At 43.0% G+C, this 50,673-nt stretch carries 45 protein-coding genes, 1 rRNA gene and 1 other RNA gene; 24 read left to right on the top strand and 23 right to left on the bottom strand.

Annotated elements, in window-relative coordinates; all coding sequences use genetic code 11:
* Nucleotides 1-103: ribosomal RNA gene (rrf, locus tag L2730_RS20965) — 5S ribosomal RNA — on the top strand; the annotation flags it as partial.
* A gap of 487 nt (nucleotides 104-590) precedes the next feature.
* Entirely contained in the window at nucleotides 591-1,865 is a 1,275-nt protein-coding gene (locus tag L2730_RS20960; protein WP_248976364.1) for a CinA family nicotinamide mononucleotide deamidase-related protein, read from the top strand.
* Between the two features lie 67 nt (nucleotides 1,866-1,932).
* Here the strand turns inward: L2730_RS20960 and L2730_RS20955 are convergent, their stop codons facing one another.
* The 3 genes from L2730_RS20955 to argE form a co-directional block, all read right to left on the bottom strand.
* A complete protein-coding gene (locus L2730_RS20955; RefSeq protein WP_248976363.1) occupies nucleotides 1,933-2,475 on the bottom strand; it encodes a YceB family lipoprotein in 543 nt (180 codons plus the stop codon).
* Nucleotides 2,475-5,111: a phosphoenolpyruvate carboxylase gene (gene ppc, locus L2730_RS20950; protein WP_248976362.1), complete on the bottom strand. Its 2,637-nt coding sequence runs from the start codon at nucleotides 5,109-5,111 to the stop codon at nucleotides 2,475-2,477. The genes L2730_RS20955 and ppc overlap by 1 nt, the downstream gene beginning before the upstream one ends.
* A 167-nt stretch (nucleotides 5,112-5,278) precedes the next feature.
* Complete coding sequence (gene argE, locus L2730_RS20945; RefSeq protein ID WP_248976361.1) at nucleotides 5,279-6,430, bottom strand: acetylornithine deacetylase; 1,152 nt, start codon at nucleotides 6,428-6,430, stop codon at nucleotides 5,279-5,281.
* Nucleotides 6,431-6,705: 275 nt separating this feature from the next.
* Here argE and argC point away from each other — a divergent pair, with 275 nt between their 5' ends.
* The 5 genes from argC to argH all read left to right on the top strand — a co-directional run bounded on the left by argC (nucleotide 6,706) and on the right by argH (nucleotide 12,168).
* Nucleotides 6,706-7,695, top strand: a complete 990-nt coding sequence (gene argC, locus L2730_RS20940) for an N-acetyl-gamma-glutamyl-phosphate reductase (RefSeq protein ID WP_248976360.1) — start codon at nucleotides 6,706-6,708, stop codon at nucleotides 7,693-7,695.
* Between the two features lie 17 nt (nucleotides 7,696-7,712).
* Nucleotides 7,713-8,525 (top strand): acetylglutamate kinase, encoded by an 813-nt coding sequence (gene argB / locus L2730_RS20935; RefSeq protein WP_248976359.1) that lies wholly within the window; start codon nucleotides 7,713-7,715, stop codon nucleotides 8,523-8,525.
* 11 nt (nucleotides 8,526-8,536) lie between these two features.
* A complete protein-coding gene (locus tag L2730_RS20930; protein WP_248976358.1) occupies nucleotides 8,537-9,445 on the top strand; it encodes an ornithine carbamoyltransferase in 909 nt (302 codons plus the stop codon).
* 56 nt (nucleotides 9,446-9,501) lie between these two features.
* The gene (locus L2730_RS20925; protein ID WP_248976357.1) at nucleotides 9,502-10,731 is read left to right on the top strand and encodes an argininosuccinate synthase; all 1,230 of its coding nucleotides are present in this window, start codon (nucleotides 9,502-9,504) and stop codon (nucleotides 10,729-10,731) included.
* 69 nt (nucleotides 10,732-10,800) lie between these two features.
* A complete protein-coding gene (gene argH, locus L2730_RS20920; protein ID WP_248976356.1) occupies nucleotides 10,801-12,168 on the top strand; it encodes an argininosuccinate lyase in 1,368 nt (455 codons plus the stop codon).
* A gap of 73 nt (nucleotides 12,169-12,241) precedes the next feature.
* Here argH and L2730_RS20915 read toward each other — a convergent pair whose 3' ends face one another.
* The gene (locus L2730_RS20915; protein ID WP_248976355.1) at nucleotides 12,242-14,791 is read right to left on the bottom strand and encodes a penicillin-binding protein 1A; all 2,550 of its coding nucleotides are present in this window, start codon (nucleotides 14,789-14,791) and stop codon (nucleotides 12,242-12,244) included.
* Between the two features lie 549 nt (nucleotides 14,792-15,340).
* On the opposite strand from L2730_RS20915, the gene L2730_RS20910 reads away from it, so the two are divergent.
* The 9 genes from L2730_RS20910 (at nucleotide 15,341) to L2730_RS20870 (ending at nucleotide 24,466) form a co-directional block, all read left to right on the top strand.
* On the top strand, nucleotides 15,341-16,420 hold the full coding sequence (locus tag L2730_RS20910; RefSeq protein ID WP_248976354.1) for a pilus assembly protein PilM: 1,080 nt from the start codon (nucleotides 15,341-15,343) through the stop codon (nucleotides 16,418-16,420).
* On the top strand, nucleotides 16,408-16,989 hold the full coding sequence (locus tag L2730_RS20905) for a PilN domain-containing protein (protein ID WP_248976353.1): 582 nt from the start codon (nucleotides 16,408-16,410) through the stop codon (nucleotides 16,987-16,989). Before L2730_RS20910 ends, L2730_RS20905 begins: the two co-directional genes overlap by 13 nt.
* A complete protein-coding gene (locus L2730_RS20900) occupies nucleotides 16,986-17,600 on the top strand; it encodes a type IV pilus inner membrane component PilO (protein ID WP_248976352.1) in 615 nt (204 codons plus the stop codon). The genes L2730_RS20905 and L2730_RS20900 overlap by 4 nt, the downstream gene beginning before the upstream one ends.
* Entirely contained in the window at nucleotides 17,600-18,115 is a 516-nt protein-coding gene (locus L2730_RS20895) for a pilus assembly protein PilP (RefSeq protein ID WP_248976366.1), read from the top strand. The genes L2730_RS20900 and L2730_RS20895 overlap by 1 nt, the downstream gene beginning before the upstream one ends.
* 20 nt (nucleotides 18,116-18,135) lie before the next feature.
* On the top strand, nucleotides 18,136-20,187 hold the full coding sequence (locus tag L2730_RS20890) for a type IV pilus secretin PilQ (protein WP_428848482.1): 2,052 nt from the start codon (nucleotides 18,136-18,138) through the stop codon (nucleotides 20,185-20,187).
* A 215-nt stretch (nucleotides 20,188-20,402) separates the two neighbouring features.
* A complete protein-coding gene (aroK, locus tag L2730_RS20885) occupies nucleotides 20,403-20,918 on the top strand; it encodes a shikimate kinase AroK (protein WP_044555803.1) in 516 nt (171 codons plus the stop codon).
* Nucleotides 20,919-20,921: 3 nt separating this feature from the next.
* Nucleotides 20,922-22,001 (top strand): 3-dehydroquinate synthase, encoded by a 1,080-nt coding sequence (gene aroB, locus L2730_RS20880; protein WP_248976351.1) that lies wholly within the window; start codon nucleotides 20,922-20,924, stop codon nucleotides 21,999-22,001.
* A gap of 148 nt (nucleotides 22,002-22,149) precedes the next feature.
* Complete coding sequence (locus L2730_RS20875; RefSeq protein WP_248976350.1) at nucleotides 22,150-23,574, top strand: AAA family ATPase; 1,425 nt, start codon at nucleotides 22,150-22,152, stop codon at nucleotides 23,572-23,574.
* A gap of 52 nt (nucleotides 23,575-23,626) precedes the next feature.
* Nucleotides 23,627-24,466 carry a Dam family site-specific DNA-(adenine-N6)-methyltransferase gene (locus tag L2730_RS20870; protein ID WP_248976349.1) on the top strand — a complete coding sequence of 280 codons (840 nt, stop codon included), beginning with the start codon at nucleotides 23,627-23,629 and terminating at the stop codon, nucleotides 24,464-24,466.
* A gap of 32 nt (nucleotides 24,467-24,498) precedes the next feature.
* Here L2730_RS20870 and L2730_RS20865 read toward each other — a convergent pair whose 3' ends face one another.
* A complete protein-coding gene (locus L2730_RS20865; RefSeq protein ID WP_248976348.1) occupies nucleotides 24,499-24,684 on the bottom strand; it encodes a DUF2970 domain-containing protein in 186 nt (61 codons plus the stop codon).
* 8 nt (nucleotides 24,685-24,692) lie between these two features.
* Nucleotides 24,693-25,034: a hypothetical protein gene (locus L2730_RS20860; RefSeq protein ID WP_248976347.1), complete on the bottom strand. Its 342-nt coding sequence runs from the start codon at nucleotides 25,032-25,034 to the stop codon at nucleotides 24,693-24,695.
* A 202-nt stretch (nucleotides 25,035-25,236) separates the two neighbouring features.
* Between L2730_RS20860 and rpe the strand changes: the two genes are divergently transcribed.
* From rpe to trpS, 3 genes are read left to right on the top strand one after another with little or no spacing between them, the layout of a single operon-like run.
* Entirely contained in the window at nucleotides 25,237-25,911 is a 675-nt protein-coding gene (gene rpe, locus L2730_RS20855) for a ribulose-phosphate 3-epimerase (protein WP_020912190.1), read from the top strand.
* A gap of 3 nt (nucleotides 25,912-25,914) precedes the next feature.
* Entirely contained in the window at nucleotides 25,915-26,589 is a 675-nt protein-coding gene (locus L2730_RS20850; protein ID WP_248976346.1) for a phosphoglycolate phosphatase, read from the top strand.
* Nucleotides 26,590-26,618: 29 nt separating this feature from the next.
* Nucleotides 26,619-27,629, top strand: coding sequence for a tryptophan--tRNA ligase (gene trpS / locus L2730_RS20845; RefSeq protein ID WP_248976345.1), 1,011 nt, complete (start codon nucleotides 26,619-26,621; stop codon nucleotides 27,627-27,629).
* A 55-nt stretch (nucleotides 27,630-27,684) separates the two neighbouring features.
* Here trpS and L2730_RS20840 read toward each other — a convergent pair whose 3' ends face one another.
* Nucleotides 27,685-28,554 (bottom strand): LysR substrate-binding domain-containing protein, encoded by an 870-nt coding sequence (locus L2730_RS20840; protein ID WP_248976344.1) that lies wholly within the window; start codon nucleotides 28,552-28,554, stop codon nucleotides 27,685-27,687.
* 166 nt (nucleotides 28,555-28,720) lie between these two features.
* Between L2730_RS20840 and L2730_RS20835 the strand changes: the two genes are divergently transcribed.
* Nucleotides 28,721-29,605, top strand: a complete 885-nt coding sequence (locus L2730_RS20835) for a DMT family transporter (protein ID WP_248976343.1) — start codon at nucleotides 28,721-28,723, stop codon at nucleotides 29,603-29,605.
* Nucleotides 29,606-29,640: 35 nt separating this feature from the next.
* Here L2730_RS20835 and L2730_RS20830 read toward each other — a convergent pair whose 3' ends face one another.
* The 4 genes from L2730_RS20830 to L2730_RS20815 form a co-directional block, all read right to left on the bottom strand.
* Nucleotides 29,641-30,210 carry a BON domain-containing protein gene (locus tag L2730_RS20830; protein WP_248976342.1) on the bottom strand — a complete coding sequence of 190 codons (570 nt, stop codon included), beginning with the start codon at nucleotides 30,208-30,210 and terminating at the stop codon, nucleotides 29,641-29,643.
* Nucleotides 30,207-30,800, bottom strand: a complete 594-nt coding sequence (locus tag L2730_RS20825) for a phosphoheptose isomerase (protein WP_020912196.1) — start codon at nucleotides 30,798-30,800, stop codon at nucleotides 30,207-30,209. Before L2730_RS20825 ends, L2730_RS20830 begins: the two co-directional genes overlap by 4 nt.
* Nucleotides 30,801-30,861: 61 nt before the next feature.
* Nucleotides 30,862-31,203, bottom strand: coding sequence for a YraN family protein (locus L2730_RS20820; protein WP_248976341.1), 342 nt, complete (start codon nucleotides 31,201-31,203; stop codon nucleotides 30,862-30,864).
* A gap of 94 nt (nucleotides 31,204-31,297) precedes the next feature.
* Nucleotides 31,298-33,202 (bottom strand): penicillin-binding protein activator, encoded by a 1,905-nt coding sequence (locus tag L2730_RS20815; protein WP_248976340.1) that lies wholly within the window; start codon nucleotides 33,200-33,202, stop codon nucleotides 31,298-31,300.
* A gap of 102 nt (nucleotides 33,203-33,304) precedes the next feature.
* Here L2730_RS20815 and rsmI point away from each other — a divergent pair, with 102 nt between their 5' ends.
* The 3 genes from rsmI (at nucleotide 33,305) to L2730_RS20800 (ending at nucleotide 36,524) form a co-directional block, all read left to right on the top strand.
* Nucleotides 33,305-34,147 (top strand): 16S rRNA (cytidine(1402)-2'-O)-methyltransferase, encoded by an 843-nt coding sequence (gene rsmI, locus L2730_RS20810; RefSeq protein ID WP_248976339.1) that lies wholly within the window; start codon nucleotides 33,305-33,307, stop codon nucleotides 34,145-34,147.
* A 69-nt stretch (nucleotides 34,148-34,216) separates the two neighbouring features.
* An RNA gene (rnpB, locus tag L2730_RS20805) (RNase P RNA component class A) lies at nucleotides 34,217-34,560 on the top strand.
* A gap of 191 nt (nucleotides 34,561-34,751) precedes the next feature.
* On the top strand, nucleotides 34,752-36,524 hold the full coding sequence (locus tag L2730_RS20800; protein WP_248976338.1) for a DUF3258 domain-containing protein: 1,773 nt from the start codon (nucleotides 34,752-34,754) through the stop codon (nucleotides 36,522-36,524).
* 201 nt (nucleotides 36,525-36,725) lie between these two features.
* Here the strand turns inward: L2730_RS20800 and L2730_RS20795 are convergent, their stop codons facing one another.
* The 9 genes from L2730_RS20795 to L2730_RS20755 form a co-directional block, all read right to left on the bottom strand.
* On the bottom strand, nucleotides 36,726-37,760 hold the full coding sequence (locus tag L2730_RS20795; RefSeq protein ID WP_248976337.1) for a DUF262 domain-containing protein: 1,035 nt from the start codon (nucleotides 37,758-37,760) through the stop codon (nucleotides 36,726-36,728).
* The gene (locus L2730_RS20790; RefSeq protein WP_248976336.1) at nucleotides 37,757-38,806 is read right to left on the bottom strand and encodes an SIR2 family protein; all 1,050 of its coding nucleotides are present in this window, start codon (nucleotides 38,804-38,806) and stop codon (nucleotides 37,757-37,759) included. Before L2730_RS20790 ends, L2730_RS20795 begins: the two co-directional genes overlap by 4 nt.
* On the bottom strand, nucleotides 38,799-39,677 hold the full coding sequence (locus tag L2730_RS20785; protein ID WP_248976335.1) for a Cfr10I/Bse634I family restriction endonuclease: 879 nt from the start codon (nucleotides 39,675-39,677) through the stop codon (nucleotides 38,799-38,801). The genes L2730_RS20790 and L2730_RS20785 overlap by 8 nt, the downstream gene beginning before the upstream one ends.
* A 125-nt stretch (nucleotides 39,678-39,802) precedes the next feature.
* Nucleotides 39,803-40,924, bottom strand: coding sequence for a DNA cytosine methyltransferase (locus tag L2730_RS20780; RefSeq protein WP_248976334.1), 1,122 nt, complete (start codon nucleotides 40,922-40,924; stop codon nucleotides 39,803-39,805).
* Nucleotides 40,925-41,057: 133 nt separating this feature from the next.
* Nucleotides 41,058-41,405: a hypothetical protein gene (locus tag L2730_RS20775; RefSeq protein ID WP_248976333.1), complete on the bottom strand. Its 348-nt coding sequence runs from the start codon at nucleotides 41,403-41,405 to the stop codon at nucleotides 41,058-41,060.
* Nucleotides 41,406-41,488: 83 nt separating this feature from the next.
* Nucleotides 41,489-41,917: a DUF2787 family protein gene (locus tag L2730_RS20770; RefSeq protein WP_248976332.1), complete on the bottom strand. Its 429-nt coding sequence runs from the start codon at nucleotides 41,915-41,917 to the stop codon at nucleotides 41,489-41,491.
* A gap of 96 nt (nucleotides 41,918-42,013) precedes the next feature.
* Entirely contained in the window at nucleotides 42,014-42,472 is a 459-nt protein-coding gene (locus L2730_RS20765; protein ID WP_248976331.1) for a DUF6641 family protein, read from the bottom strand.
* A 99-nt stretch (nucleotides 42,473-42,571) separates the two neighbouring features.
* Nucleotides 42,572-44,626 carry an AAA family ATPase gene (locus tag L2730_RS20760; RefSeq protein WP_248976330.1) on the bottom strand — a complete coding sequence of 685 codons (2,055 nt, stop codon included), beginning with the start codon at nucleotides 44,624-44,626 and terminating at the stop codon, nucleotides 42,572-42,574.
* On the bottom strand, nucleotides 44,619-45,548 hold the full coding sequence (locus L2730_RS20755; protein ID WP_248976329.1) for a tyrosine-type recombinase/integrase: 930 nt from the start codon (nucleotides 45,546-45,548) through the stop codon (nucleotides 44,619-44,621). The genes L2730_RS20760 and L2730_RS20755 overlap by 8 nt, the downstream gene beginning before the upstream one ends.
* A 234-nt stretch (nucleotides 45,549-45,782) precedes the next feature.
* Between L2730_RS20755 and L2730_RS20750 the strand changes: the two genes are divergently transcribed.
* The gene (locus L2730_RS20750; protein ID WP_248976328.1) at nucleotides 45,783-47,057 is read left to right on the top strand and encodes a competence protein CoiA family protein; all 1,275 of its coding nucleotides are present in this window, start codon (nucleotides 45,783-45,785) and stop codon (nucleotides 47,055-47,057) included.
* 233 nt (nucleotides 47,058-47,290) lie between these two features.
* On the opposite strand, the gene L2730_RS20745 is transcribed toward L2730_RS20750, so the two are convergent.
* From L2730_RS20745 to L2730_RS20735, 3 genes are all read right to left on the bottom strand, one after another.
* Complete coding sequence (locus tag L2730_RS20745; protein WP_248976327.1) at nucleotides 47,291-48,685, bottom strand: UvrD-helicase domain-containing protein; 1,395 nt, start codon at nucleotides 48,683-48,685, stop codon at nucleotides 47,291-47,293.
* Nucleotides 48,672-49,886 (bottom strand): hypothetical protein, encoded by a 1,215-nt coding sequence (locus tag L2730_RS20740; protein WP_248976326.1) that lies wholly within the window; start codon nucleotides 49,884-49,886, stop codon nucleotides 48,672-48,674. Before L2730_RS20740 ends, L2730_RS20745 begins: the two co-directional genes overlap by 14 nt.
* Before the next feature lie 173 nt (nucleotides 49,887-50,059).
* The coding region (locus tag L2730_RS20735; protein ID WP_248976325.1) for a hypothetical protein at nucleotides 50,060-50,673 on the bottom strand (614 nt) is incomplete at its 5' end.

Here is a 50,673-nt window from a genome sequence, read left to right as displayed (position 1 = left end):
GAGCTGTGGTCCCACCTGATCCCATTCCGAACTCAGAAGTGAAACACAGTATCGCCGATGGTAGTGTGGGGTTTCCCCATGTGAGAGTAGGTCATTTCCAGGCGCCTAATTTCTCGTAAGAGAGTATCAAGCCCGTTGCTAACGCAACGGGCTTTTTTACGTCTGCAGTTTGAGCTAGTTAGTGATGGTTGCTGCCTCTCATAGCGTTACATTGATAGCGGTGTGGCCGATATGCCCACGTGTCCACTTCGAGGACAATAAAGAGTAGGTCATTTCCAGGCGCCTACGATTATCAGAATCAGTCTCGTAAGAGAGTATCAAGCCCGTTGCTAACGCAACGGGCTTTTTTACGTCTGCAATTTATGGCTGAGCTGTTTATTTACTTGTTTACTCGTCTACTTTTCTATTTTCATCTCTCTTTTATTGTTAGATATTAGGTCGTTATGATCAATTCGGGCACTTTTTATCCAAGTATGTCGGTGATACGTAAACACTACTTCACATGAATTAAGAACATAATGGCAATTGGTTATTGCTATTGGCGCTTAGCTCTCCTAATTTAACTGCAATTAATTGTTAGGGATTACCCAATGAAGCTAGAAATGATTTGTACAGGTGAAGAAGTATTGGCGGGTCAGATCGTTGATACTAATGCTGCATGGTTTGCCAATGCGCTGATGGAGCATGGGGTAGAGTGCCAACGAAGAATTACCGTTGGTGATAGGCTTCAAGATCTTGTCGCTGTTTTTCAAGAGCGTAGTACGGAGGCCGATGTCATTGTTGTTAATGGAGGCTTAGGCCCTACCAGTGATGATTTATCCTCAGAAGCGATGGCATTAGCTAAAGGTGAGCCTTTGGTGGAGAATAAAGTCTGGCGAGAACGCTTAGATGATTGGTTTACTCGTAACGGACGAGTGATGGCCGAGAGTAATCTTAAGCAGGCACTAATACCTGAATCAGCCATCATGATAGATAATCCTGTAGGTACAGCCTGTGGATTTGCCGTAAAACTTAATCGAGCTTGGTTATTTTTTACTCCAGGGGTGCCTTTTGAGTTTAAGCAGATGGTAAAAGAGCAGTTCATTCCTTTTATTAATGAAATGTTTGAAATCGCTGGTGATGTAGCATTGCGTAAATATCTGACATTGGGGCAAGGCGAATCGTCTCTAGCTGATGCATTAGAAACCATTGTATTACCTGAGGGGATCACCATTGGTTACCGCAGCTCAATGCCACATATTGAAATTAAGTTGTTTGCACGTGGTAAAGCAGCAATAAGTGAGATGGATAAGATTGAAGCGCAGATCCGTTTCCTGTTAGGCACTGCGATAGTAGCAAATAATAAAAAGAGTCTTGCTGAAGAGATCCATGCTTTGTTGATTGATTCAGGGAAGACACTGAGTGCGGCGGAGTCATGTACTGGCGGCATGATTGCAAGTCAATTAATTTCACATGCTGGAAGTTCAGCTTACTTAGATCAAGGACTCGTTACTTACAGCAACGAATCAAAAGTTAAAATGCTGGGAGTAAAACCGGAAACCTTAGATGATCATGGGGCGGTATCTATCGCAACAGTTGAGGAGATGGCAAAAGGCGCAAGAGCTATCTTAGATAGTGATTATGCATTGGCGACAAGTGGTATTGCTGGCCCAACTGGCGGAACTGAAGATAAGCCTGTTGGTACTGTGGCGATAGCATTAGCAACTAGAAGCGGAGTTTATAGCCAGATGATTAAATTACCACGACGCTCTCGGGATTTAGTGCGTAGTTTAAGTACTGCTGTAGCATTTGATATGTTGCGTCGAGAATTACTCGATGAGGCCGTAATAGTAGATTATGGATCGATTAAACGTTTTCAAAAATAACTAAGTTTAATAAAGGCAGTAATGAAAAGTTCATTACTGCCTTATGTTTAGTCGTTTAGCTCAGCTTTTACTCGTCAAATACTAAAACCAATTTGCCTGGCTTCACTTCAATACGCTTGGTCATTTCAGCGATTAATGTCTGATTAGACTCCTTTGTATCGAGCACATACACAGGTTGAGTTTCTAAAAACTGTGTTAGAAACCCCATAAGCTGCGGTGCAATAGAGCCAATCGCTTTCTCGATATCCTTTGGCTTAGACTCTACTTTTACCAGATTAAGGTTACGTAGATACACACTCTGATTACTAGCATCATACCAAGGCTCCGCTTCGAACTCGGCAGTCAAGTCAGCACTGATAGGTAGCATCGGGTTGCGTACTTTTACCAGGGTGGACGCCATTACGGACATGGTATTGGGCTTAGCACCTAAAGTAACATCAATGTCATTTACTTTGAGTTCAATACCAAAGATCTGGTTACCTTGGTTGATCTCAAAGTGCATCTCATCACTTAAGTAGCCTTCCAATTCACTCTCTGTAATGCTGTACTGACTGACACAACCCGTCAGCAATAGCGATAGTGCACATAGTGTGATTTTAAGTATCTTCATTAACCTGTGTTTCTCATTCCGGCTGCCACACCTGCAATGGTCAGCATTAAAGCAAGCTCTACATTTTTTGAGGTCTCTTCTTCTCTACGGGTACGCGCTAAAAGCTCAGCTTGCAGAAAGTTAAGCGGATCAATATAGGGGTTTCTCAACTCGACAGATTCTCTGTTCCAAGGTGTGTGAGACATTAAACTTTCCGCCTGAGTGAGCTCAAGCACTGCATCTACACCAATCGCTAAACGCTCACGCAGTTGTACACCTAAGTGATGTAACTCTTTGGGTACTAAGCTGGTTTCGTAGTATTTAGCTAAATTGGGCTCCGCCTTTGCGTAAACCATCTCAAGCATAGATATACGGGTTTTAAAGAAGGGCCAATCCTGTTCCATCTCTTGAAGTAATGGCAGATCGCCTCTCAAAGTTGCAGCCTGTAGTGCTTCACCTGCTCCTAGCCATGCTGGCAACATTAAGCGGTTTTGTGACCAAGCAAAGATCCATGGAATCGCACGTAGACTTTCAATACCTCCATCGATACGGCGTTTTGCTGGACGGCTACCTAATGGCAGTTTACCGAGCTCTACCTCTGGGGTTGCAGCTCTAAAGTAGGACACGAAATCAGCTTCTTCTCGTACAATAGCGCGATAAGCGAGTACTGACTCATCGGCAAGTTGCTCCATGCATCTGCGCCACTCTGGCTTTGGCTCTGGCGGAGGCAGTAGTGTTGCTTCCATCACTGCAGAGGTATATAGCGCGAGACTTTGAACTGCGAGCTTAGGCAAACCAAACTTAAAGCGGATCATCTCACCTTGTTCAGTAACGCGTATACGTCCATCAACAGATCCAGGCGGTTGCGATAGAATCGCTTCATGTGCAGGTCCGCCTCCTCGGCCGATTGTGCCACCACGCCCATGGAAGAGGGTAAGCTTGATATCGGCATCTTGGCTGACAGCGACCAGTTTTTCTTGTGCACTGTACTGGGCCCAAGCCGCTGCCATTACGCCTGCATCCTTAGCTGAATCGGAATAACCGATCATCACCTCCTGTATGCCTTTGGTATAGCCACGATACCAATCGATGCTAAAGAGCGAAGACATACACTGAGACGCATTGTTAAGATCGTCTAATGTTTCAAATAGCGGTACAACACGCATTGGATGTGGGCAGCCAGTCTCTTTAAGCAACAGTAATACGGCCAGTACGTCTGACGGCTGGCTAGCCATCGAAATCACATAAGAGCCCATGGCTCTAGCGGGTTGTGTAGCGACTAATCGACAAGTACGCAGTACTTCTGCAACCTCATCACTACCTTGCCAATTTGATGGGATGAGTGGGCGCTTGTTGCTAAGCTCTCTTAGTAGGAAAGATTCTTTCTCCGCTTCGCCCCAATGCGCATAGTCGCCCATGCCTAAATAGCGAGTGAGTTCTGCAATAACGTCGGCGTGACGCTGTGCATCTTGGCGAATATCGAGCCTTAGCATATGGATACCAAAGCAGGCTATTCGACGTAAGGTATCAAGTAGTAGCCCATTGGCAATAAGGCTCATGCCACTATCGCAGAGGCTGCGATATAGCATCATTAACGGCTCTTTAAGATCTTTTTCATCCCAAATAATATCGGTTAGGTCGACTTCTGGATGATGACCTTCGAGTCTGGCGTTGAGGTAATCAATGGTGTTTCTTAAGCGGCTACGCAGATCTTTTAAAACATCACGGTAGGGCACATTAGAATTGTTGGTATAAGCAAGCAACTCTGCATTGGCTCCTTCCATGGATAATTCATTAACCAAAAGCACTACATCTTTAAGATATAGACGAGCAGCAGTATGACGATTTCGATCAAGAACTTCTTGAGTCACCACTGAAGTCACAAAGGGGTTACCGTCGCGATCGCCGCCCATCCAGCTAGAGAATCTTACTGGAGCGATATCAATGGGCAGTTGAGTATTGGTACGCTCTTCAACTTGTTGGTTTAGCTGGCGCAAGAAATCTGGAATCGCTTGCCACAATGACACTTCAATGGTGCTTAATCCCCAACGAGCTTCATCTACTGGAGTCGGACGCTCATTACGGATCTCATTGGTATGCCAAATTTGTGCGATAAGTTGACGTAAACGCAGATGATGCTGTTTTTTCTCTTGCTCTGTTAACTGAGGATTTTCCAATGCGGTTAACGAGTCGACGACGGCAGAATATTTCTGAATCAAGGTTCGTCTTGAGATCTCTGTTGGATGGGCTGTCAGCACCAAATCGATATCAAGACTCTTTAAACACTCAAGCATCTTTTCTTGATCAATATTACCACCGAGCATTCTTCCAAGAAGTTGCTCTACTGGATCGGGGACACATACAAGTTCATCGCAATTACGGCTGATTGTATGGAACTGTTCGGCAATATTTGCCAAGTTTAGGAACTGGTTAAAGGCTTTGGCAAATGGCACTAGTTCGTCATCGCTTAATGCCGATAGCAGAGTCAGCATCTCTTCGCGGGCAGCATCGTTGCCTTGACGTGAACTTTTTGAGAGGTGGCGGATCTGCTCGATTTTATCTAAAAAAGTGTCATCGAGATCGGTACGAATTGTGTCACCTAAAATCTGTCCTAAGGTGCCAACGTTTGACCTTAACGACGCATACATATCAACCATACGTGCTCCATATCTGTAAGCTAATCGATCACAATACCTAGCGACAGCACTCTAGGCAATGATCTAGTTCGGATTACCGTGTCTGAATGTGCTCTACCTCACTTTAACCATACTAATTATGGCGCTTAGAATGACTTTGCACTGAATATCTAATCTGACAAGGTGAATTATTTTATACAAGCATGATAAATCAGTTCTTTTAACAGCTTCTTCGTTTTATCTAAGTAGTGCAGATCAAGAAACTCATCGGGTTGGTGAGCTTGTTCAATGCTTCCAGGCCCCAGCACCAATGTTTGACAACCTAGCTGACTAATATAGGGAGCTTCAGTGGCGTAGTTGACCACTTGTGGTTCACTCTGTGAAAGCTGTGACACTAACCTGCTCCAACTACTGTCTTTATCATCGGCAAAGGGCTCCGAGCCTGGGTACAAAGGTGCGACACTGATACAGCCGGGATATTGGCTAGAAACCGGTTCTAGGTAATTTGCCACCATCAGCTCTAACTCTTCTAGGCCTAGACCTGGGATTGGCCTAAGGTCAATATGTAGATCGCAGCAACCACATATTCTATTAGCAGCGTCGCCACCGTGGATATGGCCAAAGTTCATCGTAGGGTATGGCACACTAAAAGCATCTTCACGGTAGTTTTCGGCTAAATGCTGCTTAAGCTTAAGCAGCTGACCGGTGACTATATGCATTATCTCAATGGCATTGAGCCCTTTAGCGGGATCTGACGAGTGACCACTTCGACCTGTTACCCTTATGCCTTGAGTAAAATGGCCTTTATGCATATAAACGGGCTTTAGGCTGGTGGGCTCACCAATAATGGCGTAATCAGGGCTGATTGATTTGGCTGCAGCAAAGGCCTTGGCGCCATTCATGGTGGTTTCTTCATCTGCGCTGGCCAATATATGCAAAGGTCGCTTGAACTTGTCCATTGGTAGCTCTTTTAATGCTTCTAGCACTAAAGCAAAAAAACCTTTCATGTCACAGGTGCCTAAACCATACCAGCGGTCATTTTTCTCAACCAGTTGGAAAGGATCTTGACTCCAACGCCCCTCATCAAATGGCACCGTGTCGGTATGACCTGCCAATAACAGTCCACCTTGGCCGTTACCATAAGAGGCGACAAAGTTGTGTTTATCACGGGTGTTTGCGACAACATGTGTTTGGCAGTTCATGCCTAAATCTGTAAACCAATTATGCAGTAGCGCAATAACGGCCTTATTACTCATGTCATGCTGAGCTTCTAAAGCGCTGATCGATGGTGAACCGATTAGCTGGGTGAAGCTGCTTTTTAAAGTCGGTAGTGTAGTCATTAAAAAACACCTAAATATATATTCAAATATATTGCATAATTAATTTTGTGTGTTAGTCTATCAAACAGCTAAGATAAGTACCATATTTTGATGGCCTTTAAATGAGAGTATATATGTTTAACCTAGTTCAATTATTAAATATTAAGGTCAATCCTACCCAATTCCTGCGACGATAAACTTGTCTTTAATGGTGTTCAGCCAGGGCTTAAGTTGTGCCCATTCTTTTTTTCGTTTTGTCATCTAAATTCAAGATAAAGGTTTTAAAGTCATAGACTATGAAAAATATAGCCATTATTGGCGCTAGCGGTTATACCGGAGCGCAGATCACCTCTCTCATAAATGCTGAAATGGGCTTATCCATTCAAGGTCTTTATGTTTCTGAAAATAGCTTAGATAAAGGTAAAGCTCTTGCAGAGTTGTACCCTACATACAGCCATATTCATCTTTGTTTAAGCCCACTAAACGATGATGCTAAAGCCGCAATTGTTGAGCAGGCTGACGCCGTGGTATTAGCGACAGACCATGTAGTGAGTTTACACTTAGCGGCTTGGTTTTATCAGCAAGGTCTAGCGGTGTTTGACTTAAGTGGTGCTTATCGATTTGAAGCGTTAGATAAATATCCTAAGTGGTATGGTTTTACTCATGAATACCCACAAGTGCTTGCTGATGCTGTTTATGGTTTAGCGGAATGGAATGCAGAGAAAATCGCAACCAGTAAGATGATCGCTGTGCCCGGTTGTTACCCAACGGCATCACTAACCGCACTAAAGCCATTGGCTCATTTATTGACAGATGTAATGCCAGTTATCAACGCCGTAAGCGGTGTGACTGGCGCAGGTAGAAAAGCGCAACTGCATACTAGTTTTTGTGAGGTGAGCTTAACGCCATACGGGGTACTTGGGCATAGGCATCAACCTGAAATTGCTACCCAGCTAGGCCAAGAAGTTATTTTTACTCCTCATTTGGGCAATTTTAAACGCGGCATACTTGCCACCATTACGGTACAACTCGCTCAAGGCACCACGGCTAAAGATATTGAAGCGGCTTATCAGTGTTATGACAATGCGCCACTTGTGACGGTGAAGCAGAATCAATTTCCTAAAGTTGATGATGTGGTGCAAACACCTAACTGCCTTATCGGTTGGAAATTTGACCCTGAAACAAATTATCTCGTGGTCACAAGTGCAATTGACAACTTAATGAAGGGTGCTGCGAGCCAAGCCTTGCAATGCATAAAGATTCATTTTAACGAATTGTTAAAATAACGACTTTGGATCCTAAAATGGCAACATTAAATACAGAACTGAATACTAAGTCTCACGCCAAGCCTGTCATGATACTGAAAGTCGGTGGTGCACTGTTACAGTGTGAAATGGGCATGGCACGTTTGATGGAAACTGCGGCAAAAATTATCACTAATGGCCAGCCATTAATTATGGTGCATGGTGGTGGCTGCTTGGTGGATGAACAGCTTAAAGCAAATAACATGATCACGCAGAAACTAGACGGGCTAAGAGTGACACCTGCAGAGCAGGTTCCTGTTATTGTCGGCGCACTCGCTGGTACCTCGAATAAAATCCTGCAGGCTGCAGCAATCAAAGCTGGCATCACCTGTTTAGGTATGAGTCTTGCTGATGCCGATATGATGACAGCAAACATTAAAGACCCTCAGCTTGGATTTGTAGGAGAAGTTGAGCCAAATGATGCCAGTTACTTGGAGTTTGTATTAGCTAAAGGCTGGATGCCAATTGTGAGCTCCATTGCCATCAGTAACCAAGGCGAAATGCTGAATGTGAATGCGGATCAAGCCGCCACTGCACTGGCAAAACTTGTTGCCGGCAACCTTGTGTTGTTGTCTGATGTTTCAGGTGTACTTGATGGCAAAGGACAACTGATCAGCAGTTTGAATCGTAAAGAAATTAACGAACTAACTAAGATTGGTGTGATTGAAAAAGGCATGAAAGTTAAGGTCGAAGCGGCTCTTGATGTTGCGGAGTCGATGGGACAAGCCGTTCAAATTGCATCTTGGCGTCATGCAGAACAACTTATTGCATTAAGCAACGGTGAAGCCGTTGGTACTCAGATTCAACCTTAGGGAGCGGTTTCATGAACCATCTATTATCAATTAAAGACCTATCGCAACAGCAGCTTTTAGACTTGCTAGCGCTGGCAAAAAACATCAAAGCAAATCCGGCGGATTACAGAAAAGCCCTCGATGGTAAAAGTGTAGTGATGCTATTTGAAAAGCCTTCACTAAGAACCCGTGTCAGCTTTGATATTGGTATCAATAAGTTGGGTGGCCACTGTTTGTATCTTGATCAGCAAAATGGTGCATTAGGCAAGCGTGAGCCTGTCTCTGATTTTGCCGCTAATATCTCTTGTTGGGCTGATGCCATTGTGGCGCGGACCTTTTTACACTCAACCATTGAACAGTTAGCAGAGCATGGCTCAGTACCTGTGATTAATGCACTGTCTGATCTTTACCATCCTTGTCAGGGCTTAGCAGACTTTTTAACCCTTTCTGAGCAGTATGACGATGTGAGTAAAGTGAAGCTTGCTTACGTGGGTGATGGTAATAACGTGACCCATTCATTGATGTTCGGCGCGGCTATTTTAGGCGCACACCTCACCGTATTGTGCCCTCCTGGTCACTTCCCTGATGGCAAGGTTGTGTGTGAAGCCCAAGCATTAGCCGCAAAACATGGCGGTACATTAGTGCTTAGCTCAGACATTGAAGCGATAGCCGATCATGATGCTATCTACACCGATACTTGGATCTCAATGGGTGACAATGCCTCAATGGAAGAGATTGAAGCCAAGTTTAAGCCTTATCAAGTCAATGCCGAGTTAATGGCCGCGGCGGGTGCTAAGCACTTCATGCATTGTCTGCCAGCCTATAGAGAAGTTGAAGCAACAGCAGAGATTGTAGATGGTGAAGGCTCGCTGATCTTGCATCAAGCAGAGAATCGCATGCATGCGCAAAATGCCGTGCTTGTCACTCTATTTAGTCAATAATTTGTATTGGTTCGTACATACGAGCTAAACCAGAAATAATGTAGTAGGAATTAAAAATGTCAGCAGAATTAAAGAAAACAGATGTGAAAAAGGTAGTGCTTGCTTACTCCGGCGGCCTTGATACCTCAGCTATTATCCCTTGGCTAAAAGAGACCTACGATAACTGTGAGATTGTCGCTTTTTGTGCTGATGTTGGTCAGGGGGAAGAAGAGCTTGTCGGTTTACATGAAAAGGCTATCGCATCTGGCGCATCTGAGTGCTATATCGTCGATTTAAAAGAGGAGCTGGTGGCAGATTATATCTATCCAACCATAGCAACGGGCGCCATTTATGAGGGCACATACCTGTTAGGTACCTCGATGGCGAGACCGATTATCGCTAAAGCTCAAGTAGAAGTTGCTCGTAAAGTTGGCGCAGATGCCGTTTGTCATGGCTGTACAGGTAAAGGTAATGACCAAGTGCGTTTTGAAGGTTGTTTTGCCGCATTAGCACCCGATCTTAAGGTGATTGCTCCTTGGCGTGAGTGGGAAATGGTAAGCCGTGAAGATCTGCTTGATTATCTTGCAGAGCGTAACATCGAAACCACGGCTTCGGCGACTAAGATCTATAGCCGTGATGCTAACGCTTGGCATATCTCCCATGAAGGTGGTGAGCTAGAAGATCCATGGAACGAGCCAACTCAAGGCGTTTGGACCATGACTGTTGCCCCAGAAGATGCCCCTAATGCACCTGAGTACGTAGCGCTAGAGCTAGAACAAGGTAAGATCACTAAAGTAAATGGTGATGCGCTATCGCCTTACAAAGCGTTGATGTTACTTAATGAGCTTGCAGGTGCACATGGCGTGGGACGGATCGATATTACTGAGAACAGGCTGGTGGGCATGAAATCCCGTGGCTGTTACGAAACACCTGGCGGCACTGTAATGTTTGCCGCGCTACGGGCAATTGAAGAGTTAGTGCTGGATAAAACTAGTCGTGAATGGCGTGAGCAAGTTGGCGCTCAAATGGCACATCTTGTTTATGATGGTCGTTGGTTTACACCGCTTTGTGAGTCACTACTGGGCGCTTCAAAGCCGCTGGCGGATCTGGTTAATGGCGAAGTTGTTATTAAGCTTTATAAAGGCCAAGCGAGTGCAGTTAAAAAACGTTCGCCTAACAGCTTATATTCTGAAGAGTTTGCCACTTTTGGTGAAGATGATGTTTATAACCAGAAAGATGCAGAAGGCTTTATCCGTTTGTATTCGCTTTCTAGTCGGATCAGAGCGCTACACGGTCACAACAAGTAACGTCATTTTTAGATTTTAATATTTATACGGCGGACGAGCAGTCCGCCCAGCATTTAAGAGGAAGCCAACATGGCATTATGGGGCGGTAGATTTAGCCAAGAGAGCAGCGCACTGTTCAAACTTTTTAACGACTCATTGCCTGTGGATTACCGACTCATTGAGCAAGATATTGTCGGCTCGATTGCTTGGGCAAGCGCTATTACTCAAGTTGGGGTTTTGACAACTGAAGAGTGCAGTCAGTTGCAAACGGCGTTAAATGAGTTACTTGAGGAAACGGCAGACAAGCCAGAGTTGATTATTGCTTCAGGTGCTGAAGACATTCACAGTTTTGTTGAACAATCTCTTATCGCTAAAGTGGGGGATTTAGGTAAAAAGCTACATACTGGTCGTTCGCGTAACGATCAGGTGGCGACCGATCTTAAGCTGTGGTGTAAAAAAGAGGGACTAGCGCTACTTGAATTGCTATCCAAATTACGAACTGCTCTTATCGAACTCGCGGAGCGTGAAATCGATGCGGTTATGCCAGGCTATACTCATCTGCAAAGAGCGCAGCCTGTTTTATTCGGCCACTGGTGCCTTGCTTATGTAGAGATGTTTGAGCGTGATATCAGTCGACTGCAAGATGCTTTGAAGCGCGCCGATACTTGTCCTTTAGGGACTGGTGCGTTAGCGGGTACTGCTTATCCAATGGACAGAGTAAAGCTTGCGCAGTCGCTCGGCTTCGCAAGCCCAACGCTTAACAGTTTAGATACTGTATCTGATAGAGATCATGTGGTAGAGATCTGTAGCGATGCTTCAATCAGTATGATGCATTTGAGCCGTATGGCTGAAGATCTTATCTTCTTTAACAGTGGTGAAGCCGGCTTTATCGAGTTAGATGATGAAGTGACATCGGGCTCGTCGCTAATGCCACAAAAGAAAAACCCAGATGCTCTTGAGCTGATTAGGGGCAAGACAGGTCGGGTTTATGGCAGCCTAATTGGTATTCTTACTACGATGAAAGCTCTGCCACTGGCTTACAATAAAGATATGCAAGAGGATAAAGAGGGGCTGTTTGATGTTATGGACAGCTGGGCGATTTGTCTAGAAATGGCAGCATTAGTGCTAAATGGTTTGCAGGTTAATCGTGAAAGAACATTAAGCGCTGCGCAGCAAGGCTATGCTAACTCAACTGAATTGGCTGACTACTTAGTGGCTAAAGGTATGCCGTTTAGAGAAGCTCACCATGTAGTGGGTGAGGCTGTTGTTGTTGCTATTGCGAAACAAACACCGCTCGAAAACTTGCCTTTAGAAGAGTTGCAGAGCTTTAGCGCTATTATTGAAGCGGATGTGTATGACTGCCTGACGATTGAATCTTGTTTAGCTAAACGTGAGGCTTTAGGTGGAACATCACTGCCACAAGTTAAAGCGGCACTTGCGGGAAAACAAGCAAGTTAAACCTCGATTAGATCAACGATAACAAAAAGGCGGCTATTTCCTAAAGAAATAGCTGCCTTTTTAATCGATGTGATTACTGAAACAGATCTTCTTCCTCAGACTTATCGATAAAGATATCGCTGTTGTCTTCCTCTTGTTCAGTTGCATATTCTGTCGGCTCAGTACCCGCAATGAAGTACTCAAAGCGAGTGGTATAGTCTGTTTTACGGCTCAACTTGCCGGTGGCTAAATCGATTCGTGCAGAGACAATTCCTTCAGGTGTTTTGGTCGGCTCGACAGGCGTACCTTCCAGTGCATCCTTCATAAACTCATTCCAAGCCGGTCCCGCTGTTTTTGCGCCTGCTTCAGCAAGTGATATCTGATCTTTAGCACCATTGGCATTCCAGCTGGTGCGGCCGAGTTCTTGGCTATGATCATCGAAACCAACCCAAACCGTGGTGGCCAGTTTAGGATTAAATCCACTAAACCAAGTATCGCGAGATTCGTTAGTCGTACCAGTTTTGCCGGCAATATCTCGGCGCTTAACCACTCTTGCAGCACGCCAAGCTGTACCATTCCAACCGGTGCCTTTACTCCAATCGCCGCCCCCCCAAATAACGCTTTTGAGTGACTCAGTAATAAGAAAAGCTGTTTGCTCGGAAATAATTTGTGGCGCAAAACGTGAGTCCTCATTGCCACACTGCTCGGTGGTTGATGGTACAACTTCAGTTGCTGCTGTATCACCTTGCAGTTCGTTGGCCATAGCGGCAAAAGGATCATCGGCTAATGGTTGCTCGGGTTCACTAGCTGCACAAGCCAGTGTTGGATTGGCAGTTTCAATCAAATCGCCATGGGCCGACTCTACTCTTTCGATAAAGTAAGGTTCGACCAAATAGCCGCCATTAGCGAAGGTTGAAAATGCCGTAACGACTTGCAATGGCGTAACCGATGGTGAGCCTAGAGCGATAGATTCATTGCGAGGTAGGTCAGCTGGGTCAAAGCCAAACTTAACAAGTTGGGCGATGGTTGCATCCAGTCCGGTATATCGCATAGCGCGAACTGACATAACGTTAATTGATTGCGCTAAACCAACACGAAGTCTTGTTGGGCCGCCATAGATATCTGGCGAGTTTTTCGGGCGCCAAGCAGTGCCTTGTCGTGTATCTGGCTTATTAATCGGGGCGTTATTGATCAGCGTTGATAGGGTATAACCCTTCTCTAAAGCCGCAGTATAGATAAATGGCTTGATGTTCGAACCTAGCTGACGTTTAGCTTGAGTGACACGGTTATACTGGCTCATGTAAAAGCTAAAGCCACCGACTAAATTACGAATCGCACCATCATGAGGGTCAACAGAAACAATAGCGCTAGCAACTAACGGCACCTGGCTAAGTTGCCAGATATCACCGTTGTTGCGGATCCAAACTTGTTGCCCTGCGGTTAGTACCTCAGTGGCAAGTTTAGGTGCTTTGCCCTGGCGCTTATTAGTGATGAATTTACGTGCCCACTTGATACCATCCCATGGGAGTTCATATATATCACCTTTAGCAGTCATCACCTTGGCGGTTTGCTCTTCAACGCTAAGCACTGCCGCCGGATACATTCCTTGAAATGAACCCGTTTGCTTTAATTTGGCTTTGATATCTTCATTGTCAGGCTGAACATCACTCCAAAGTACCTTGGTGCGTCCACGGTAACCATGGCGTTCATCATAGGCATAAACGTTGTGACGCAATGCTTTTTGCGCATCCATCTGCAGTTTTGAGTCGACGGTGGTGTAGATATCGTAGCCGCCGGTATACGCTTCCTCTTCACCGTACTTTTCAACTAAGTAATCACGCGCCATCTCTGAAATATAAGGGGCATATAAATCGATGACTGCACCATGGTACTTGGCCGTAATCGGTGCTTGAATTGCTTCATCATATTGCGCTTGAGTGATGTTACGTTTTTCAAGCATACGGCTCAGCACCCAGTTTCGACGATTAAGGGCGCGAGTTGAGTTTCTAATTGGATTCGCTGCTGATGGTGATTGAGGTAAACCAGCAATCATCGCCATTTCAGGAAGAGTCAGTTCGTTTAGCTCTTTACCGTAATAAACTTGAGCTGCTGCTCCAACACCGTAAGCACGGTTGCCAAGGAAAGAACGGTTAAGGTAGAGAGTTAAGATCTCCTCTTTATTGAGCGCTTTCTCAATTTTTAAGGCGAGAAAGATCTCTTTTGTCTTACGGATATAGGTTTTGTCTCGGGTTAAAAAGAATCCACGGGCAACTTGCTGGGTAATTGTACTTGCACCCTGACTCTTCTTGCCTGTGGTCACCAAAATAAATGCTGCACGGATGATACCAATAGGATCGATACCTTTATGTTCGAAAAAACGAGCATCCTCGGTATCCAGTACCGCGTTAATGAGTTGTTCAGGTACATCTTCATAATGAACTGGAATACGGCGTTTTTCGCCAAATTGAGAGATCAATTTGCCGTCACTACTATAAATTCTCAGTGGCGTTTGCAGTTTTACCGTCTTAAGCGTAGTGACATCGGGCAGCTCAGGAAGCACGTAAAAATATGCTGCCACAATAGCACCAATGCCAAGTAGCCCAAGGCTAAAGAAAGCAATAACTAAACGTTTTAACCACTTCAAAGGAAGATTCCATGAATGTAAATAAGACCAGTAGTATATAAGCCGTTGAAGAAATGGTGAAGTAAAAGCCTAAGGATTAATGTTTAGATTAACCAAATTAGCTTGATTGGCTGCAAAGATTACCTAGAAAAGTGTAAATAGACGAGAGTTCTGCTTATCAAAACTTCTTTACTAAAACGAGAGTATTTAAGATATAGCCATACATGCTAGGGCTGAAATAGAAATTGGAACGACTAAATTGTGCTGTACTCGATCTTATTGAAAATAAATACGGCTGAAAATCAACCTCCGTCAGAACTGTGACGTTAGTGATATGTACTAACGTTTTAGCTAATTACAGTATTTATGGCTGTATATTGTTATAAATCAGTGTGGATAGTAAAAATGATATAGGTTTTTAGTCTGACAAAGTATAGGGCGATATAAGTAGTTATTTAAAGTCAATAAAATGGCAATTGTAAAATCCAGAAACATTTTGTACAAATAGCTATAACGCGTAGATTGTGTGCTAATCTATTTTTGAAAATAATAATAAAGTGACGTTGGACTATGCTTTCAAATATATGGAAGCGTCAGGCTCCGCAGATGGTTGGGATTGATATTGGTTCCCATGAAGTTAAAGCGATTCTGCTGAGTAAGACTGCTGATGGATATAAAATACTAAGTCATGCTGCTATCCCGCTAAAAAAGGGAGCGGTAAACGATCATGAAATTCGTGATACGGAAGCCGTTTCTGAGGCTCTTAAGCTGGTTAAGCGCTCACTTCCTAAAACCACAAAATTCGCAGCGGTTGCCGTATCTGGTTCTGCTGTTATGACCAAAGTTATCTATATGGATTCCTCTTTGAGTGAAGAAGAGATGGAAGCTCAAATAGAGATCGAAGCTGATAACCTGATTCCTTACTCCCTAGACGAAGTTAATATCGATTTTGAAACGTTGAGTGCCAATAAAACGGATCCAAGTAAAGTCGATGTATTACTTAGTGCTTGTCGTTCTGAAAATATAGATAGCCGTACAGATGCCCTTGAGGAAATAAACCTCGAAGTCAAAGTTGTCGATGTTGAAGGTTATGCGTTAGGCCGAGCCTTTGAAATGATATCGGCGCAATTACCAAAAGATGCGCAAAACAAAGTGGTCGCTCTCGTCGATATTGGCGCAAATATAACGACTTTTTCTATTGTAGAAAATGGGGAAACAACTTTTGTTCGAGAGCAGGCATTCGGCGGCGAGCAATTTACTCAGTCGATACTCTCTTTTTATGGCATGACTTATGAGCAAGCTGAACAAGCTAAGCTTGCGGGTGATTTGCCACGTAATTATATGTTTGAAGTGTTATCCCCTTTTCAAACTCAATTGCTTCAACAGATAAAGCGCACCTTACAAATCTATTGTACCTCTAGCGGCAAAGACAGAGTTGACCATATCGTATTGTGTGGTGGAACAGCCAAACTTGAAGGTATGACAAACCTGATGATTAATGAATTGGGTGTGAATACTGTGATAGGCGATCCGTTTAAAGGTTGTTTACACGCCGATGATGCGGTTAAGCAACAGCTCCAGCCTGACATTGGTAAATATATGTTGGCATGTGGATTAGCGCTAAGGAGTTATGCTGAATGGCGAACATAAACCTCTTACCTTGGCGCGAAGAAGCGCGCGAAAAACAAAAAAGAGACTACACCGGTGTACTCGCGCTGGTTTTCTTAGTTTCAGGTCTTGTCGTTTATCTCTCTCTAATGGCAATTGGTGTCGTTTCTGATGATCAAAAGAGCCGTAATGCCTACTTACAATCTGAAATTCAATTACTTGAAGCGCAAATTGCAGAAATCACCAAAATTAGAACCCGCAAAAAAGATATTGAACGCCGTACCGAGATTATTTTAGGGCTACAGCAATCTAGAAACCTGCCGACACATGTTCTAGATGAATTGGTACGAATCGTACCTGCAGGGATCTATCTTTCCAGTATTGAAAAGAAAGGCAGTATGTTGTGGATAGAAGGCCGAAGTGAATCAAATAATAATGTCGCTAATATGATGCGTAAAGTTAAGACATCTGATTGGCTACAAGATCCTAATATGCAATCGATTGTAGCGCAGAACGAAGAGCTGAGGCAGTTACAACGATTCACGCTAAGGGTCACCATCACCGATGGCGACAGCGCAGATTTGGGCGCGGTTAAAGGGGCGAGTAAATGAATCTCGATCTGAGTCAATTTAACGATATCGATTTTGAAAACATAGGTGCTTGGCCAAAATTGGTCAAAGTGGTGTTTGCAGCATTACTTGCCGTTTGTGTTTTTGTTGGCAGTTATTTTTTGTTTGTCTCTGATGCAATTGATGCGCTCAATGCTGAGCAGGAAAAAGAGCAACAGTTAAAGAGTGACTTCAAGTCAAAGTACCAACTCGCTGCTAACCTGAAATTGTATCGTGAGCAGCTGGCGGTAATGGAATTACAGTTTGCTGAACTGTTAAAGATGTTACCTTCTCAAAATGAGATGCCAGGCTTACTCGACGACATCACATTTGTAGCTACTGATGCAGGTCTTAAAATCAATAGCCTAGATTGGGATTCTGAAATAGTCAGAGAGTTCTACATCGAGTTTCCGATAAAAATTGCTGTAAGTGGTGACTATCATCAACTTGGACATCTAGTCAGCGGGGTCGCAAAGTTACCTCGAATTGTAAGTCTGCATGATTTCGTGATTAATCGAGATGACAGCGGCGGGCTCGCTATGGATATTCTTGCGAAGACTTACCGTTTTAAAGAGGGTGCGGAGCTGCCAGCAGAGAAGGGGGCATCAAAATGATGAGATCTTATTCTGCCATTGTGCTCGCTATCATGCTCACTGGTTGTGTCGGAGATCGTAGTGATCTTGAGCTATTTGTCACCACAACGAAAGCGCAACATGTTGCACATATCAAGCCACTTAAAGCGACACCTAAATTTGAGCACTTTGATTACCAAGCAGACCTTATGCGTAGCCCTTACATGCCGCCGTCAAGAGAATTGACAGAAGAGGTTATCGATACCACTAAGGATTGTTTACAGCCAGATTTAAAACGTCGAAAAGGCCGCTTAGAAACCTATGCACTAGATAACTTAAAGATGCGTGGAACATTAAGTGAAGCAGATACTATTTGGGCCCTACTAGAGACGAGTGACGGCAGTGTTTACCGCCTAGGAACTGGTCAATATGTGGGGCTTTATCATGGGAAAATAGCCAACGTAACGCCGCAAACAATCGAAATTATAGAGTTGATCCCAGATGGTTCTGGTTGCTGGACAGAACGCTCTAGCAGCATGGAACTTACAGGAGAATGATAAGGATGACAGAGGGAATCATGAGATTGTCTATCACGCACCGCGCCTGCAACATGGCCGCGTCTTTTTTGAAGGTGACTTTTAGCCTTGCGCTCCTATTAGGGATGGCTCCGCTTGCTAATGCAGCCAATAAGCTTATCGATGTTAAATATCATGCGGTAGTTGATCATCAGCTAGAGTTGCAGTTGGTGTTTGAACAGCCGATTGAAGAACCTGAAATAGACTTGAATGCCGATCCGGCACAGATCATTTTGGGGTTTACGGATAGTATTTCAGGGCTAGAAAAACAAACATTGCCGATTGAAACGGTTGGTGTTGAAACTGTCAGTACAGTGCAAAGTGGTGCCAGTCTTCAAGTATTTGTAGGTTTAGAAGACGTTAAGGCCTATCAAGGCCGGATTGTTGGCAATACATATCGACTGACTATCAATGACGAAGTCATTAATAGTAATGCTGGTGGCAATAATCCGTTTGTAAATGGCATTGAAAGTATTGATTTTAAGCGCACTGCGAATGGTGGTGGTCAGTTGTTAGTTAAATTAGACAATAGCACTGTGGCTGCAAACGTAGAGCAGGTAGGCTCTAAACTTGAGCTTAAATTGTATAATACTGATATTCGTTCTGACCTGCTTTACGTCATGGATGTACATGACTTTGCTACTCCAGTTAATAGCTTTGAAACGTTTAAAGAAGATCTTACCAGTCGTTTTCTTATCGATATTGAAGGCAGTTACGAATATGACTATCAACAAGATGGTCGTGTTTTTATCTTGAGCATGGAAAAGGCTGAACGTCTTGATATTGCCAAAGAAGAGAAGACCTATGATGGCCGTTCACTGTCACTGAATTTTCAAAATATGGCAGTCAGAACGGTATTGCAGATCATTGCTGACTACAACAATTTCAACTTGGTTGTTAGTGATACTGTTGAAGGCGACATTACCTTAAGGCTCGACGATGTGCCTTGGGATCAAGCGCTTGATCTTATATTACAAACTAAAGGTTTAGATAAGCGCATTGAGGGTAACATCTTGATGATTGCTCCAAGTGAAGAGATTGCCATAAGAGAGAGCCAAGAGCTTAAAAATCGGCAGGAAGTGAAAGAGCTTGCACCGCTTTACTCTGAATATTTGCAGATTAATTATGCGAAAGCGGCCGATATTGCCATTCTGCTAAAGGGTGAGGATTCTAGTTTATTATCGAATCGCGGCAGTGTAGCTGTCGACGAGCGTACCAATACTTTGTTAGTCAAAGATACTGAAGAAACACTGGAAAGCATCTATCGATTAATCGAAGTGCTAGACATTCCGATTAAGCAGGTACTGATTGAAGCGCGTATGGTCACAGTGAAAGACGACGTAGCGGAAGACCTCGGTGTACGCTGGGGGGTAACAGACCAGCAAGGAACCAAAGGTACGTCAGGTAGTTTAGAAGGCGCAAATGATATTGCGGCTGGTATTTTACCGAGTCTTAACGATAGGCTAAACGTTAACCTGCCAGCAGCGCCCGTTAATGCAACGAGTATTGCTTTTTCTGTTGCTAAGCTTGCCGATGGCACTGTGCTTGATCTTGAATTAAGTGCGCTTGAGCAAGAAAACAAAGGTGAGATTATTGCTAGCCCGCGTATTATGACCTCAAATCAAAAAGCGGCTTATATTGAACAGGGTGTAGAGATCCCTTATGTCGAAGCCAGCTCAAGTGGCGCTACGACTGTAACATTTAAGAAAGCGGTATTATCACTGCGAGTGACGCCACAAATAACGCCAGATAACCGGGTCATTCTAGATTTAGAGATCACTCAAGATTCACAAGGTAAAGTGGTGGCTACGCCAACGGGTGAGGCAGTCTCTATTGATACTCAACGTATTGGTACTCAAGTGTTGGTGGATCATGGTGAAACTATCGTATTGGGTGGTATTTACCAACAGCAATTAATTAGTCGTGTAAGTAAAGTTCCGCTTTTAGGTGATATTCCCTACCTTGGATTTATGTTTAGAAGTACATCAGATAAGAATGAGCGACAAGAGCTGCTTATCTTTGTCACTCCTAAAATTGTTTCCGAAGCACTTTAACCGTAATAAGTAAATAAAAGCCAGTGCTTAGCGCTGGCTTTTGGCAATGTGAAATAGATTTTTGATAGAAATGTGCTACTTCGCTTGCCATCAATAGCGGTTAGCTGAGATAATCAGCGGTCAAGTCTCAATAGAGCAAGGTAACATTTAAGGTCAACTCATCGTTTTCGAGTTGGCGTAGGCAAACTTCAAATAAGATTCAGACATATATACCAATGGCCGAAAAACGTAATATTTTCCTAGTAGGCCCTATGGGGGCTGGTAAAAGCACTATAGGCCGTCATCTGGCGCAGATGCTGCACTTAGAGTTCCACGATTCAGATCAAGAAATTGAAAGCCGTACAGGCGCTGACATTGCGTGGGTTTTTGATGTCGAAGGCGAAGAGGGTTTCCGCGTTCGCGAGACACAAGTTGTTGCTGATTTAACCGAAAAGCAAGGTATCGTGTTAGCAACGGGTGGTGGTTCAATTCAGAGCAAAGAGATCCGTAATAACCTTTCTGCTCGTGGGATTGTAGTCTACCTAGAGACCACAATTGATAAGCAAGTAGCACGTACGCAAAGAGATAAGCGACGTCCACTACTTCAAGTCGATGACCCAAGAGAAGTGCTAGAAAACCTAGCAGAGGTTCGCAATCCTCTTTATGAAGAGATCGCTGATGTTATCGTTAAAACCGATGAGCAAAGCGCAAAAGTTGTTGCAAACCAAATAATTGAGCAATTAGGTTTTTAAGATATGACTAAACAAGTTCTGGTTGAACTCGGTGAACGTAGTTACCCAATCGTAATTGGCCAGAAATTGTTAAGTAATGGCGAGCCTCTGGCTCGCTATCTTAAAAATAAGAATATCCTCATTGTCACTAATGAAACGATAGCGCCACTGTATCTTGAAAAAGTACAAGCCATGCTGTCCGATTTCAGCTGCGTGACTCCCGTGATTTTACCTGATGGCGAGCAATACAAAACGCTGAGCCAGATGGATTCAATTTTCACCTCTTTGCTGCAACAAAATTTGGGCCGCGACACGGTACTGATTGCGTTGGGCGGCGGTGTTATTGGTGACATGACCGGCTTCGCTGCAGCGAGTTATCAACGTGGTATTGATTTTATTCAGTTCCCAACCACCTTACTTTCACAAGTTGACTCTTCTGTCGGTGGCAAAACAGCAGTTAATCACCCTCTGGGTAAGAATATGATCGGTGCATTTTATCAACCGAAATATGTTCTGATAGATACTGATTGTTTAAGCACTTTGCCTAAAAGAGAGTTTGCTGCTGGTATGGCTGAAGTGATCAAATACGGCATTATGTGGGATGCAGAGTTCTTCAGCTGGCTGGAAGACAATGTTGAAGCATTGACGGCACTTGATACTCAAGCACTGGAATATGCTATTGGTCGTTGTTGTGAAATTAAAGCCGATGTCGTCGAGAAGGATGAAACAGAGCAAGCGGTAAGAGCACTGCTCAATCTGGGGCATACTTTTGGGCATGCCATAGAAGCTGAAATGGGCTATGGTGTGTGGTTGCATGGCGAAGCTGTTTCTGCTGGCACAGTCCTTGCTGCAATTACCTCAAACAAGCTTGGGCTCGTTGAAGAGTCAATTGTTTGTCGTATTAAAGCATTATTCGCTGCATTCGACCTACCAACTTCAGCACCCGAAACGATGAATTTTGAACAGTTCATTAAACATATGCGTCGCGATAAAAAAGTGCTTAAAGGACAGTTACGCTTAGTATTACCCGAAGGTTTAGGCCAGGCGGGGATCTACAGTAATGTGACTGATGAGCAACTTCAAGAGATTATCGACTGCGCATAAACTATGCTGCAGGTATTCGGTGAAATCTACATTCAGTTTTACAAATTCTTTAATGGCTAAAGACCCTATGTTTATTCAACATAGGCAATTCCTGCTGTGTCATTATCAACCATGCTCTGTGCATTCTAGTGTGGGAGTATTAGCTTAAATGTCTTTAACGGGTTCTACATTACTGCCTAGCCAAGAAGCTCTTTTAAACCGCTTACAGCATATTAGTCTCTATGGTCAGCAGCTCATCGTATTAACGGGTGAAGAGGGGGCTGGTAAAACCACGCTTGTTACTGCGTTATTAACTGAGTTAGAAGAATTTAGCTCCGCCCTCGTTATTTGCCCCAAATATTGCGACAGTGCTGAAATTCGTCGAAAGATACTAGTGCAATTATTAGCCGATCCGGTATTTGACGATGAGTTACCTTTGCCTGAAACAATGCTGAGGGCGAGCTCTGCATTACCATCTGCTAGTTGTATCGTATTGGATGATGCGCACTATATACCGTTGGAGATCTGGGCTGAATGTATTGTGTTGAGTCAGATGTCTTTTGCTGGCAAGACCGTCAATATAACGATGACTGCTCCAGTTGAGTTCCTCAATGATGTGTTACAACAACTTCCTGTGGATCAAAGGCAACTGTTACTGCCTTTAGATATTGAGCCAATCGATAGTGTTGAAAGAGAGGGTCTCTACTATACGTTATTGAGCCGTAGCGATGCCCAGCCATTTACCCCCAGGGATATCGTTAAAAATAGATTAGAGATGCAAAGTGGTACCCCGAAAGAAGTTGTTGAACTGCTTGAACTTGCGTTAAACGGAGAGGCTGAAAACTCGACGGCTCCATCTAAATTCAAACAACCACTGATTGCGGCTCTAGGTCTTGCATTGGTGGTCATTTTTCTTATTTGGTTTTTTGCTGGGGGTGAGCAGGAGGTTGAGCAGTCAACAAAGGTCGTGTTTGCAGGTGCCCCGGTTTTGACTTCGCCTTTCTTGGCCGATTATGGCAAGCGATTGTTAGCTGACTATTTTATGGCGCTAGAAAAACCTCGTCCGATTGAAGGTAAAGTCGAGAATGATAAAACTTTCGTCAGCGAGCTAGAAACTCAACTGACCGACAAACCTCGTGATTCAAAAGTGCTCGCCGTCGATGAGCCAATAGTTGATTCGGAAGATGTTACCGCGGAGATGGTTGAGCCTGCGGCAAATCAAACTATCGAGACTTTCTCAATCAAAGAAATTGAAACGCCAACGCCACCGAACCAGCCTAAAGATATTACTGCTAGCATTAACGTGCAGCAAAAGCCCACTCAAGGTTATACCTTACAGCTTGCGAGCGTTAAGCGTCTAGACTCTTTAGCGAGAACGTTAGAGAAAATAGCGCGACAGGATGGGGTTAAGGTTGCAAGATATAAGAGCCGTTGGGTTGTATTATTAGGTGAATTTGCCACAGTCAATCAAGCGAGAGAGCAATCGTTGAAATTAACAGCGAATGGCAGCATTTCAGCCCCTTGGATTCGAAAGTGGCAAGATCTTAGCGAATATGAGTTACAAGATAGTGTTCCAACTCGTGAAATTAATTAATAAACAGAGTACAATCATCAGCTCTCTTTTTCTTAGTATCCAATCAATTTAAATGATTAAAAAACAAAGGGCCTTCTTAAAGTGGGCTGGCGGAAAATTTAAACTGATTGAAGCTCTGAAAGAGCACCTTCCTCAAGGCGATAGACTCGTTGAACCATTCGTGGGCGCAGGTTCTGTTTTTCTTAATACTGACTTTGATCGTTATCTGTTGTGCGATATAAATCAAGACCTTATTAACCTGTATAAGATAGTGCAGTCAGAGCCTGAAAAGTACATCAAAGCCGCTAAAGCACTGTTCGTCCCTGAGATGAATCAAAAAGACGCTTACTATAAAGTTCGTAGCAGCTTTAATGAGACTAAAGATCCCTTTAAGCGCTCGGTGTTTTTCCTCTATATGAACCGTCATGGTTTTAATGGCTTGTGCCGTTATAACCGTAAAGGTGGCTTTAACGTACCTTTTGGCTCCTATAAAAAACCTTATTTTCCTGAAAATGAGATCCGTGCATTTTCGGAAAAGGCGCAGCGGGCTGAATTTCGTTGTATTGGTTACGAACAGGCAATCGATATGACCAAAGAGGGGGATGTGGTTTATTGTGATCCGCCTTACGCGCCATTGTCATCAACTGCGAGTTTTACCACTTATGTAGGTGCTGGTTTCTCGTTGGATGACCAGGCTCTATTGGCAAGAAAATCACGTCATACAGCGATTGAGCGTGGTATTCCTGTATTGATCAGTAACCATGACATCCCTCTAACTAGAGAGTTGTATCATGGTGCAACATTTGGGTCGATTCAAGTGCAGCGCAATATTAGCCAAAAAGGCAGTGGCCGCAAGAAAGTAGATGAATTGATGGCGCTATATGATGATTCATATCATAGCGAAAACGACTGATTTCAAAGTTGTTAGGCATTAATTGTTAATGCCTAGGCGAGCACCTGATTAACAATAAAAATGAGTCCTAATACAAATAGCACGGCGAGCAAAATACCCATCACTATGTAGGGGATTGGAGAAGAAGTTTGAAAGTCTCTAAGCCGATTTTGCTCTGTTTGCACACCAATAAAGGCAGCTAAGGTACTTAAGAGTACTTGCCACCATCGATATAGCATAAGAGTTGTTATTCACCCTTCATCGGAGAATTATCGCTAGTGATTGGCGAACTTTGATGGCCATATAACAGCTCAAAAAGATCGATAAAATGTAACTGATTAGTTTGGCTTTTACCTGTTAACCAGCTCTTCCAACTCAAGTCGTGTGACTGAGAAGCGCAGCGGTTACTTGGGTGGCTTGCAGGTAGACCTGGATTATAACTGCTGGTTGCTGTATCGCAGACGCAAGCAGCGCTAGAGGCCGTTTCTGTTGATTGAGATGTTAAGCTAATCGATCCTAAAGCTGCAGTCACGACAGCAAGAGTAGCAGCAGCTCTAAAAGTCGCTGTTTTCTTGAATAATCCTTTCATGTCGTCCTCCTATTTATCATGCAGTCGAAACATTATAGCAAACAAGGTCATATTTTAAACATTTTTTACACTTAAATTCATTTTTACTATTGCAATGAAAAATTTTAGCCTACCAATTTAGCGAAATGAGCTGCTAGCTATAGAGAGCATGGACAGCAGCAGGTAGAATAGTGCACTTCTTAAACATACTGGTGGTTTTAATATGCGTCCATTTTTGATTGCTCCCTCTATTTTGTCTGCAGATTTCGCTCGCCTAGGCGAAGACGTTGATGCTGTATTGAACGCGGGTGCCGATGTTGTCCATTTTGATGTAATGGATAACCACTATGTACCAAATTTAACCATAGGTCCTATGGTATGCAAAGCATTGCGTGATTACGGTGTAACGGCAGATATTGACGTTCATTTAATGGTTAAACCTGTTGATCGCCTAATCCCTGATTTTGCTAAAGCGGGCGCCTCAATCATCACCTTCCACCCGGAAGCAAGCGAACATCTAGATCGTAGCTTACAGCTTATCAAAGAGTCTGGTTGTAAAGCTGGCTTAGTGTTTAACCCTGGCACACCATTGCATTATTTAGATCATGTGATGGATAAGCTAGATGTCATTTTGTTGATGTCAGTAAACCCAGGTTTTGGTGGGCAGTCGTTTATCCCGTCAACGTTAGACAAATTACGTCAGGTACGTAAGTTGATTGATGACAGTGGTTTTGATATCCGTCTTGAAGTAGATGGTGGCGTTAAAGTGGATAACATCGCTGAAATTGCTGCTGCAGGCGCAGATATGTTTGTTGCTGGCTCTGCTATTTTCAATAAGCCAGACTACAAAGCGGTTATCGACGAAATGCGCGCCGAGCTTGCTAGCGTTGAGGCATAGTTAATGACTGATTTTAGTCAAATAAAAGCCGTCGCATTTGACTTAGATGGAACGCTAATTGATAGCGTTCCTGATCTTGCTGCTGCGACCAATGCGACTTTGCTAGAGCTTGAGTTGCCGTTAAGCAGTGAGTTACAAGTGCGCAGCTGGGTCGGAAATGGCGCTGAGATGTTGATGCGCCGAGCACTCAACTTTGCGCTTAGTACCGAGGTTAGTGACGCGAAACTTGCTGCATGTATGCCAAGGTTTATGCACTTTTATCAGCAAAACTTACAGCAGCATAGCCGTTTGTATGACAATGTAGAGCAGGTACTAAAGCAACTGCACTCTGCGGGTTACCAACTAGCTATTGTCACCAATAAGCCTTTTGAATTTACAGTGCCACTGCTTAAAGCGTTTAATCTCGACGGCTATTTTTCGATAGTACTAGGCGGTGATTCATTAGCCAAAATGAAACCCGATCCGCTACCGTTAATGCATATTATGCAACAGTGGCAGCTTGAGCCTGAGCAGCTATTAATGGTTGGCGACTCAAAAAATGACATAATTGCGGCAAAAGCTGCAGCTATCGGTTCAATAGGCTTGACCTATGGCTACAACTACGGTGAAGATATTGGCCTAAGCGGCCCGACCGCCGTATGTGAACAATTTAGTGAAATTTCCGCGTTACTAAAGTAAGCGCGACAAGCAATGGAGCAATAAATAAAATGACGACCCCTCTAACGAAACCTGTAGTCCTAAGTGGTGCTCAGCCCTCTGGTGCACTTACCATTGGTAACTATATGGGCGCGTTACGTCAATGGGTTGCCATGCAAGATAGTCATGATTGCCTTTATTGCGTCGTTGACCTGCATGCAATCACCGTGAGACAAGATCCAGTTAAATTACGTGAAGCTTGTCTTGATACTCTGGCGCTATATTTGGCCTGTGGTGTCGACCCTAAAAAGAGCACGGTATTTATTCAGTCACAAGTGCCACAGCATACACAGCTAGGTTGGGCGTTGAACTGTTACACCCAGATGGGTGAACTGAACCGCATGACGCAGTTTAAAGACAAATCACAAAAGCATGCCAACAACATTAACGTTGGTTTGTTTGGTTACCCAGTACTAATGGCTGCTGATATTCTGTTGTATCAGGCTAATGAGATCCCTGTAGGCCAAGATCAAAAGCAACATTTGGAGCTGACTCGTGATATCGCGACTCGCTTTAATAATGCTTACGGCGAAACCTTTGTCGTACCAGAGCCATTTATTCCAGAGCATGGTGCTAAGGTGATGTCGCTGCAAGATCCGCTAAAGAAAATGTCTAAGTCAGACGATAACCGTAATAATGTTATTGAGTTGCTAGAAGATCCAAAAGCGATTATGAAGAAGATCAAAAAGGCGATGACTGATGGCCAAGAGCCACCAATGGTGCGTTTCGACGCCCAAGAAAAGCCTGGTGTATCGAACCTTCTGAGTCTAATGTCAGGTTGTACTGGTCAATCAATCGCAGCACTAGAGGCTGAGTTTGAAGGCAAGATGTATGGTCATTTAAAGGTCGCTACCGGTGAAGCTGTTGTAAATATGCTTGAGCCAATTCAGCAACGTTTTAAAGAGTATCGCGAAGATCAAACATTCTTGAATCAAGTGATGCAAGATGGTGCAGAGAAAGCACAAGCTCGAGCTGAAGTAACAATCAAGCAAGTATATGAAAAGATTGGCCTTATCGTGTAGTTTGATAAAAGTCTAAATAACTAAAGCCAGCATCACTGCTGGCTTTTTTATTGTCTTATGATTGACGGCTGAGCCAGGCTACGAAGGCTTTAATAGCAGGCTCTTTTAAACGGCGTTGCTTACAGCTAAAGTAGAATTCAAACCCGGTTAAAATATCCGGTAGTGCTAGCTCATCTAATACACCTTTCTCTATATCAGTTTGCACCATAAAGTCTGATGCCAATGCAATCCCTTGACCTGCTATTGCCGCTTCAATTGCTAACAATACATGGCTAAAAATATGCTGTTGTTGTTCTGGCGGCAAAATCATATCGTTGGCAATAAACCAGCGATCCCAATCAAGCCCTAGCGGCCCTTCATCGACAGTAAGCAGTGGATGTGAGCCCAGTTCATGTATTGGGTCATCGGAGGATAATAAACTGGGACTGCTCACCGGTATCAAGCGTTCTTTATGTAGCGACTGATGATAATAACCGGGTTGACCACTTTGCCCAGTGATAAACATATCAGCTACGCTGTCACTGAGTTCAGGGTCATCAGTGATCATATCGAGACGGATTTTAATTTCTGGATGCTGTCTTCTGAATTCGTTAAGCCTTGGAATTAACCATTTTATGGCAAAGGAGCTGTAGACTGCGAGTCGCAATTGGTCATTACTGTCACCGCTTATTTGTTTGCTCAAATCACTTAGCTCATTAAAAATTCGCTCTAGCGATTCATAAAGGTGTTGGCCTTTGGTCGTTAGCCTTAACTGACGTCCTTCTCGTTTAAAAAGGCGCTCACCAAAGTGCTCTTCGAGCTGCCTGACTTGATGAGAAACAGCACTTTGGGTAATACACAGCTCGTGGGCGGCTTTGGAGAAGTGAGTCTGTCTTGCTGCAGCCTCAAAGACTTGTAGTGCACGCAGCGGCGGAAGTTTTCTCATGGGTGATCCTTATTATCGCGAGCAAATACACTTTCATATGAGCTTAATGAGTGATCCTGCTCATAGTATTAATTTAATTCATGTATTGATAAAAAACATCATTTCTAGTGCAGATTTGCGCGCTATATCATCCGCGTATATTGAGTTAAGTGATTAGAAGTTAGAGATGAAGTCAAATGTGATGATTGGCATTGGATTACTGATATTCGGTAATCTATTTAGTGCGCTGTATGATGTATCGATTAAATGGATGCCTGATGGCAGTAATGCTGCAACATTTTTGCTCATTCGCCAGCTATTGTCTGTTTTAATGCTACTACCACTATGGTTTGCAGCTCGATGCCCAACTTCCACGCACTTTAAACTGCACTTCTTTAGGGCTAACACCGGGGCTTTAGGGGCTGTGTGCTTAATAATGGGCCTAATGGCACTGCCCATGGCAACCGTGAGTTCGCTGTTCTTCTCTGCGCCGTTAATCATTGTTTTGCTTGGCTGCGTGCTGCTTAAGGAGAAAGTCACTCCTTCGCAATGGTTCGCCACGACTCTCGGTTTTATTGGGATCTTAATCTTGTTAAGACCAAGTGAGATAAATTGGTTTGGTATCGCAGTGCTTATAGCCGCATTAACTTTTGCGATTAATCAACTGGCACTGCGCAAGCTGCCAACCACAGAGAATCCAACAGTGACACTTATGCTGTATAACGCACTGAGCATTCCGCTGGTGGCGGTTATGGTTGCAGTGCAAGGATTAGAGGGTGTTAGCTGGCAACTAGTGGCTATTGCAGCGCTGAGCAATAGCTTTTTACTGGCCTATCATTGGTTTTGTGTATTGGCATATCGCCGAGCACAAGCAAGCCAGGTCGCTATTGCTGAGTATAGTGGACTGCTTTTTTGTGTCTTCTTCGGCTGGCTGTTGTTCGAGGAGTGGTTAGACGCATTAAGTTGGGTCGGTGCCGCATTTATTGTATTGCCGTCGCTTATCTTGCCATGGCTAAATCATAAAATAATTAACAGCAATCCAAAAAAAATCATCGAGCACAATGCACGATGATTTTATGATTTGCTCCGCTAACGGGTGTGCACCGATTATGAATCGGTGTATTCAAATACCTTAATCACTTTTCGCACGCCGGCGGTATTGCGGGTAACTTCAACTGCAAGATCAGCTTGTTGGCGTGCAACTAAGCCGATTAAGAATACTTCGCCGTTTTCGGTCACCACTTTAATATTAGTGACATCCAGCCCATCTTCACTCAGCATGCGGCTCTTGACCTTGGTCGTTATCCAAGTATCGTTGCTGCGGGTGGTAAATGAAGTTGGGTTGCCGATCCTAATTTGATTGTGGATCTTGCCGCCAATTTTAAGCTCTTGCACTGTGCGTACGGCTTTGTCCCTTAACATTGAATTAGGCGCTTGGCCTATCATCAAGACGTTAGAGTTCATCACCACACCGGTCACATTCGCTTGGTTTTTTAAGTCATCATGTGATGAAAGCGCGCTAGAAATATTAAAATCAGCGTTGGTATCATCAAGCTGCGTTTGAAAGCTGCGTTCATCGTTGACCATCATGGCGCCCCCAACTGCGCCGACCATTACGGCTCCCGCGCAGCCCTGAAGCATCAACAAGATAGTCACTAATGAAAGCAGCTTTCTCATGCTTGTTCGTCCTGAGGAAACAGTGTGCGATCGATGTTGTCACATAGGCAATGAATAGCCAATAAATGCACTTCTTGAATGCGAGCTGTCACATTTGAAGGGACTCGAATTTCAACGTCATTCACGCTCAGTAAGCCTGCCATTGCACCGCCGTCTTTACCAGTTAATGATACGATCGTCATATCGCGGCTCAATGCAGCTTCCATCGCCTTAATGACGTTACCTGAGTTACCACTGGTTGAGATAGCTAGCAAAATATCACCAGGTTGGCCTAACGCCATAATCTGTTTTGAGTAGATTTCATCGTAGCTATAATCGTTAGCAATAGCAGTGATAGTTGAGGTATCACAGCTCAATGCGATAGCAGGTAAAGGTGGGCGCTCTATTTCATAGCGATTTAACAGCTCAGCCGAAAAGTGTTGTGCATCACCAGCACTACCACCGTTACCACAGGCTAAAATCTTATTACCACCTAACAAACATTGCACCATCATCTCTGCCGCTTTCGCAATCGACTCTGGTAATGCTTCTGAAGCATCAATTTTAGTTTGAATAGACTCTGTAAAGCTGTCTTTTATACGCTCTAACATGGGATTACCTTTTTATAGTCCTGCGCGTTTCTATCTACGCACAATTTAAAATGAATTCGGGTCAAAACGCGCAGCGGATCCAATTTATGCCACTTAGATCGACTGCGATAACATCAAATCGACAAATAGCATCGATTTGGTTTAATTGTATGTAATGACTAGCTGTCTTTCTGATGCGGTTAGTTTGCGCCGAACTTAATGCATTCAACGCACCGCCAAATTGAGTATGAGTGCGATATTTTACCTCTACGAATACCCAATCTTTGCCATCGCGCATCACTAAGTCTATTTCGCCAAAACGATAACGTACGTTTTGTTCGACAAACTTTAGTCCATGTTGTTCCAAATACTGTCGCGCGGCGACTTCAGCTGCTTGTCCTTTAACTGCTGTTTTTTCTTTCAAATTCGCTCTTCCCTGTGGCGGTATTTGAATATAACGCAAAAAGCCTTTTAATAGCTAAGGCTCAGGCTAAATTTACATATCGCTAAAAAGCCTATTATAGCGGACGAAGGTTACCTCTCTGATAACGTCCCCAGCTCAGCTGGCGGTTAATTGTGCCATCCGGTTGTACCGACAATACACCACTTCGGCCAGAAAACTGGTAACCCGGTAATGCTCGCATTTGCGCAAGTTTACCGACTAAATCTAATGCGTCATAGCCCATAATATATAAGCGTTTACGACTGTTACTCCACTTTGGCCATAACTCATTCACCATACGCGTTTCAGTATTAGGGCTAATTAACCATGGAATATCACTAATGGTAAGGTTATTCAATTCACTGGCGGTTTCACGACTGTTGCTTTCAACTCGGCTGCGGCTGGTGGTATATAGCGGTACTGGCTCGGCAAAGACACTGAAATTAACGTCGATAAATGGCTTTAATAGCAGCAAATCACGGCTTGCCGAGATCATATAAATGGCATCAATATCGCGACGAGAGCGAAAATCTGCCTCTATCTTAGGTGTCAAAATCGCCTTAATTCGTGCTATACGCTCTTTGCTATCGATAACACCTAATGCTTTTTGTACCGTGACTTTCATTTTGTCACCAGCATCATAATAATGGATTTCAGCAGGCTTTTGAGTGAGCTGTTGCCAAGCTTGGCTAAAACTTTCAGCCATACGGTGGCCGACAGCATCATTGCTCACTAGCAGCAGAGGCTGCTCGATACCATCATTATAAAGTCTCTGAGCGGCATCAATCGCTTCATCTGTAGGAGATAGCGCGAAGAAAAATTTGTCATCTTGCGGAGTGAAATTATCAATGTGGTTTAAATAAAGCTGTGGAATGCTTTTCGCAACCGGAGTGCTTGGAGTCGTAGCAGGCGTAATGCCTCTACTGGCAGCTGAACTTAGTTGCGCGGCCTCAGTGATTGCTGGCGTGATGGCCATATCTTGTAACTGCTCGACTTCAGACTGCAGTAATGGGCCTATGATAAACTCTGCACCGGCAGTTACAGCTTGCTGGTAGGCCGCTTGTGCGCCTGTTGCCGTATCAAAAAACTTTACTGAAACACTGTCGTCTGCCGTCGCCATGTAATTGGCAATAATGCCCTGTTTAACCACATTTGCTACGACTGCTCTAGAGCCTGTTAGTGGTAATAGCACGGCGATATTCTTAGGCTGATAAGGCTTAGTGTTGAGGGCTTTTTCAAGATCTGTTGGCAGTTTAGCTGCAGCAGGGTGGGTTGGATTTAACTGCTGCCAGCTGCCCAATTGACGCACTAAATCATTAGGGTTAATAGCATAGTGTTTGGCAATGTAAGCTAGCTGAACCCAGCCTGAAAAAATCGGATTACTGCGATCATCTCGAAAGCTCAGTAATGTTTGCTCATTAATAGGCTGCAGTGAGCGCCAGATTTGGTCGTTGACTTCAAATGCTTGTGTTGCAGGTAAATACTGGCTGAGCAAACTTAGCTGCCGAACCTGTTCGATAGGCTGGTTGATCTGCTGATATAAGCGCGCCTTGAATTGGTAATAGCTGACCCATTGCCAATTTGGTAGCTGCCAATTGCTTGGATAGTTGAGGACTTCAAGGGCGTGATTGTAAGTTGAAATAACTTCTAAAACCCGTGCAGATAGATATTTGTGCTCTGCTAATAACTCAGGTTTTTGGGTTATATCTTGTGCAATTGACTTCAAAGTCTTATCTGCAGCGTTGGCATTGCCTTCGTTTAGCAGTGCGTGGGCAGCCAATAAAACATACTTATCACGAGTTTCGCGGTTTTTTTCATTGGCAGCTAACGCTAAGTACTGCGATGAAGCCTGCGTCACTGCAGACAACGAAACCTCTGTTTTTTCAGTCTTTACTGGCGTTGTCGGCGTACCACAACCGAACAAAACGGCAGATAAAATCGCGATTGAGATAAATTTAGTTGAATTCAGTCTTTTTAACACAGGTCTTCACTCTGGTAAGATGCTGTCATTAGTTTAACCTGCTCTTACGCTTGGCGAAAGTCTTGTTAAAAACTCTTGCCATTAGTCAATACAGAGGTAGATATGGACCTGTCGGTCGCGCTTTATATTGTTCCCACACCGATTGGGAATTTAGGAGATATTAGTAGCCGTGCAATTGAGGTACTTAATCAAGTATCACTCATCGCCTGCGAGGATACGCGTCACAGTGGTAAGTTGTTAAGCCACTTTGGAATTGAGACGCGTAAAACCGCACTGCATGATCATAACGAGCGTGATAGAGCGCAGTGGATCATTCAGAAATTGGGTAATGGTGAAGCGGTTGCACTTATTTCTGATGCTGGCACCCCACTTATTTCTGATCCTGGTTATCACTTGGTAAAGCAAGTGCGTGAAGCGGGTTTCGATGTTGTTCCTCTGCCTGGACCTTGCGCTGCTATTACAGCATTGAGTGCCTCTGGTTTACCGTCAGACCGCTTCTCATTTGAAGGTTTTTTACCTTCTAAAGAGAAGGGCCGTTTAGACAAACTCGCTGGCCTTAAAGAAGATCCTCGCACATTGATTTTTTACGAATCCCCGCATCGTATCGTACACAGCCTAGAGTCGATTGCTGCTGCACTTGGTGATGATCGTGAAATTGTGATGGCACGTGAAGTGACTAAAACCTTTGAGACTTTCTTATCAGGACCCGTTGCTGAAGTACTGAAAACGGTTAAAGCGGATCCTAATCAACAGCGCGGTGAAATCGTATTGATGTGTCACGGTCACCGTAGTGATGAAGAGTCAGAGTTTTCAACGATGGTTATCGATACCTTAAAATTACTGTGTGAAGAGCTGCCATTAAAGAAAGCTTCAGCGATTGCTGGGCAGATCTACGGCATTAAAAAGAATGCACTTTATAAGCATGGATTAGCTATCGGCCTCTAATTAGGCATAGAAACGCCCGATTTGGGAAATTCCTTGGTTTGTTGCTTGCGCTTAGGCTATAATCCGCGCCGAGTTGGCCAGACAGTTGCCGCGTTCGCAAGAACGGGGAGGAAAGTCCGGGCTTCAAAGAGCAGGGTACCAGGTAACGCCTGGGCGGTGTGAACCGACGACAAGTGCAGCAGAGAGAAGACCGCCAACTTCGGTTGGTAAGGGTGAAAGGGTGCGGTAAGAGCGCACCGTGCGGCTAGTAATAGTCCGTAGCAAGGTAAACTCTACCCGAAGCAAGACCAAATAGGGTCCCGTATGGCGCTGCTCGCGTTGGGACCGGGTAGGTCGCTTGAGCCTGTGAGCGATTGCAGGCCTAGATGAATAACTGTCCACGACAGGACCCGGCTTATCGGCAAACTCTTTGGATGAAGACAACTGCTTGTTCTACAAGCAGTTGTCTGATTTCTTATCTCAAACTATCCCCCCTGTTACACGGTGTGTTACACCACTTGTTACACGCTTTTCCATTTCTAAGTCCAAATCTCACTTACTATCTCAGACATACTTCTATTCAAAGTCGACTTCATAATCTGATTCAGATCATGAGGTACTTGTCATGAAAGCCGTTTATGGATTCAATCATCTCTATCTGCGCAACAACACTTATTACTTCCGCTTTATCTTGCGAAGACATCGAGTGAAGTTCCAATTATCCTTGAGTTTACAATCAACCGACTTTAATGAAGCCATTGTTTCATGGAAGAAAATAAGCATTGAGACCGCTAAACTGAAAAAGCTTGTACTGGCTTTCCAAAAGCATGAAACTGAAGAGATTGGTCGATTAGTAAATGGATTTAAAGTCAGTATGCAAAAACAGCTCAAGATGCACCACATTGACCCTATCGTTGCAGAGTTAGAACAGTCTTATAGTAATAATGCCCATCTGCTTAAGGTGCTAGGCAAGAATTGCCCGTTAGATTTCCCTGAGAGTTTTCACCACGCTTTAAAATCAATATATGAAAATGAATGCGGTATTTCGTCAGATCAAAAACTGGTGGAATATGTCAGTGATCTATCGAGTGCTGAAAAATCTACTTTCTTACAATACTTGGCAAGCGTGCTGGTTCGCTTCACTGAAGAAGATCAAGAGGTCAATAACGAAGGGTTAGCCTTAACAGCAAGAAATACATTAGCTACTCATGGCCTAGAGGCTAATGAAAACTCACTTGAGTTTCAAGTGTTAATGAGTAAGCTCAAATCTTCTACACAGATCCAAAACTCACTAATCGAAAGCGTTGCGAATGAAGATGGTGTGCGAGAGCGAGAATTAGCGTCGTTAGTACAAATAGCCCAGCCACAAGTCAGTACACCTAGCGGCGAGACCATCAGTGATGCACCGCTTTTCTCTGAGATATACAACGAATTTCTACAGCACAAAATCGCAAAAGAAAAGCTGACAGATAAGATGCAGCAAGATTACGCGAGAAAACATTTGGTGTGGCAAGCTTTAGTCGAAGACAAGCCTATAGACCTATACACTCCAAAGGATATTGGCCGATTTATTGATCGTTGCTTCGAATTGCCCAAAATGAATATTGCACCATATAGCAAAATGTCTTGGTCTGAGCGCTTAGAAGTTGATGTACCTGAAAAAGACTTAGCGTCAACGAAATCAGTGCACCATTATTACAAGTGGTTACAGGGTGTTTTTGCCTACGCTAAACGTGACACCATTGGCTATATCAATGCTTCCCCCTGCTCGATAAAGCGAGAGTTTAAGTCTAGAACTCGTGGCATGTTTGATGACCGAGAGCTACAAGTATTCCTAAAAGCGGCTGATAATGAGAAACAACTTTGGCGTAAGTGGATTGTTTATCTTGGCATCTACACTGGTGCTAGGCGTGGGGAGTTAGTTCAGCTTCGCAAAGAGGATGTTAAGTTTGACACTGCGACTAAACGTCATTACCTACTGATCACTGATGTACACGAAAGCCAAAAGCTAAAAACGGGCAACGCTAAACGTAAAATACCGTTACATATGGATCTAATCAGTGCTGGCTTCATCGATTATGTGGACTCTTGTAAGGAACGAGTATTTGATAGTGTGAATAATAGTGAGGTAGTGACCGCGTGGTTTGCGAGGCAATTGCAAAATCTTGAGATCGACTCAACTAATGAGTTAGGTCATATCCGGTCGTTTCACAGTTTCCGTCATACATTTATTTCTAAGGTGATGAACGCTGGTGTGCAGGTAAACCTAGTGCAGCAAGTGGTAGGTCATGAAATTAGCTCGTTTGGCATTACGAGTAACTACACACACAAGTCGACCGAGCTTAAGCATGTACTGCCAGTAGTAGATGGTCTGGTGTTAGAGATGACTGGAAAATGAATGCAGTAGCGTTGAAAGCTTGAGCGGGACTTATAGCCGGATCGACTTCAAACCTGACCTTTGGAGCAGTCTTCTATACCTTCGTTTCCCAGATGAGTAAACGAAGGTATAGAGGTAAATTCTGATCGTTATTTCTGTATTGCAATACATCGACTAGAACAAAGCATACTTTAGAGCCTGTGTTGTTTCTTGAAATATAGACTATATTTCAAGAAACTCCTTAAGAGCGCTTACACGCTTTACACGAGGCCCTTTCATTCTGGTTGAAGACGCCATGCTTTTCTTATAATCAAGGAAGTTTTGATTACTGTCTACATCAGCCCGCAAGCCAGTATAGAAAACTGCTAACTTCATTTTAATTTGGTCTTTATCAATGCCATGCTCTAGACAATAAAGGCTTAATCCCCATAGAGCATACAAGTGAGATACACCCGATACTTTATGTTGTTCGTAGTCAACATTTAAGGAGTCCAAATAAGCTGTAATTTCTATAAACATATTTCCAACCCCACGGTTGTTAATGTCTATGTCTTTGTATTTTTTATACATCAAATCTAATTCTGCTTGGTCTGATTTGAGAGGAGTACCTTCTAGTAGATAAAATAGTATCTCAGAAATAAACTCTCTATCTTCCATGCGTTTAACATCAACGTTAGCTAGCCTTTTCTGCCAAAAAGCTTCTTTTGACATATTTTCAATAAAATTCAGAAGATTCGTTCCATAATAGCTGGCTCTTCTAAGCTCTTGACCTTGGAGTGGCTCACCATTTCGGTTTAATCTATCGAAAATAGCATCAATAGTTTCTTTATCATCCGAGTCAATGTATTCAATTGGAATTGAGTACCTCCAGAAGTCTCTTCTTATATCTCTATATATTTCTTTATCAAGGTCTTTGAACTCAATTCCTGCCAAATTCTCTACATATAATGGTGAATCATCCCCATCAGATGAAGAGGTTATCTCACCTTTAATGAATGCAATAATTGATGTTAAGCGTTGCTTCCCATCAATAACCGCAAACGAAGTTTTACCAGTACTATCATCAATGGTCAAATGAAGAAAAATAGGAGGAATAGGAATGTTTTTTAAAATGCTATCAATCAAAAAAGATTGTTTTTCAGTTGACCATATGCTGTCTCTTTGATATCCAGGCTCAAAGTTGTATTTTTTAAGTTGGTAGTTTTCCCAAAAGGTAGCTAAGGAAATTGTGTTTGATTCTCTTTTAAAAAGAGTCATAGCATGAGCCTCTTGTTTAATACTGAACTATCATCATGATAAACATAGTTTTTGAAAAGACTTGTTAATACAGCATCCATAGCAACATTAGGATATGGGTTAAACATAAATGTATTTACTTCTGGAGAGCAGCAAGTGATAAGTTCATCTATTTCTGAACGATCAACATGCCAATATGAAATACCACAAATCATTAGTTCATCGCCGGATTTAAGCTTTTTAGCACATCCTGCTGCGGAGGTTCGTATTTGCCCTGACCATGACTGTTTAATTCGTTCTGTATCTCCTGCTGGTGGGACTAAAGCATTCACAAGACATTTACTTAGCGGTATATCATATTTTGTTTCAAAATCGTCAGTTGTAGCTTCACCGGGGATATCTTTTCCATAACCTATTTCATACTCTGCTAGGCTTTGGTTTTTATGGTAGAAGCTAATCGAACCGTGTGGTTTTATCAACGTGATCTTAGGAGATTCGCCATTATTACCACCTTCAACCTGTGAAAGCTTAAATGAAATATCATTCTCTATTAGAAGGCGTTCTAGCCAAGTATCATAATTATAAGTGATGATAGATATTGATTCATATATTTCTGATTCATTGGCTCTTTTTAAAAAATCAAGCCAAGCCCAGCCATCTAGTTTTTGTGTTAACGATCCATCTGGAACTAGTGAATTGTAGTAACTGAATAATGTCCTCAAATAACTAGTTAGCTCATAATATGCGTTGATATATATGTCATTTGGTTTTGCACTACCATCAGGAACCCTTGGCTTATTGTTTAAGACATGTACATTTAAACAAGTGATAATATTTTCTAGTAGAGCCATAGCATCATCTTTGCCCATATTTGGGCGAGCGCCTAAATTCCATAGGTTTGGGCAATGTTTGAAAGACAGATATCCAGCCTGTCCTGTTTCAGGCCAGGGGATTTCAGCTCCTTTGCTAAAAAGGTTGACGACATCAATCTCTTTTTCAAGTTTAGCTTGTTTAATAAGGTCTATGCTAAAACCATTGCCTAAAACGAGGCATAAATTTTTACCCATGAGTAGCTCCTTCTAGAGCTAGCTCAGGGAAAAGTAATGCTGTCATCTCTCGTATTGCGTCAAGTAGTTTATCTCTTGAGGATAGTTCGAAACATTCATCTACTGCTCTTTCTGGTTCCGACAAAACAGTTGTGATTGAGTGTGTTGCTACGGTCTTTAATGCTTGCCTGTCTTTATCATTTAGCTTTAGTGAAGCACCGAAATATTTTATTGAACGTGGCTTATCTATCCATAACCTAGTTTGTAGATGAACATACAGCGCTTTTGTTAAGCTACCTTCGTGAACTATTTGTAATCGACGATCTGGACGTAGAGAAGTTTTAGTAGCCATATAACCAAGGATGTCGGTAAAGCTGCATTCACCTATAAACTTTCGAAAGATATTTTCAATGAAATCTATAGTTTCGTTATTTACTACTGTTATGGGGTCCCTTGGTAATAATCCGGTAAAGGCAGTGGTATCAAATATGACGAAATCAGGATTAGAGGTGATCAGCTCGATATCAAGAGAGACTTTCAGTTTGGCTCTTAGATCGAAAATGTATGCACAAACACTTTCTTGGTAAAGCGTAGCACTATCAAAGCGGCTTATATTAGGTAATGGCAGCATTAGGAGGTTATGACCATTGGTACACCAGTGGTTATATATATCTATGGCTATCATCCATTCAAACCAAGTTCCTCGGCAATTGGATATAGCTCCTGAAGTAACTCTAGAGTCTTCAGTTTGAACTAGTTTTTGGATGTAATCGAGATGAGAGTCATAATCCCATGATTCATGAGGGACAAGGCCATTAATTGACGTAATAAAGGCATTTTTTGTATCTACGATCGCTTTACCGTTGCGATCATTCTTCACTAATTGTGGCATTAAGCTTTACTCCATATATTTGAAAGCTCAGTAGTGGTTGGCGCCGTTTAAGTCGGCATGCACTACTAAGACCTTTCAGGAGTATGCTTTTATATGTAGCTTATTGTCCAGTGCTGAAGTCTAACTTACGTATATTTCTTTAAGAAGTCATTGACTGTGTTAGCTAAACCTTTTGCTGCAAGGTATGGAACACCATTGCCAATAGTTTTGAACATATTACTCAGGGTCATCGTGGCTGGCAGATGAAAGTCAGCGGGTAAAGACTGAATGGCCAGAGCTTCTGCTGCACTAATTCTACGTGCCTTGTATGGATGAAGGTGAACTTCGTTATTTCCATATGCAGCCGTTGGTGAATATCGCCATCGGTGAAGACGTTTAAATGACTTTTTAGAGTCGTCACCTTCCTGAATAAACTTAAACTTGTCAGATTTAGGTTGGAAGTGATGATTAGCATTTGGGTGATTTAATACATCATTCTTATCGAACCAGTACTGAATCGATAACTCCTTCTGTTTAGGAGTAATGTGTTCAATATAGTCTGTCACAGTATCTTCCGAAAAAGGGCACATGTCGGGCCATTTGCCTTTGCCCATAACTTCGTCGATATCAACTGTTAAATGCTTATCCCAGTTAAAAGCAGTGCTGAGTTCAGAACCATTCAGCTTATGACTAATATGTTTGCGTTTAATACCGAATAAAAATATTCTATCTCGGTCTTGAGGAGCGCCATACTCAATGCTGTTCGTTAGTCGGTCTGTAAGTTCATAACCAGCTTTTACTAGCTGATCCTTCATGCTGTCGTAGAACTCTCTATGGCGCTTTGTACGCCATAGACCTTTCACATTTTCAAAGATAAAGTAGTCAGGGTTGTCTTTTATAATAAGGTCAACATAGGTACGAGTAAGCTTACCATTATCGCCTTCGCTCCCTTTATTTTTCCCACCGACAGAGAAGTCTGGGCATGGAGGTCCGCCAACGAACCCAACAAGCCGTCCAGTTGACTTTGCTTTTTCTACTTTAGTACTGAATTCAAGTCCTTCTTCCCCTGATAGAAAATCTTCAATGCTGTTTAAGCTATAGCCATGACTAGGCGCTTTATGCTTCATTTGTGCACGAGTGTATTTATACGCCTCTAAAAATGGTGGATGAAATTCGTTTACAAACGCCACCTCGAATCCGGCGTTTTCAAAGCCGAGGTCTAAAAATCCAGAGCCTGAGAAAAAAGAAAAAAGAATTGGTTTATTCATGAAGTAATGCAACCGAAATTAAGAGTTAGTGAAGAACCATCGACCGTGCAGCGTGTATGCTAACACTTTTATGGCTAAGGAATTAAGCAAATATTTGGATGAAAATCAGGAATGCAGTTAAGTTCTCTGGAGCTTACGTATGTGCAACTTTAGCTGTATGAACACTTAGTAAATAGGCTACGGAGCTATCGATTTGATTTGATGAGAAAACGACAGTGCTTTCTTCATCATGATGTATTTCAGGATACTCATCTGTACCGCTGTTAACGGCTGTCATCACAACATACCTATCTTGCTCAGTGTCTTCTCGTTGCTTCGGATCTTCATAATCGACCCACAGAACCATAAAGCCAGCTGGTGTTGTAAAGTAGAAGCTTGGTGATACATCGTTATGCCAGCTTTTGTCTACTAGCCAAGGGTGCAGGGTTAAGTCGAAGCCAAGCTCAAATTGTTGGCCAAATTCTTGTTTGTATAGTTCCATTGTTGTTCCTTAGCTAGGCGTTGGGTTGCACGCCTAGAATACCAATTTTATTGAAGTTATCTAGGTCACAGGACTGGTAATCATTACTCAGGCGTAACTTCAACTTGATAAGCTTTAATCCCAAGGCTATAGGCAAGAAAGTTTTGTTCCCATATTGGGTGTATTTCACTTGCTTGCTCTATTGGTTTAATGCCTAAGGCGTTTTGGAAAATGCCGCTATCAAAATCAAAGTCTAGCTCCTTGGTTAGTTCGGCTGTGTAACCAATGCCGACATAGCTAAAGTCGGTGATGTAGCAGACCCGCCACTGGTCGCCATGCTCTGCATTCGTCTCTTTCTCTAATCTGACCTCTACTGGATGAAAGCCACCGCGTTCAGCAGTGTAGTTTGGATCTCTGAAGTTAACAGTAATGGCTGAGGCTGCTTGATGGTTACTGATTAGCTCAGCTAAGTGCATGGCGAACATGGGCGAAATAGGTAAGCAAAGGTCTTGGTGTTTTATTTTGATAGTCATTGTGACGTCCGTTAGTTAGGCAAGTGAAAGCTTGGCCTGACTCATATCAGGCTTAAGCTTTGAACATTAGGGGGTAAGGGGAGTGGGGCTGTTTGCTTACTGGTTTTTACTGTTAGTTTTCTCTTTTGCCGCGCCCGGCTTTTTGCCTTTAGTGAGCAAAGGGTCTAGTTCGCCAGCGACCACAGCTTGGATAATGGTCTCAATTGTTGTCACTAACGCATCTTCTTCGCCTACCTCAATGGCGTGCATTCCTTTTTGTAGTTCCAGTGGCCTATTGCTACTGCGAACTTCTAGGTAGTAGCGGTTGTTACGCTTGTAGAACCAAGGGCTAACTTTCTTCGGTACTTTTACTTTTTCCTTCTCGCCTGTCTCTTCATTTTTTACCCATTTCTCGCGGTAGAAGGTATGCACTTCTTGTTCGATAAGAGCCGTGGCCAATATCTTTTGTTGACCTAACTTGGTGAGTAGTTTCTCTCTACGCTGGACGAGCGGATTACTGCTACCGTCTTCAGGGCGAGCAGTGACCTTGAGTGAACTCAATAATGATGTTGGCATGATGATTACCTTTAATTGTGGGTGTACGAATAGATGCCTAGCCCTGAATTGGGTTAGACATTATGGTATTGAATCGGGTGTTACTTACTGTGGTCGTGACTACTTGAAGCCGATGGTTATGTTGCCGGGTTTACTATTGTTCTCGGTGGTAAGGATTGCTAAGCATTCCTCTGTTGTGAGTTTTACGCTATGCAGTTTCTGTCGGCGCTTTAATATTGAAAAGTCGCCGGGGGTCAACAGTTTAAGTGAGTCTAGCGAGTTAAGTGTTTGAGTCGAAAGCTTATGGCTAGCTGTAACGTCGAGGAAGAGATCCTGAGCTTGTTTTTCTGCTAGATAATCAAATGATAACTTGAAATCAAATCGACGCATCACAGCTCTGTCTAGACGTTCTGAGTAATTCGTAGCAGCAAAGAATGGCTGATTGAAACACTCCATCTGAGATAGCAGTTCATTCACTTGCTGTATCTCCCAGCTTGCGTTTAAGCCGCCTCGGTCTAGGAGTAGGCTGTCCACCTCATCAAAGAATAAGATGCTGTTGCTTTCGTTGGCCTCTTGAAAAATCCGAGCGATATTTTTCTCACTTTCGCCTACGTACTTACCTAGTACATCGGAACACCTAATCGTTACTAGCTCACGGTTACAGGTGCTAGCTAAGTACTCAACGACTGCTGTTTTACCTGTGCCTGGAGGGCCTAATAGCAGAGTGCGGATATCGCATGTTTTACCTAAAGATTGTTCTAGCTGGGTAATCGATTGGTTGCCCCCTTTGATATTGAGGTACTCGGTAGAGAAGGGTAACTGTGGCTTATATCCCTGAGTGTGAGTGTTATGGCCGCAAGCCGTTAAGCTACTCTTTATCATTGTTTCAATATTATGCTCGGCAGCCTTACCTGTCAGCATGGTGTTGTGAGTGACGAAAGCTGCGTTAGTGATGTGAGCTGGTGTTAGTTCTGGTTGCTTGGCCAGTTGGCGTTTAAATACCTTGGATACCCTTAGCCCCTTGAAGCTGTTGTCCATCCAGCTTTCCATAACGCGGTTGTCAGGAATCGTGACATTGAGGACATAGGTGAAGCGGCGTATGCAGCTATGAGGAATAACATCTATGTGGTTGGTGATCCAAAGGGTTGGCATCGTGTTTTTTTCCATCAGCTCATGCAGCATATCCTTGCCATAACCACGATGAGAAAGGCTTTGCTCAAAGATATCTTCACACTCATCAATGAGCAGTAAGGTCTTTTCATCAGGGGAGGCCAACCGTTGCACTAGCGTGAGGTATTGCAGCCTAAGGTTAGAGCTGAAGGCTTGCTTCTTGAACCTAGCACGCTCTTCTGGCATTTCATCGCCTATGGGCTTAATGGCGAAAAGGTGCGAGTGTGTTTTATCTGCCAGCACTTTGGCTAGTTCGGTCTTACCTGTGCCGGGCAAGCCGTAGAAAAGGATGTTAATTCCCTGCATGGACTGATTGATACTGTTGTCTAAGAACTGCAGCAAGGTGTCACACTCTAGGTGGCTAAAGTGGCGTAACTTCAGTTCTGATTTAGGTTTAGATTGTATGAACGGCTCAATAAGATTGATGTACTCATCCACCTTGTTACCGAGCAGTAAGCTAGTGATAGCCTGCGGTAGGTTCATGAAATCAATGAGGCTACTATCGAAGAACTGGTCAAACAGCCCAGTAGACACCAGCACCTTTAAGACTTCAACCAGCTTAGCCTCAGGTATATCTAACGTGTAGGCGAACATCGCATTGGCGTAATTGTCCTCTGGTAATATCTTGTTGATGAGGTCAAATAAGCCTCGGTTAACATTCATCACCGCAATAAATTTTACCACCTTCCAACCGTCACTTGGCAAGCCTAACCCTTGGGAAAGTAACTTGCAGTTGTGGTCTAGGTTAATGGTATTTTCCTGAAGACATTGTTGCTTGAGGTGCTGCTTTAGATTGTTGAGATTGTTGCCTGCGCCTAACCTGATACCTTTGCCGCACACTACTTTTATCATGCGGCTGTTGAGTTCCTGAAGGTCAGTATCATCGACATAACCAGAGGCGAGGGCGCTATAGGCGTAGCCGGTTGCACTACTTTGGTGTGACTGTATTTGTGATACTTCCAATATCAAATTATCTTCGGCCAACGGTGTATGAAGCCTAGTCATCCTCACCTCCAGCTTGCGGGTCATTAAGTTGGTAGCTCAGCTGATCAATCGCCTCTCTCATTACTGATTCATCACGCTTATCATAAATCTGAGTAGTGGTAACATTTGCGTGACCTGCAAGCTTACTGGCGGTGCTTAAATCGACTTTCTGGTTGAGTAGTTCGGTAATGAACGTGCGGCGTAAATCGTGTGGTGAAATATTGATGCCTGTGTTGGCTAGGGTACGTGCTTTAACTATCTGGTATAGGGCTGCACTACTAAGGCCGCGACCATGTTTTATTACATTGTTCCAGATGGGATTAAACAGGTCACCTTGTTGATGAGTCCTAACCCTTAGCCAGTTTTCGATATAGGTTAACGCCCACATTGGGATGGGTTGGTTGCGTGGTTTTTTACCCTTGCCGGACTTAACGGTAAGAGTGTACTTATCAAGGTTAATATCACTGACAGTTAGGTTGGCTAACTCAAAGCGCCTCAAGCCAGTACTTAGGAACAACGCCAAGATACAACAGTCCCGTTTACCTATGTACCGTTTATCCAAATAGCAGGTAGTAATTAATTGGCTAACACAGTCGGATGATAATGCCTTACCTCGGCTACTTGGGTTGATGGGAAGTCGCTTAACCGCTTGCACTTGACGCCATTGCATATCGTCGACCACTCCCATCAGGAAGCCTGTCTTGACGATAGCCTTAAGTGCGAACAGTACTAAGTTAATCGTCCGAGGTGATTTCCCATCATCCAGCTTATGGCGTTTTACGTATTCGATTTGAGCGTAATTCAACGTGTGAAAGGGCTGTGACTCTACTTCACCTTTCCACTTGAGTAGCTTGCGTACGGTGTTTAATTGACAGCGCAATGGTCTACGCCCACTGGGCGCAAGGCGTGACAAAAGCAACGCCGTTGGAGTTTGATTATTCATAAGGGGAGCCTAGATAGAACACGAAGAGCTTCGTGCTGATAACACTATTATATCAGGCTGTTGAGAGCGGTTTTAGTGGTGCTTTCAGACGGTTAGTTTTCATGAGGTAAAGTTGTTAAACCAGTTGTTCTAGTGTGTAAATGATTGTTCAGCGAGTGGAAAATGGTAAAGTCTCTACAAGCTCAATTTCCGGGCTGATTTATTCATGTTCAAAGCATTAGGGAAAATGTGGAGATGAGTCAGTTTCAGGCTGTAAAAATGACATATGCACTGAACAACGAAGAAAACTTTGTTTCAGTTGAAGATGTTGAAAATGGTTTAGGTTGTGAATGTGTTTGTATAGATTGCCACGGTCGACTATCCGCAAAGCAGGGCAAGGTCAAACAATGGCATTTTGCTCACCACCAAGAGTCTGATAAAGAAAACTGCCAATGGAGTGGTGAAAGTGAAATACACCTTAGAGTTAAAAAGTACCTGGATACACATAGAAAGCTAACAGTGCCACTAGGCTTCAGTAATCCGACTATGTTCACGTTAAACTTCGATGAAATTCAGCTAGAAAAAAGTTTAAGGCCAACAAAGCGCATACCTGATGTAACGGGTTATTGTCGTGGGGAAAGGATACTTATTGAAGTTAAGGTTACACATGAAGTTGATAGAAAGAAAGTTTCAGAATATAAGGCCGCAAATGCTTCTGTTGTAGAAATTGATTTTAGTGAGTTCACCTTGCTTGAGGATCGTATTTCTGACAAACATATTGAGCGGCACCTCTGCCGAACCAGCTTTAATTGGATATCAGTAGCCCCAGTAGGTGTAATTGCCGAACAGTTTCAAAATCATGAGAGAGCTGTCTCAAAAACATTAATAGAAAAGAATAAAAAGCTTAGAATCCAGCACAGTCTGTTAGAAGACGAAATAAATCAAAAGTGTGATTATATTAATTCTTTCAGTTATAGATATGAAGACAACCAGAATAGGATGAAAACCCTTACAGATGAACTATCTTATGTTTCAGTTCAAATTCAAGAGTTGAGAAATGAAAAGTTAAGACATATTGATGCCGCACGTTCATCATTTACAAATACAATGAAGGCAATGGAAGAAGAATATCTAAGGCAGCTTGATGCTCAAAATACGAGTAAACTTGAGTTGATCGAGGAAAAATTCACTCGTAAACTTAAAGTAAAGTATAAGGACTTGATTGCAGAGCAAGCTGATGCCGAAAGCCTATTGGCATCTACCTCTAGCTTATTATCTACATCTAAAACAGAGCTAGAAGTGGTTAATAAAAAGGTCGAAGAAATAAATGAATTGGAGATTAACCTTCTGAAAAGAGAGGCTCTTTTAAAGAAAAAAGAGCAAGAGTGGTTACGGGCTGCAAATGCAAGCGCTTCTATTAGAAAGCACTTCTTAAGATTGGAACCTGATTTACGTTTGATATGCCGCAAAGGTGGGGTGCCTTGGCCGTTCAATGGCAATCTCTTGGATGAACTGAGTCTTGAGGTGTGAACGTAAACTATCAACTTCACGGTAACGTACACTAACCGGAAGTGGGCTAGCTCTTGTCTGATTATGGTGAAAATTGTCGCATTTCATGTTTCAGTATCACTACACACGACGAAAAAATAGACCCGCAAAGGCAGCTTAAAACACACCCTAGAGCATGAATTAAGCGACTTTAGAACCATGATTGTCGTGAGTTTATCTACAGTAGGCTGTCAGCATGATAGCTAGGCCAGTTACTATATTGTGCTACTGTCAAACTGAAGTAGCCTACTAGGTGTGTCGTCAATGATGAATTTATCAGACTTTTTAGCACCACTATATGCAGCCTGTCTTGAAGTAGAGCTACATATCACCAGCTCTTTTTTTGCTCTGGTGATTGCAACATACCACAGACAATGTTCGGTTTGTTTATTGTTCAAATATGTCCCCCATTGGCTAGCAGTCAGTCTCGGGTCAATTAGATAACAGGTAGGCCACTCTCGGCCTTTGGCTTTGTGTATAGTGATAATCGAAACTCCATTCTTAACACCTTTTTTCTTGATTGGAATTTTCGCTTCTTCAAGAGCTTTCTTTATTACATCTCCCTGCTTGGATCCCCGAATAAGAATTGCTATTTGACTTAATTTGGTGCCATCGAGCTTCTTTATCTTGAGTTTGTTTGCAAGCCAAGCAGATGTTTCTTGCAGGCTGTCAAAGTCAGCTATAGTTGGTTTAGAGGCCGAAGGGCAATTAGTGCTAACGATGTTCATCTGCTTGTTGATTTGCTTTCTATACCAGTTGCTAACTTCTACAATCTCTGGAGAAGATCGGTAATTCTCAGATAAGTAATAAGTTTGAGTTCCTTTGTACATAGAATCAAAATCAATAAACTTCTCAACAACTCCCCCGCTAAATTCAAATATAGACTGGGCAGGATCACCTACACAGAACACTTTTGTGCCATTGCAGATTAGTTTATCCACAATAGACCATTGGGGGGTATTTAAGTCCTGCGCCTCATCTATCAACATGTAACGGCAATGCTCTACAGTCCATTTAGCGGCTTTTTCATTACTAAGTAACTTGTCGGCTTCAAATAGCATATCGCAATAATCTAATTTCATTGCCTTCCGTTTAGCTGCTGCATATAGGTTTATTAGTAGCTCTGCTTGCTTCACGTTGAATTGGTAACGATCTTTAAGCGCTTGCACTGGGCACTCTTGGTTTATGCGTGCCTTATTCATTACTTCAACAGCACGAGTAGCTTTGTTAATTAATTTTGGATCAACCCCCCTCATGCAGTCTTTGATAATTGAACACAACTGTTCTTCATCGAGAGTAGTAAATTTCGCAAGCTTAGATTGTGGGCAATTTTTAAGTATGCGCATGCAAAATGAATGGAATGTTGTGGCTACTCTAGAGGTCCCCAAGCCTAAAGTTTTTTTAATTCTCTTGTTCATCACTTTAGATGCGTTCTTAGTAAAGGCGACTAAGCGGATTTCTCTGAGGTGAACTCTATGACATGTTACTAAGTGAACAGCTCGGGCTACGAGTACTCCTGTTTTACCTGTTCCAGCCCCTGCCACCACCTTTGCATGTCTTGCGATATCGCAATTAACAGCCTCTTTCTGTTCAGTATTAAGCTTCATCATTGAACTCCTTGAACTTGGACTTAGGAGTTGCCAATATAGGCTTCAATTCAATGAGAGCCTTCGCCTGCTCTTGTGCTGTCCAGCGACTGTTTAGAGATAATAGGTTAAACCCATTATGTCTGTTTAGCCTACTTTTCAGGTAATGAAGTCTTCTTCGGATATTCATAATAGTCTTGTTTACCAGGAGTTCTTTGTGCCACTTTTCAGGTATATGGTGGAAGTCGAGTGGGTCAATAATCCGTAAGCCATCAAGCTTAACCAATGCATTGTTTAAGTTCGTTAGCATCAAACCCCGTTGGTTATCCCAGCAGTTAAGTTCGTACTCTAATCGGGCTGCTACGGTATGTTCACTGACATTAAGCTTGCAGCCACTGTTTAGCTTATTCAGAAGCCAGCAGTATATTCTGTACTTACTCTTGCGAGTACGGTCAAAGTCGTCTTCCTTAGGAAAGGGACCTATATATAACGTTTCACAAATAGCGTCCTCAGCTTCTGGATAGCAAGTACTGTGTTGAGAGTTACCATGAGGCGGCATGAATAGTAAAAATACTGATGATATACCGGGTAGGTTAACTGCTACATCAACCCTTGTTACTATGGCTTTAGCAATCATAATATTGTACTCAACAGCCCCTAGCACTTTGTAGATATGGTTAAATGCAGCTGCTAACTCTAACTCACTAAAGTGACGAGGGTTAAAGCAAAAGCGAAGACCTTTGTAGTTGCTCTTACTACCATCTGCAAGATAAATTGAGAGAACAGCTTCTGGCTTTCCCTTCACCCTGACCTCAAACTTCAATATGTAATGTGGCCTGTCCTTCTGACCTTTTTTGAACCCTCTGTTTATACCATCCATGCGTACGGCTTCTACAGTTATATAGGGCTGTAGGTCGGGGCTTACTTTTAGCAACCCCTTGGACTTACAAGTGGTAAATTTAATAAACTTGGTTGCTTTTCTGTTGTAGGAGACTGTGAAGTCAAGTTTATCTATTTCTAGGGTTAAGTACTTTTTAGGGTGTTTAAGGTACTTTCTCAGCAATTTACTCTGATAGCTGCAAATGCGCTTACTGCGCAAAACTTTAATGAATTTTGCTGTATCTGTACCATTACCAGCCATATAGGAGACAAGGCTAACCAAAATTGCATTTATGGGTTTATTTAATAGTTTTCTTACTGTTTTCATCAAATTAACGATTTTCATAGTGTTTTCAACCTTTGAGGATGCAGATAAATTACTTAAATAGAGGTGTTAGAGTTGTCTATCTGCATCTGTGTCTGTTTATCAAATTTAACGTGATGTAATAAAGTGGGCTAACAGCGAATGAAATGGGAAAGAGGTACCTGTTTAGGTGCCTATTAACCATCTCTTACTCATTAGCGCGTTGGTTTTAAAATAATTAGGTTATTAATATCGTTGATAAAATCAGCTCTAAGACATGAGGTCGATTCTAAATAAGCTATTAACTTAGTTGCTTGCTTGGATGCTTTACGTTCGTTGGGTTGGAAATCTTCGAGTAAGTACGCAAAAGCAGTACAGGTAAGTAAGATATCTGCGCGGTTGATTAATAGAGCTTCAAGCAATTGATTGGTTTTGTGTATGTCGCATTTGACATTCGTCAGTTGTTGCTCGATGAGGCAAGTTTGTTTACATATAAGGTTAGATACTTTATCAAAATCGAGTTTGGTTTTGATCGATTCTAATGATGGGCGTGTCTTACGTTTTGGACATATAGCTTTCTTTTTTGACTTTATATTTTGTGCTTTTTTGCGAACCAAAGGTAGTTTAGGAGTACGGAGTTGTATTGGGAGGGCTATCACCTCCAGTTCTTTTTTAGGTTTAGATTTGAGTCCTATTGACTGGCTTGATTCCGGTTGGTCTTGCTTTTCTTGATTGGGGCAAGAGGTTGTTTCAGGCTGGCTTGATTCGGGTTGGCCTTGCTTTTCTTGATTGGGGCAAGAGGTTGTTTCAGGCTGGCTTGATTCGGGTT

Origin of the sequence: Shewanella kaireitica (genome assembly GCF_023284045.1) — a bacterium.
GTDB classification, from domain to species: domain Bacteria; phylum Pseudomonadota; class Gammaproteobacteria; order Enterobacterales; family Shewanellaceae; genus Shewanella; species Shewanella kaireitica.
The sequence above is the reverse complement of the archived record's forward strand: the minus strand, read 5'-3'. Positions and strand labels throughout refer to the sequence as shown.

Coding starts and splice junctions, on each gene's coding strand:
- L2730_RS20895 (WP_248976366.1), top strand. CDS start 17,600: ATGAGATCTTATTCTGCCATTGTGCTCGCTATCATGCTCACTGGTTGT.
- L2730_RS20770 (WP_248976332.1), bottom strand. CDS start 41,917: ATGACTATCAAAATAAAACACCAAGACCTTTGCTTACCTATTTCGCCC.
- L2730_RS20740 (WP_248976326.1), bottom strand. CDS start 49,886: ATGAAAATCGTTAATTTGATGAAAACAGTAAGAAAACTATTAAATAAA.
- L2730_RS20785 (WP_248976335.1), bottom strand. CDS start 39,677: ATGCCACAATTAGTGAAGAATGATCGCAACGGTAAAGCGATCGTAGAT.
- L2730_RS20850 (WP_248976346.1), top strand. CDS start 25,915: ATGACTGATTTTAGTCAAATAAAAGCCGTCGCATTTGACTTAGATGGA.
- L2730_RS20930 (WP_248976358.1), top strand. CDS start 8,537: ATGAACCATCTATTATCAATTAAAGACCTATCGCAACAGCAGCTTTTA.
- L2730_RS20860 (WP_248976347.1), bottom strand. CDS start 25,034: ATGAAAGGATTATTCAAGAAAACAGCGACTTTTAGAGCTGCTGCTACT.
- L2730_RS20800 (WP_248976338.1), top strand. CDS start 34,752: ATGAAAGCCGTTTATGGATTCAATCATCTCTATCTGCGCAACAACACT.
- rsmI (WP_248976339.1), top strand. CDS start 33,305: ATGGACCTGTCGGTCGCGCTTTATATTGTTCCCACACCGATTGGGAAT.
- L2730_RS20825 (WP_020912196.1), bottom strand. CDS start 30,800: ATGTTAGAGCGTATAAAAGACAGCTTTACAGAGTCTATTCAAACTAAA.
- L2730_RS20760 (WP_248976330.1), bottom strand. CDS start 44,626: ATGACTAGGCTTCATACACCGTTGGCCGAAGATAATTTGATATTGGAA.
- aroB (WP_248976351.1), top strand. CDS start 20,922: ATGACTAAACAAGTTCTGGTTGAACTCGGTGAACGTAGTTACCCAATC.
- L2730_RS20955 (WP_248976363.1), bottom strand. CDS start 2,475: ATGAAGATACTTAAAATCACACTATGTGCACTATCGCTATTGCTGACG.
- L2730_RS20745 (WP_248976327.1), bottom strand. CDS start 48,685: ATGATGAAGCTTAATACTGAACAGAAAGAGGCTGTTAATTGCGATATC.
- L2730_RS20890 (WP_428848482.1), top strand. CDS start 18,136: ATGAGATTGTCTATCACGCACCGCGCCTGCAACATGGCCGCGTCTTTT.
- L2730_RS20925 (WP_248976357.1), top strand. CDS start 9,502: ATGTCAGCAGAATTAAAGAAAACAGATGTGAAAAAGGTAGTGCTTGCT.
- L2730_RS20875 (WP_248976350.1), top strand. CDS start 22,150: ATGTCTTTAACGGGTTCTACATTACTGCCTAGCCAAGAAGCTCTTTTA.
- L2730_RS20830 (WP_248976342.1), bottom strand. CDS start 30,210: ATGAGAAAGCTGCTTTCATTAGTGACTATCTTGTTGATGCTTCAGGGC.
- trpS (WP_248976345.1), top strand. CDS start 26,619: ATGACGACCCCTCTAACGAAACCTGTAGTCCTAAGTGGTGCTCAGCCC.
- L2730_RS20790 (WP_248976336.1), bottom strand. CDS start 38,806: ATGGGTAAAAATTTATGCCTCGTTTTAGGCAATGGTTTTAGCATAGAC.
- L2730_RS20780 (WP_248976334.1), bottom strand. CDS start 40,924: ATGAATAAACCAATTCTTTTTTCTTTTTTCTCAGGCTCTGGATTTTTA.
- L2730_RS20835 (WP_248976343.1), top strand. CDS start 28,721: ATGAAGTCAAATGTGATGATTGGCATTGGATTACTGATATTCGGTAAT.
- L2730_RS20840 (WP_248976344.1), bottom strand. CDS start 28,554: ATGAGAAAACTTCCGCCGCTGCGTGCACTACAAGTCTTTGAGGCTGCA.
- L2730_RS20750 (WP_248976328.1), top strand. CDS start 45,783: ATGAGTCAGTTTCAGGCTGTAAAAATGACATATGCACTGAACAACGAA.
- L2730_RS20870 (WP_248976349.1), top strand. CDS start 23,627: ATGATTAAAAAACAAAGGGCCTTCTTAAAGTGGGCTGGCGGAAAATTT.
- aroK (WP_044555803.1), top strand. CDS start 20,403: ATGGCCGAAAAACGTAATATTTTCCTAGTAGGCCCTATGGGGGCTGGT.
- L2730_RS20865 (WP_248976348.1), bottom strand. CDS start 24,684: ATGCTATATCGATGGTGGCAAGTACTCTTAAGTACCTTAGCTGCCTTT.
- rpe (WP_020912190.1), top strand. CDS start 25,237: ATGCGTCCATTTTTGATTGCTCCCTCTATTTTGTCTGCAGATTTCGCT.
- L2730_RS20900 (WP_248976352.1), top strand. CDS start 16,986: ATGAATCTCGATCTGAGTCAATTTAACGATATCGATTTTGAAAACATA.
- ppc (WP_248976362.1), bottom strand. CDS start 5,111: ATGGTTGATATGTATGCGTCGTTAAGGTCAAACGTTGGCACCTTAGGA.
- argE (WP_248976361.1), bottom strand. CDS start 6,430: ATGACTACACTACCGACTTTAAAAAGCAGCTTCACCCAGCTAATCGGT.
- L2730_RS20905 (WP_248976353.1), top strand. CDS start 16,408: ATGGCGAACATAAACCTCTTACCTTGGCGCGAAGAAGCGCGCGAAAAA.
- L2730_RS20765 (WP_248976331.1), bottom strand. CDS start 42,472: ATGCCAACATCATTATTGAGTTCACTCAAGGTCACTGCTCGCCCTGAA.
- argB (WP_248976359.1), top strand. CDS start 7,713: ATGGCAACATTAAATACAGAACTGAATACTAAGTCTCACGCCAAGCCT.
- argC (WP_248976360.1), top strand. CDS start 6,706: ATGAAAAATATAGCCATTATTGGCGCTAGCGGTTATACCGGAGCGCAG.
- argH (WP_248976356.1), top strand. CDS start 10,801: ATGGCATTATGGGGCGGTAGATTTAGCCAAGAGAGCAGCGCACTGTTC.
- L2730_RS20755 (WP_248976329.1), bottom strand. CDS start 45,548: ATGAATAATCAAACTCCAACGGCGTTGCTTTTGTCACGCCTTGCGCCC.
- L2730_RS20795 (WP_248976337.1), bottom strand. CDS start 37,760: ATGACTCTTTTTAAAAGAGAATCAAACACAATTTCCTTAGCTACCTTT.
- L2730_RS20960 (WP_248976364.1), top strand. CDS start 591: ATGAAGCTAGAAATGATTTGTACAGGTGAAGAAGTATTGGCGGGTCAG.
- L2730_RS20775 (WP_248976333.1), bottom strand. CDS start 41,405: ATGGAACTATACAAACAAGAATTTGGCCAACAATTTGAGCTTGGCTTC.
- L2730_RS20910 (WP_248976354.1), top strand. CDS start 15,341: ATGCTTTCAAATATATGGAAGCGTCAGGCTCCGCAGATGGTTGGGATT.